The 57,026-nt window shown below is 52.6% G+C and carries 55 protein-coding genes and 1 pseudogene (2 of these 56 running past the window's edge); 35 read left to right on the forward strand and 21 right to left on the reverse strand.

The window, feature by feature from the left end; translation table 11 throughout:
- Positions 1-969 carry the 3' portion of a glycoside hydrolase family protein gene (locus tag LZ463_RS15030; RefSeq protein WP_241456639.1) on the forward strand. Its footprint begins 516 nt before the window's first position, so the window shows 969 of its 1,485 coding nt (coding positions 517-1,485); the start codon falls outside the window, past its left edge; it ends in the stop codon at positions 967-969.
- A gap of 278 nt (positions 970-1,247) precedes the next feature.
- Here LZ463_RS15030 and LZ463_RS15035 read toward each other — a convergent pair whose 3' ends face one another.
- From LZ463_RS15035 to LZ463_RS15050, 4 genes are all read right to left on the reverse strand, one after another.
- Positions 1,248-1,763: a DUF2867 domain-containing protein gene (locus LZ463_RS15035; RefSeq protein ID WP_241456640.1), complete on the reverse strand. Its 516-nt coding sequence runs from the start codon at positions 1,761-1,763 to the stop codon at positions 1,248-1,250.
- A 56-nt stretch (positions 1,764-1,819) separates the two neighbouring features.
- Positions 1,820-2,731: an alpha/beta fold hydrolase gene (locus tag LZ463_RS15040; protein ID WP_241456641.1), complete on the reverse strand. Its 912-nt coding sequence runs from the start codon at positions 2,729-2,731 to the stop codon at positions 1,820-1,822.
- Entirely contained in the window at positions 2,728-3,369 is a 642-nt protein-coding gene (locus LZ463_RS15045; protein WP_241456642.1) for a TetR/AcrR family transcriptional regulator, read from the reverse strand. Before LZ463_RS15045 ends, LZ463_RS15040 begins: the two co-directional genes overlap by 4 nt.
- Before the next feature lie 578 nt (positions 3,370-3,947).
- Positions 3,948-4,475, reverse strand: coding sequence for a hypothetical protein (locus LZ463_RS15050; RefSeq protein ID WP_241456643.1), 528 nt, complete (start codon positions 4,473-4,475; stop codon positions 3,948-3,950).
- A 187-nt stretch (positions 4,476-4,662) separates the two neighbouring features.
- Between LZ463_RS15050 and LZ463_RS15055 the strand changes: the two genes are divergently transcribed.
- The 3 genes from LZ463_RS15055 (at position 4,663) to LZ463_RS15065 (ending at position 6,748) form a co-directional block, all read left to right on the forward strand.
- Positions 4,663-4,899 (forward strand): hypothetical protein, encoded by a 237-nt coding sequence (locus LZ463_RS15055; protein WP_241456644.1) that lies wholly within the window; start codon positions 4,663-4,665, stop codon positions 4,897-4,899.
- 172 nt (positions 4,900-5,071) lie between these two features.
- Positions 5,072-6,004 carry a DUF4747 family protein gene (locus LZ463_RS15060; protein ID WP_241456645.1) on the forward strand — a complete coding sequence of 311 codons (933 nt, stop codon included), beginning with the start codon at positions 5,072-5,074 and terminating at the stop codon, positions 6,002-6,004.
- Positions 6,005-6,025: 21 nt separating this feature from the next.
- Positions 6,026-6,748, forward strand: a complete 723-nt coding sequence (locus tag LZ463_RS15065; protein WP_241456646.1) for a hypothetical protein — start codon at positions 6,026-6,028, stop codon at positions 6,746-6,748.
- A 47-nt stretch (positions 6,749-6,795) separates the two neighbouring features.
- On the opposite strand, the gene LZ463_RS15070 is transcribed toward LZ463_RS15065, so the two are convergent.
- Together LZ463_RS15070 and LZ463_RS15075 are read right to left on the reverse strand one after the other, a co-directional pair.
- Positions 6,796-7,623 (reverse strand): hypothetical protein, encoded by an 828-nt coding sequence (locus LZ463_RS15070; protein ID WP_241456647.1) that lies wholly within the window; start codon positions 7,621-7,623, stop codon positions 6,796-6,798.
- 126 nt (positions 7,624-7,749) lie between these two features.
- Complete coding sequence (locus LZ463_RS15075) at positions 7,750-8,499, reverse strand: hypothetical protein (protein ID WP_241456648.1); 750 nt, start codon at positions 8,497-8,499, stop codon at positions 7,750-7,752.
- 309 nt (positions 8,500-8,808) lie between these two features.
- On the opposite strand from LZ463_RS15075, the gene LZ463_RS15080 reads away from it, so the two are divergent.
- Complete coding sequence (locus tag LZ463_RS15080; protein WP_241456649.1) at positions 8,809-10,797, forward strand: sulfatase-like hydrolase/transferase; 1,989 nt, start codon at positions 8,809-8,811, stop codon at positions 10,795-10,797.
- A 10-nt stretch (positions 10,798-10,807) separates the two neighbouring features.
- On the opposite strand, the gene LZ463_RS15085 is transcribed toward LZ463_RS15080, so the two are convergent.
- Positions 10,808-11,773 carry a LysR family transcriptional regulator gene (locus LZ463_RS15085; RefSeq protein ID WP_489686122.1) on the reverse strand — a complete coding sequence of 322 codons (966 nt, stop codon included), beginning with the start codon at positions 11,771-11,773 and terminating at the stop codon, positions 10,808-10,810.
- Positions 11,774-11,824: 51 nt separating this feature from the next.
- Here LZ463_RS15085 and LZ463_RS15090 point away from each other — a divergent pair, with 51 nt between their 5' ends.
- The gene (locus LZ463_RS15090) at positions 11,825-12,340 is read left to right on the forward strand and encodes a GNAT family N-acetyltransferase (RefSeq protein WP_241456650.1); all 516 of its coding nucleotides are present in this window, start codon (positions 11,825-11,827) and stop codon (positions 12,338-12,340) included.
- Positions 12,341-12,683: 343 nt separating this feature from the next.
- On the opposite strand, the gene fumC is transcribed toward LZ463_RS15090, so the two are convergent.
- Together fumC and LZ463_RS15100 are read right to left on the reverse strand one after the other, a co-directional pair.
- A complete protein-coding gene (fumC, locus tag LZ463_RS15095; protein ID WP_241456651.1) occupies positions 12,684-14,090 on the reverse strand; it encodes a class II fumarate hydratase in 1,407 nt (468 codons plus the stop codon).
- Positions 14,091-14,341: 251 nt separating this feature from the next.
- Positions 14,342-16,282 (reverse strand): COG3904 family protein, encoded by a 1,941-nt coding sequence (locus LZ463_RS15100; protein ID WP_241456652.1) that lies wholly within the window; start codon positions 16,280-16,282, stop codon positions 14,342-14,344.
- A gap of 245 nt (positions 16,283-16,527) precedes the next feature.
- On the opposite strand from LZ463_RS15100, the gene LZ463_RS15105 reads away from it, so the two are divergent.
- The 4 genes from LZ463_RS15105 (at position 16,528) to LZ463_RS15120 (ending at position 20,095) form a co-directional block, all read left to right on the forward strand.
- A complete protein-coding gene (locus LZ463_RS15105) occupies positions 16,528-17,133 on the forward strand; it encodes a histidine phosphatase family protein (RefSeq protein WP_241456653.1) in 606 nt (201 codons plus the stop codon).
- A 31-nt stretch (positions 17,134-17,164) separates the two neighbouring features.
- Positions 17,165-18,247, forward strand: a complete 1,083-nt coding sequence (locus LZ463_RS15110; protein ID WP_241456654.1) for a calcium:cation antiporter — start codon at positions 17,165-17,167, stop codon at positions 18,245-18,247.
- Between the two features lie 305 nt (positions 18,248-18,552).
- Complete coding sequence (locus tag LZ463_RS15115; protein WP_241456655.1) at positions 18,553-19,326, forward strand: spondin domain-containing protein; 774 nt, start codon at positions 18,553-18,555, stop codon at positions 19,324-19,326.
- A 10-nt stretch (positions 19,327-19,336) separates the two neighbouring features.
- Positions 19,337-20,095 carry a spondin domain-containing protein gene (locus LZ463_RS15120; protein ID WP_241456656.1) on the forward strand — a complete coding sequence of 253 codons (759 nt, stop codon included), beginning with the start codon at positions 19,337-19,339 and terminating at the stop codon, positions 20,093-20,095.
- Positions 20,096-20,297: 202 nt separating this feature from the next.
- Here the strand turns inward: LZ463_RS15120 and LZ463_RS15125 are convergent, their stop codons facing one another.
- Genes LZ463_RS15125 through LZ463_RS15135 form a run of 3 tightly spaced genes read right to left on the reverse strand, consistent with a single transcriptional unit; the run spans position 20,298 to position 21,418 of the window.
- The gene (locus LZ463_RS15125; protein WP_241456657.1) at positions 20,298-20,717 is read right to left on the reverse strand and encodes a hypothetical protein; all 420 of its coding nucleotides are present in this window, start codon (positions 20,715-20,717) and stop codon (positions 20,298-20,300) included.
- A gap of 60 nt (positions 20,718-20,777) precedes the next feature.
- Positions 20,778-21,077 carry a hypothetical protein gene (locus LZ463_RS15130; RefSeq protein WP_241456658.1) on the reverse strand — a complete coding sequence of 100 codons (300 nt, stop codon included), beginning with the start codon at positions 21,075-21,077 and terminating at the stop codon, positions 20,778-20,780.
- 5 nt (positions 21,078-21,082) lie between these two features.
- Positions 21,083-21,418 (reverse strand): winged helix-turn-helix transcriptional regulator, encoded by a 336-nt coding sequence (locus LZ463_RS15135; RefSeq protein WP_241456659.1) that lies wholly within the window; start codon positions 21,416-21,418, stop codon positions 21,083-21,085.
- 81 nt (positions 21,419-21,499) lie between these two features.
- On the opposite strand from LZ463_RS15135, the gene LZ463_RS15140 reads away from it, so the two are divergent.
- Both LZ463_RS15140 and LZ463_RS15145 read left to right on the forward strand, forming a co-directional pair.
- The gene (locus LZ463_RS15140) at positions 21,500-22,369 is read left to right on the forward strand and encodes a M50 family metallopeptidase (RefSeq protein WP_241456660.1); all 870 of its coding nucleotides are present in this window, start codon (positions 21,500-21,502) and stop codon (positions 22,367-22,369) included.
- A 132-nt stretch (positions 22,370-22,501) separates the two neighbouring features.
- The gene (locus LZ463_RS15145) at positions 22,502-23,242 is read left to right on the forward strand and encodes an MBL fold metallo-hydrolase (protein WP_241456661.1); all 741 of its coding nucleotides are present in this window, start codon (positions 22,502-22,504) and stop codon (positions 23,240-23,242) included.
- A 10-nt stretch (positions 23,243-23,252) separates the two neighbouring features.
- Here LZ463_RS15145 and LZ463_RS15150 read toward each other — a convergent pair whose 3' ends face one another.
- The gene (locus LZ463_RS15150) at positions 23,253-26,747 is read right to left on the reverse strand and encodes an EAL domain-containing protein (protein ID WP_241456662.1); all 3,495 of its coding nucleotides are present in this window, start codon (positions 26,745-26,747) and stop codon (positions 23,253-23,255) included.
- A 269-nt stretch (positions 26,748-27,016) separates the two neighbouring features.
- Between LZ463_RS15150 and LZ463_RS15155 the strand changes: the two genes are divergently transcribed.
- The 4 genes from LZ463_RS15155 (at position 27,017) to LZ463_RS15170 (ending at position 29,607) form a co-directional block, all read left to right on the forward strand.
- Positions 27,017-27,391: a hypothetical protein gene (locus tag LZ463_RS15155; RefSeq protein WP_241456663.1), complete on the forward strand. Its 375-nt coding sequence runs from the start codon at positions 27,017-27,019 to the stop codon at positions 27,389-27,391.
- Between the two features lie 47 nt (positions 27,392-27,438).
- A complete protein-coding gene (locus LZ463_RS15160) occupies positions 27,439-27,690 on the forward strand; it encodes a hypothetical protein (RefSeq protein ID WP_241456664.1) in 252 nt (83 codons plus the stop codon).
- Positions 27,691-27,692: 2 nt separating this feature from the next.
- Positions 27,693-28,235 carry a hypothetical protein gene (locus tag LZ463_RS15165; RefSeq protein ID WP_241456665.1) on the forward strand — a complete coding sequence of 181 codons (543 nt, stop codon included), beginning with the start codon at positions 27,693-27,695 and terminating at the stop codon, positions 28,233-28,235.
- A gap of 121 nt (positions 28,236-28,356) precedes the next feature.
- Positions 28,357-29,607: an alkaline phosphatase family protein gene (locus LZ463_RS15170; protein ID WP_241456666.1), complete on the forward strand. Its 1,251-nt coding sequence runs from the start codon at positions 28,357-28,359 to the stop codon at positions 29,605-29,607.
- 61 nt (positions 29,608-29,668) lie between these two features.
- Here LZ463_RS15170 and LZ463_RS15175 read toward each other — a convergent pair whose 3' ends face one another.
- Positions 29,669-30,928 (reverse strand): alpha/beta hydrolase family protein, encoded by a 1,260-nt coding sequence (locus tag LZ463_RS15175; protein ID WP_241456667.1) that lies wholly within the window; start codon positions 30,926-30,928, stop codon positions 29,669-29,671.
- A gap of 523 nt (positions 30,929-31,451) precedes the next feature.
- Here LZ463_RS15175 and LZ463_RS15180 point away from each other — a divergent pair.
- Positions 31,452-31,907: a MarR family winged helix-turn-helix transcriptional regulator gene (locus LZ463_RS15180; protein ID WP_241456668.1), complete on the forward strand. Its 456-nt coding sequence runs from the start codon at positions 31,452-31,454 to the stop codon at positions 31,905-31,907.
- 331 nt (positions 31,908-32,238) lie between these two features.
- Complete coding sequence (locus tag LZ463_RS15185; RefSeq protein WP_241456669.1) at positions 32,239-33,258, forward strand: alpha/beta hydrolase; 1,020 nt, start codon at positions 32,239-32,241, stop codon at positions 33,256-33,258.
- Positions 33,259-33,329: 71 nt separating this feature from the next.
- Here the strand turns inward: LZ463_RS15185 and LZ463_RS15190 are convergent, their stop codons facing one another.
- A complete protein-coding gene (locus LZ463_RS15190) occupies positions 33,330-33,887 on the reverse strand; it encodes a hypothetical protein (RefSeq protein ID WP_241456670.1) in 558 nt (185 codons plus the stop codon).
- A gap of 146 nt (positions 33,888-34,033) precedes the next feature.
- Positions 34,034-34,507 carry an Lrp/AsnC family transcriptional regulator gene (locus LZ463_RS15195; protein ID WP_241456779.1) on the reverse strand — a complete coding sequence of 158 codons (474 nt, stop codon included), beginning with the start codon at positions 34,505-34,507 and terminating at the stop codon, positions 34,034-34,036.
- Between the two features lie 131 nt (positions 34,508-34,638).
- Here LZ463_RS15195 and LZ463_RS15200 point away from each other — a divergent pair, with 131 nt between their 5' ends.
- The 3 genes from LZ463_RS15200 to LZ463_RS15210 all read left to right on the forward strand — a co-directional run bounded on the left by LZ463_RS15200 (position 34,639) and on the right by LZ463_RS15210 (position 38,218).
- Positions 34,639-35,874 (forward strand): diaminopropionate ammonia-lyase, encoded by a 1,236-nt coding sequence (locus tag LZ463_RS15200; RefSeq protein ID WP_241456780.1) that lies wholly within the window; start codon positions 34,639-34,641, stop codon positions 35,872-35,874.
- On the forward strand, positions 35,861-37,048 hold the full coding sequence (locus LZ463_RS15205) for a M20 aminoacylase family protein (RefSeq protein WP_241456671.1): 1,188 nt from the start codon (positions 35,861-35,863) through the stop codon (positions 37,046-37,048). Before LZ463_RS15200 ends, LZ463_RS15205 begins: the two co-directional genes overlap by 14 nt.
- Positions 37,049-37,360: 312 nt before the next feature.
- Positions 37,361-38,218, forward strand: coding sequence for a hypothetical protein (locus tag LZ463_RS15210; RefSeq protein ID WP_241456672.1), 858 nt, complete (start codon positions 37,361-37,363; stop codon positions 38,216-38,218).
- Between the two features lie 101 nt (positions 38,219-38,319).
- Here LZ463_RS15210 and LZ463_RS15215 read toward each other — a convergent pair whose 3' ends face one another.
- Entirely contained in the window at positions 38,320-39,261 is a 942-nt protein-coding gene (locus LZ463_RS15215; RefSeq protein WP_241456673.1) for an AraC family transcriptional regulator, read from the reverse strand.
- A 168-nt stretch (positions 39,262-39,429) separates the two neighbouring features.
- Here LZ463_RS15215 and LZ463_RS15220 point away from each other — a divergent pair, with 168 nt between their 5' ends.
- The 3 genes from LZ463_RS15220 to LZ463_RS15230 all read left to right on the forward strand — a co-directional run bounded on the left by LZ463_RS15220 (position 39,430) and on the right by LZ463_RS15230 (position 41,860).
- The gene (locus LZ463_RS15220) at positions 39,430-40,272 is read left to right on the forward strand and encodes an oxidoreductase (protein WP_241456674.1); all 843 of its coding nucleotides are present in this window, start codon (positions 39,430-39,432) and stop codon (positions 40,270-40,272) included.
- Positions 40,273-40,412: 140 nt separating this feature from the next.
- Entirely contained in the window at positions 40,413-41,327 is a 915-nt protein-coding gene (locus tag LZ463_RS15225; RefSeq protein ID WP_241456675.1) for a TIGR02285 family protein, read from the forward strand.
- Positions 41,328-41,383: 56 nt separating this feature from the next.
- The gene (locus LZ463_RS15230) at positions 41,384-41,860 is read left to right on the forward strand and encodes an Lrp/AsnC family transcriptional regulator (RefSeq protein WP_241456676.1); all 477 of its coding nucleotides are present in this window, start codon (positions 41,384-41,386) and stop codon (positions 41,858-41,860) included.
- Between the two features lie 158 nt (positions 41,861-42,018).
- On the opposite strand, the pseudogene LZ463_RS15235 reads toward LZ463_RS15230, so the two are convergent.
- Positions 42,019-42,420, reverse strand: a pseudogene (locus LZ463_RS15235) (IS701 family transposase); the annotation flags it as partial.
- A gap of 196 nt (positions 42,421-42,616) precedes the next feature.
- Between LZ463_RS15235 and LZ463_RS15240 the strand changes: the two are divergent.
- Genes LZ463_RS15240 through LZ463_RS15250 form a run of 3 tightly spaced genes read left to right on the forward strand, consistent with a single transcriptional unit; the run spans position 42,617 to position 45,401 of the window.
- Entirely contained in the window at positions 42,617-43,348 is a 732-nt protein-coding gene (locus LZ463_RS15240; protein ID WP_241456677.1) for a cytochrome b/b6 domain-containing protein, read from the forward strand.
- 35 nt (positions 43,349-43,383) lie between these two features.
- Complete coding sequence (locus LZ463_RS15245) at positions 43,384-44,055, forward strand: response regulator transcription factor (RefSeq protein ID WP_241456678.1); 672 nt, start codon at positions 43,384-43,386, stop codon at positions 44,053-44,055.
- Complete coding sequence (locus LZ463_RS15250) at positions 44,052-45,401, forward strand: ATP-binding protein (protein WP_241456679.1); 1,350 nt, start codon at positions 44,052-44,054, stop codon at positions 45,399-45,401. The genes LZ463_RS15245 and LZ463_RS15250 overlap by 4 nt, the downstream gene beginning before the upstream one ends.
- 464 nt (positions 45,402-45,865) lie before the next feature.
- On the opposite strand, the gene LZ463_RS15255 is transcribed toward LZ463_RS15250, so the two are convergent.
- On the reverse strand, positions 45,866-46,531 hold the full coding sequence (locus LZ463_RS15255) for a glutathione S-transferase (RefSeq protein ID WP_241456680.1): 666 nt from the start codon (positions 46,529-46,531) through the stop codon (positions 45,866-45,868).
- 216 nt (positions 46,532-46,747) lie between these two features.
- On the opposite strand from LZ463_RS15255, the gene LZ463_RS15260 reads away from it, so the two are divergent.
- Positions 46,748-47,200: a cache domain-containing protein gene (locus tag LZ463_RS15260; protein WP_241456681.1), complete on the forward strand. Its 453-nt coding sequence runs from the start codon at positions 46,748-46,750 to the stop codon at positions 47,198-47,200.
- Between the two features lie 88 nt (positions 47,201-47,288).
- On the opposite strand, the gene LZ463_RS15265 is transcribed toward LZ463_RS15260, so the two are convergent.
- Both LZ463_RS15265 and LZ463_RS15270 read right to left on the reverse strand, forming a co-directional pair.
- Complete coding sequence (locus LZ463_RS15265) at positions 47,289-47,969, reverse strand: DUF3106 domain-containing protein (protein WP_241456682.1); 681 nt, start codon at positions 47,967-47,969, stop codon at positions 47,289-47,291.
- Positions 47,970-48,112: 143 nt separating this feature from the next.
- Positions 48,113-49,045, reverse strand: a complete 933-nt coding sequence (locus tag LZ463_RS15270; RefSeq protein ID WP_241456683.1) for a LysR substrate-binding domain-containing protein — start codon at positions 49,043-49,045, stop codon at positions 48,113-48,115.
- A gap of 98 nt (positions 49,046-49,143) precedes the next feature.
- Here LZ463_RS15270 and LZ463_RS15275 point away from each other — a divergent pair, with 98 nt between their 5' ends.
- The 7 genes from LZ463_RS15275 to LZ463_RS15305 form a co-directional block, all read left to right on the forward strand.
- Complete coding sequence (locus LZ463_RS15275) at positions 49,144-50,139, forward strand: quinone oxidoreductase family protein (RefSeq protein ID WP_241456684.1); 996 nt, start codon at positions 49,144-49,146, stop codon at positions 50,137-50,139.
- 2 nt (positions 50,140-50,141) lie between these two features.
- On the forward strand, positions 50,142-50,606 hold the full coding sequence (locus LZ463_RS15280; RefSeq protein WP_241456685.1) for a RidA family protein: 465 nt from the start codon (positions 50,142-50,144) through the stop codon (positions 50,604-50,606).
- Positions 50,603-51,787 (forward strand): aminotransferase class V-fold PLP-dependent enzyme, encoded by a 1,185-nt coding sequence (locus LZ463_RS15285; RefSeq protein WP_241456686.1) that lies wholly within the window; start codon positions 50,603-50,605, stop codon positions 51,785-51,787. Before LZ463_RS15280 ends, LZ463_RS15285 begins: the two co-directional genes overlap by 4 nt.
- 859 nt (positions 51,788-52,646) lie before the next feature.
- Positions 52,647-53,930 (forward strand): HlyD family secretion protein, encoded by a 1,284-nt coding sequence (locus tag LZ463_RS15290; protein WP_241456687.1) that lies wholly within the window; start codon positions 52,647-52,649, stop codon positions 53,928-53,930.
- Complete coding sequence (locus tag LZ463_RS15295) at positions 53,927-56,107, forward strand: peptidase domain-containing ABC transporter (RefSeq protein ID WP_347176272.1); 2,181 nt, start codon at positions 53,927-53,929, stop codon at positions 56,105-56,107. Before LZ463_RS15290 ends, LZ463_RS15295 begins: the two co-directional genes overlap by 4 nt.
- 80 nt (positions 56,108-56,187) lie before the next feature.
- The gene (locus LZ463_RS15300; protein WP_241456689.1) at positions 56,188-56,358 is read left to right on the forward strand and encodes a hypothetical protein; all 171 of its coding nucleotides are present in this window, start codon (positions 56,188-56,190) and stop codon (positions 56,356-56,358) included.
- Between the two features lie 81 nt (positions 56,359-56,439).
- On the forward strand, positions 56,440-57,026 hold the 5' portion of the coding sequence (locus LZ463_RS15305) for an MvdC/MvdD family ATP grasp protein (RefSeq protein WP_241456690.1). The gene runs 520 nt beyond the window's last position; only the first 587 of its 1,107 coding nucleotides appear in the window; its start codon is at positions 56,440-56,442; its stop codon lies beyond the right edge, outside the window.

Consider the following 57,026-nt stretch of genomic DNA (forward strand, 5'->3'; position numbering starts at 1 on the left):
TCCTCGTCATTTTATGGCGCTGGCGAACAAACGGTTGTTGTTGTGAACAATCAGCTCCAGATGTGGTATTCGGACGATACCGGAATCAGCACCAGGCCAGGTGATGCCTGTGCAGGACCATGCATGCATCTTTTCATGACAAGCGCTATCGGCGGTAATCCAACTCAATGGTCTGCGCCGACGCTCACCACAGGTACGGGTTCGATTGAATCAGTGGATGTGAAGTATAACGATGCCCAAAAAACTTACGTGATGTACTCCACGCCAAACAAGCATCAGGCGAATGCCTATCTCGTCGAGCAGGTGTCAGTGAATGGGATCGACTGGTCATCGCAAACCGTCCTGTGCAACACAAATTGTTATGGTGGTGCAAACTTTCCAGCATACTCTGGTAACGTTGGCGTCAGCGGCGATAGCCAGGGCCATACGATAGGTAACCGCACGCTGGTTGGATATGCAGCGCCGTATGAATCCGGGTGTACAGGAAATTGCTGGGGCCAATGGGACCTTTTTGGCGGCATCGTTTATTCGCCAGCGGCAGATACGGCGCCGCTGACCAGCGCCCAATCGAACAGCATATTGTGGCCCGTTTCTGCGCTGATTGATGCGGATTACCTCTCCTCATACAGCTCCGCCGTATTCCCTGGCGCGACGAATGCAAATACATTTGTCGCGGCATGGACTGCAGGTCAAAGTGTCGTGCGCGCAATTCGTCTGTATGCACGGGACATTAATGGGAAAATGCAAGGCTTCCCACCAAGCTACAATGTCTATTTGACCGCCGCAGACAACTCCAGCTGGGTGCCAATTGGCACGTTTTCCCAGCAACCGGACGTAACCGGAGTCGCCACGATTACACTTCCAACCAGCATGGCCACCTACGGAATCCTGATTTATCCGGTCACATTTGGTGCTGATAATTATGGAAATCGCGTGTTCCAGCTAAACGGCATTGAACTGGTCAAGTAAGCCAATCTGGACTGTAACAGTGAAAGCGGAAGTGAAGGACATGTGCCCGGCGAGACAGGGCAAGGCCGGGTTTGCATAAACACGCAGCGATACCGGGGCTATCGCGAGTATTTGCAACACCGCCCTGGTCGTCGCGCACATGGCAGGCACTTCGTTTTTTACTGTGCGCAGTGTGATTGGTGCAACGTCATCGCACGTATGCCAAGACTGAAAAAAGTACCAATAAGCACTTTAAAATCATGCGTGCGGATACGCGGGGCACCTCACACCTGTGCGGGCTAGCTGCTCCCTGCGACATGTTGTTTGCCTGGTGTGAGCGCCCGTTGTAGCAGCAAACAAGACAGAATCTTATGAAACGGCATGATGGCAAACAGGTAGCACCTTCCAAAAAGATTGTTGATCTTCACCAGGGTTGAGATCGTTACTGCCGATCCCTTCAGGCTCGGTTGAATGCTTATCCATATCCGAAAATCCAGATGCTTGTCGTCGCCGCCAAGGACGATTTCAGTACCGGTTTTTGAAATAATGGGAAACACGTCAATCTTCCCCAGCCCGCGATCGCTAAAGTCAACACTGGCCCTGAGTCCGAATGGTGCAACGATGATGTTGCGCAAGGCCATCAGGCAATTGGCCATGAATGGCTGATCGGCAAACACCGCACGCGCTGCTTCTTCGGCGTCGACGTAGGTCCGTGCTGCCTGGCCGGAATAGCCGTCGGCGAAATCAATGTGCGACAATCCTGACGCCCGAATTGCCGCCGTCGGCGTGGGAATGGGCAAGACTTTGTTTGTCATGAACAAGCTCCGAAAATGTATGGTGCCGATTTCTGTCATTATCTGACAGTATGAATTCAAGCCGTGCGGTCGTCGGCGCAACGCTCACCGCTCATAAATGTCAAGCACAGTGTTGCGGTCAGCTGAGGTGCTTCAATCATCGGAACATGCCCGATATCATCAAGAACGATCTTTTGACTATTTGGCAGAAGTTCATGCAGTAATTCCGCATCATCCACATGCAGGACGCGATCCAGCCTGCCCCAGATAATCAACACAGGCAGGGTCAGTGTTGGCAAAATGGGGGTTTGATCCATGTCCCGAATGATGTCATTAAAGACCTTACGTTCGATATCACGACGGCTGATCTTGTCAGTTGCCAGAAGTTCCAAAAAGAAATCGGGAATATAAGGCGGCTTGTTCATGCCATACTGAATCAGTTTGTTATAATCCGCCGAACTTTCAATCGCCATCATCGGATGAATGCCGGTTTGTTCTAATTCTTGTCGCATTTCGCTTGGCGTCTTTTCTACGCCCGCAGCATCAAGCAAAATAAGTGACTGAACATCTTTACGGTGCAAGTATGCGTAGCGTAGAGCCACTGCCGCCCCCATTGAATGGCCCACAATGTGTATTGAACCAGCATTGAGTCGGGTAAGTAACTCATGTAGATAAAGAACCTGCTGTGCAATCGTGTAGCTTAACGATAAATTCAGTACGCTGTCACCATGGCCTGGTAAATCGGGGATAATGACACGATCATTCTTGGATAAATGTTTTGTAAAACGGCACCAGCTATTTTTGTCTGCTCCTGCACCATGCAGCAAAATCAAGGTACGTCCTTGCCCTGCTTTTTCAAAGTAAGAGACTTCACCGCAAGTTAGCGTGATGTGATTGCGATTTAAGCCTGCCGCCTTTGCCTCTGCGTTAAGTGCTTTTTGTAAGAGCCCTTTTTTAAAAGCCTTCCACTTTTGCTTGATAAAATTCATGGTAGCGCTCCTTGGGAGTTGGCTCGTGAAGCAGCTCCTTGAAAAAATGCCTGTAACATTTCTGCATTTAAGTGACCAAGTTTTTTCTCCGGTTCACGTACCCAGCGCAGCATCGTGCCTAGTCTTAAAAAGATCAGGCTCTCAGCCAGTGTGCGGGCATCTATCTGTTGGGTGATCTCACCATCGCTTTGCCCTCGCTGCAATAACTCAAGCGCCAGAATGGCAAAGCTGTCGTTTTCAAATGGATTGGCATTTTCTTTCGCAAAACTGAGCCGATAGAAAACATAGGGTGCAATAAAGTCGCGCATGCGTTCCGCATAGGCCGCCTCCATTTGCAAGACGATGTGAAATGCAGCGGCAATTGAGGTCGCAGCCAGTGCGGTTTCTCTGACCATATTTTCGTGTGTCAGCTGATCTTTCCGGAACCGATAGGCAATGAATGCTTCTTTGACTGCGAAGTGTTTATACAAGGTCCCACGTGCCACATCGGCTGTTGAGGCAATGGCATCCATTGTTACCGCATCGAAACCATATTCGACAAATAAGGCCCAGGCACAATCCGCCAGATGTTGCATCGTTCGCTCAAGTTTTCTCTCACGCCGCCCAGGTAAGCCAGTCTTGCCAGTAGAATCACTCATTAAAGACAGTGTATATTATTGAACATTGTTCATATTTTAGTAAAGAAGATAATAAAATGCAAGCAGGTCGATTTGCACTGAAATTTGATAATCGAACTGATCAATGCCAGCCCGGCCAGTCTTCAGCAACGAGACCGAATGGACTGGTCAGTTCGTAATCTACGCCGTAGTTGATGACGATGAAGTCCCAGGTGTAGGCATATTCAAACAAGCGTGCTGCATGCGCTTGTGTTGCATGTCATGTTTTCAAGCAAAGCATTGATGGCTGGATGCTACCGAATCGGCAGGAATGTCAATATGGCTGTGCCGGAGCTGTGGGGCCGTGGGGCGGGCGGACAGGCGCAAAACGCCCAATGCAGTGCATCAGGCGTTTTGGCCATACTGCGTCTGTCAATAAATTACAGGGGCGGGTGCAGTGTGGCGACTGCTTCAATTTCTATCAGGGTATCTGGTGACGCCAGTGATGCAATGCCAGTGCCGGCCAGGGCAGGTTTTGTGATGAAGTCGTTGGTCCCGGTCTGCTGTTTTGCGACCGGGATTGTCGGGATGATTGTGAGAGGGGAAGGGCGGGGAGTTAATCAAGCGGTGGTGTGCCAGTAGAAGTGAATGTATTCATCTTCATATTCTGCAAAAAGATCGACGATAAAGTCGGTTTCCATGGAATACATGAGCAATGCGCCTACAAATTGGCCTGACTTGTTTAGGGGTAACTGGGGCTTAACGATCAGGTCGAGGCATTGTTCCGCAACCAGTGCGTTAAATTTTTCTTCGGAAATCGGCCTGAATTCCGCCTCTTGTAAATAAGGCCCATAGAGTTTTTCACTTTTCGACATTTCCGCAGCTAACCAAAAGCGAATGCCATTGTCACCAATTTCTTTTGGGGCACGTGAGATATAGATGTTTTCTTCTGATGACGGAGAATTAAAAGCGTCTTGACGATACGTAACAAAATAGAGGCCCCTGTAGCGATGAAGCCCGAAGTCGTTGATGTCAATTTGGTCTAAATCGGATTTTGTGAACATTTTTAAATGGGGATTGAGGGGCGGTGTATATGCTAAATACTGATTGGAAAAAAATTCGCCATCTGTGCAAAGTGGTGATAGCACGCGTAGGCACGATTAGCGCAGCGTAATCGCACGTATGTTTAATAGGGCAGATGGTATTGAACCGTGTGTCGGTAATTCGATATTCTATTTGGGGAAGACAGTCCTTACTCTGAGCTGTAGCTATATCATGTGTGCGATTACGCAAGCTAATCGCACCTACGCGGGCTGAAACCTTTGAGCTTTCTTCATGCATCAAAACCACGTCAATTTTTCGACGGGTCTGGCGATGGGCTATCCACCACTAGGCCGCTTGATATTCTTGATTGAACTGTTTCCAGAAACGCTCAACATCCTCGCTGGTACCGGATACGCCGCCTCAGTCAATACCGGCTACGTTGCTGCCAACGATGGCTTGACAACGCAAATTGCAAACGGCAGCACTGAGCAGTGCAGGTGGTGGTGTGTATTGAGCCGTGGGCGTTAAACCTGAGCAGAGCTGGCAAAATTCCAATTTCTAATCACAGAGAGTGTGGCTTTCATGCAATAGAATAATTTGATATTAAAAATATTGCCAAATTTATTATTTTTTTGAGATATGTAAGATATCATCTTAATGAGGCTACTTGGGAAAATTCAAAATACTGAATGAGGCAGTCATGGCGAAGTTTAAAATCTATAACATACAACTATTGCCAACGGGTGATGCTGAAGAAGTTGGTATTCGAGGTTATAAAAAACTTTTCTCGGAGCTTCGAGATCTCAATGCAAAACACTTGTCCAGTCAGACTCATTTAAATTTCCATTATCAAGTTAGTCGCGATATTTACATTGGCCCATTTGAATTCAATTTTCCTGCTGGGTATGTAACAGGGCATTTTGTTCGTTATCGAAATACTGAAAAAGTTACTGATCTTGCAACTGGAAAAACGCTTTTCAAAGCGAAAAATGGTAAAGGTGGAGTCGTCACAAGAAAAGATATTCCATTTGTATTCGATGCAAGACGCCACTTTCTAGCTATTGATAGCGCGTTACAGATTTCGACAGAGAACTTTATATCTGCACTTCAGCAATTACTTAAACCAATAGCCAGTGAGCACTTTCATCAGTATGACTTAACAGTAAATCTTATTTCTAAACCCAACGAACTTGAAAATGTTTTTAACACAGCTGTATCCTATAAGACAGTATCAATTCATCTAAATGGACCTAACGGTGGTGATGCACTTGACGTACTTGGAGAAATGAGGGACACGAAAATGCAAACGCTTGTGCTTGATGTTTCTGCTGGTAGTGGTCGAATGCCACGCTTACCTGAATTCGTAAAACGAATGCTCCGCTCGGTTGTGGGTCACGGATGGTCTACGGTATCATATTTTGTACAAGATGGTGGTCCTGATGAGCAAAGGGAGCGTCTGCAAAATTATGATTCGAGAGAGCAACCACGGACATTCATAGTACATCACAGCACAAACGATACTTCTGATACTGAATTTTTTGCGCGCGTTGCTCATCGCTTGGAAGGAATTGATATATCAAAGAGCGATTTAGGGGAAGATCAAGGCGATGAAAACCCGGACAGCATAGGTTAGCACAGGCTTAAAGGTTTAATTATGAAACCATTGTATTGGCTAAAGAAAATTCCAGTTTTAGGTACGTTGATTTGGTTGGCAAATTGTTATTCTTACGGTGGTGATGCCCGTTCGGGAAAAGAATTTGCTCCAGTAAAACTTTGGGTTAAGGCGTTTTTTCCGAATTTGTTTTCTGCCATTGTGCTTACTTTGATTACTGTGCCAGATTTTGCCTTTTCGTTGTGGGAGTATTTTGCAAAGAGTAAGGCATTAATAGAAAAATTGAATGGAATTGGTGCAACGCCAGGTGCAATGATTGTCAGTATTTTTCCTAATTTGCTAGGGCTTGGAATTGGCATTTATGCGCTATTATTTGCACTCGATGCTTCTTTTGTTAGACAGTTTCATCATAAGCTTGAGCAGGCTCGCCGCGAAGGAAAAAGACAACATGGGTCAGTGTTGATTCTGAATTCAGATATTGCGTTTCCTCTTTGTAATATGGTTGTTATTGTTGCAGTTGGAGTTGTATCACAAGCATTTCCAAATAATTTATGGACTCAATTATTGTCCTGGATTGCCCTATGGTATGGACTTGTTCTCGTGTTGGAAATAATAGCTTTACTTTTTTTGTTGATCGACAATACCCTTCTTGAAAAGGCAGATATTGAAAATCCCAAAAAACACAGAATAATTCTGTCTCATCGGATTCATCGATGCCGCCGACATAATAACCAAGCTCAAAATACTAAGAATAGATATAAATAGGTAATAAAAGAACTCGCTGAGGCAAGTTGTGAAAAAACTGCCAAAAATTAGGCAGCTTTTCCAAATTGTGCTTCGTCGACTAATTTCACCTTTGTGCCTGGTGGAAAATCAAATAGGGTTTGGAAACTTTCAGGCCCCAATAATTCAGCTACTGCGCACAAAAATTCGTTGTACTTCGCATTTAATTCACTTGCACTTGGTTGCGCGATTCTTTTGGCATCAAGGTTATCAGAGAGGCTAGAAAAATAGTTTTGTTGAGCGCGCCGTAATTCCAGCAATTTACGCAATTTATGCTGATTGCTTTTGCCACTGAGAACTGATCTGGCACGTACCTCAAATGTATCAATATGTCGGTCCATATGAACCTCCTTAAAGCTCATTACGTCAGAGCGATAGCTGCCCGGTTGTGAATTACACACCGCATACTTGAGTTTCCAAAAATCACCTTGATTTTTGCCATAATCACCAAACAAGAAAGACGATAAGGCGTAACCCCGAACTTTATCTACCAGTAATTTACTATTGGTAGCAGCAAGAATTTGATTTGAAAGTTGATGACATACGCCTTCTACACCATAATTATAGATAGTTCCCCTTGCCTTTAATTTATCTTTCGAAGGGACATTTGATAAGCAAAGGCAATTTGCTAGTGAAATGGAACCCTGTTCGGCACAAACGAAACCATCAGGTAATGACGGTGTTTCTCCCAGTTTATGATAGTCGCCCCAGCTATACCAATAGTTTTTACCATTTACAACAACGTCGTTGATATTCTCGAATTGCTGTAACCGATTGTCATAGTCTGTGACCCAAGTATGATCTAGGATAAAACCATCAAAAAAAGCAGGTCTAGTCCAAGCAAAAAGTGTGGCCATTGTTGTTTTTCCCCTAAGATTATTAGTATTTTAACCATTTCTGGTTTGCTGGCAGGCATTTAGAAGTTACTTCAACCAAAACTATGTGCCGCAAGCTAGAGACTCGATCGATGCTATTGATAGACTTCAATTCACCAACTCCACCTCCGCCCACAGATTTTTAAAACCCGCTTGCGCCGAATCAATATTTTCCAGTCGCCGGATGACAACACGCTGCCCCGTTTTCAACACCCCTGTCTGGTCACCCAGAATCCAGTCCTGATTGTTTTTGAAGGGGGCGGAGGAGCGCTTGTAGACCTCGGTGGCTGCTTCAATTGTCTGGCCGATTTCCGGGACTTTGTTTGTCTTGAAATTTTTTGCCGGGAGTGACTGGCCATTGGTCGGTCCCAGGAATACCCAGAAGCGTGTGGTCGCCGGAATGACTGGTGGTTTGACTGTGGGGTTATCAGGTTTGGCGGCCTGTGCTGCAGATTTGGTTGTGCTGGCTTGTGCGATGAGGGAGTCGATGGACTGGATGGCGTCAAAGACCATCTTTCTGTCTGGGGTGACTGCGCTGTCTGCGGTTGATTTTTCTGGCGGGGCATTTTTGATGACGGCGGCCAGTTCATCCCGGGTTTCTGTCAGCTTGGCGCTGATGCCCATGACGTTGACTTCTGTGACGGACATGTCTGCAAGATTTTTTGCCCATTTGGGAACGATTGGGGCGAGGGTAAAAATGAGGTAAGCAGCCAGCGCCAGTATGCCCACCTCTTTGATGATTTTTACTGATCGCTCAATGGCCGATAAAAAGTCAAAGTTTGCGATGGTATCTTCATTATCGGCATCCTTTGCAAGATTCGATTTCTGGTTAGGGCGCAGATGTTCACGGTGGTTCATTTTTCCCGATCTTTCGCTGGTTGGACGAAAAAGCAAAATCCATTTGTGAATATTTAATCATTGTTCTTATGGCAATTTGGTTGTTGGTGTCATACATGTTGAAAATTTAATCATTCTCTTCGGTCATCCTCCTTCCACGACCTGCACACTATCTCTTGCTTTTTTATCCATTCGCACTAGAATTGACTATTAGTTAATTGTAAATTGATTAACTGTGCTCTTGCCTGCGCACGCCGTTGCCGCCAGGTGTTGGGGACTTTTCTGCTGTTTTTCCGTTGTTCAACACATTAGCCCGCAAGAAAGATGATTATGAGTGCCAATACATCTGTACAAAGACCGAATATCCTTTTCATCATGGTGGATCAGATGCGTTATCCGCCGCATTCGCCGAATGATGCGCTGGACCCGCTGTATCAGATTTTGCGGTTTCAGGAAGGGGATCTGGCGAGCAATCCCTATGCGGACCTGTTCCCAGGCTTTGTGAAGCTGCGTGAGCACGGGGTGACGCTGCAAAAGCATACCTGTTCCAGCATTGCCTGCGTGCCGGGGCGGGCGACGATCATGACGGGGCAGTATAGTGTGCGCAGTGGCGTCACGCAGACTGAGGGTATGTTCAAGGTCGATAGCGATCCGGCTTTTCCCTGGTTGCCGGAAGATGGCGTGCCTACATTGGGGGACTGGTTCCGCACGGCAGGGTATGAGACGCATTATTTTGGCCGCTGGGATTTGTCCAACCCGGCAACCGGCAGCCTGGAACAATGGGGCTTTGCCGACTGGGAATATTCAACGCCGTCTGACCAGCGTTTTGGCACGCCCAATCTGGGGGTGTACCGCGACACCAGTTATACCGATCTGGTCAACACCTTCCTGCGTCGCAAGGCACTGGGGGTGGAAGCGAACATGATCAACAGCAACAACCCGACCAATGCCACTTTCAATGTGCGGCCCTGGGTGGCGGTGGCCTCGTTTGTTAATCCGCATGATATTGGCGGTTATCCTTTCCCGTGGCGGCCTGCGGTGGATCAGTCCGGCATGGTCGGGCAGGCGGGTTCGGGCACGGCGTCGGCATCGGGCTCAGGTAAGCCGCAACCCATTACACCGTATGGCGCACCACATAAAGGTGTGTTGAGCCAGCCGCCCACTTATGGCAAGGCACCGAATCAGTTTGTCGGTACTTACCGGGTGCCGCTCAACCCTGGTGGTTTCAAGCTGGGGGAGGTGAAGCTGCCGGCCAACTGGCGCAGTGATTTGTCGACCAAGCCTGATTGCCAGTACGATTATTCGTACAAGTTCCAGCTGGCGCTGACGACGCTGCGGGGTGAATATGCAGTTGTCCCTTCGCCTTATCCTTTCAAGATGCAGAGCAATGCTGAAGAATGGTATCGTAACTACACAGAGTTTTATCTCTACCTGCAATACCTGGTGAATATCCAGATCAGCAGTGTGCTTGAACGCCTGTACGAAAGCGGTCTCGATAAAAACACCATCGTCGTGTTTACGTCTGACCATGGCGAGCTGGCAGGTGCGCATGGCGGGCAGATAGAAAAATGGTATGGCGCCTATCAGGAGGCGACACACATCCCGGCCATCATTTCGTCGCCGCTGGTGAACCCTGACAAGGCCATGCGCAGTGTGCATTGCCATACTACGCATGTGGACTGGGTGCCGACCCTGCTGGGCCTGGCAGGTTATGACGAGGCCGAGCGGGCCAGCCTGGCCAGGTTTATGCAGGGCCACAGTGTCAAGCCGCTGGCCGGTGAAGACCTGTCACCGGTCATTCTGGGCAAGACATCGCAGCCAGAACGCAAGGGTGTGCTGTTTGTGTCTGATGACAATATCACCGCGCCGCTCGACACCAGTTACAGCCCCGAAGCCTATGACTGGTATGTCAGCATTACCGAAAAAATGACCAGCCCGACCGGCCAGCCGACCGAGAAGCAGCCGCTGACCACGCCTGGCCCGGTGGTGCAGCCCAACCATGTGCAATCCTATTTTGAAACACCGTGGAAGCTGGTGCGCTACTGGGAACCGCAAAATCCGACCAATACCCAGTGGGAACTGTATAACCACAAGGTAGACCCGAATGAAAACATCAACCTTCTGCACTGGGACAAACAGACCGGTGAGCCGGTGCTGCGCGTCGCTACTATTCTTGAACATGGCCTGGGCCTGGCAGAGACGGAACTTGCCCTGCACCATATGCGCAAGGAATTGAACCGGTCCCTGCTCAAGGCTGGCTATACGCCGCAGAACATGCAGGACATGGGTATCGTGGCAGACGGGCAGCCACCAAGCTGAGATCGGGGCCTTATGGTGGCGTAGCAGTCGCCAGTTCCATCATCTGCTGCCGCAGCCACAAGTGCGCCGCGCTGCGGGCGTATTTGCTGTGGCTGTAGATTTTAAGGGTGTAGGGCGGTATGGCAAATGGCGCAGGGTAGATGGCGATGTCGGCCGCCTGGGCCAGCGTGACAGCCGCCAGGCGGGGCAGGGTCATCACCAGGTCGCCGCCGGCAATGATGAAGGGGGCGACCAGTACATTTGGCAACTGCACCGCCACCTGTCTTTGCAGGGCCATGCCGTCGAGTACATAGTCGATCACGCCACGGCTTTCATTCCACGGCGTGACGACGACATGGCGGGCCTTGAGGTAGGCCGCCAGTGTCAGCTTGCGTCGTATGCGGCTGTGTTGCTTGCTGGCGATGGCGACGTAGTCATCCTGTAGCCAGTCCAGTTCTTCCATGCCGGCGGGCAGGGGCGTGCGTTCTTCATCATAGCCCAGGGCAAAGTCGATGTGGCCCGCCGCCAGTTCGGCGATGGCCAGTTTCTGGCCGGTGTTGACCATGCGCAGCGTGATATGCGGTGCGACATGTTGCAAGTGGTTGATCAGTCGCGGCAGGATGGCAAAGGCTGTGTAATCACTGGCCGAGATGACAAAGTGGCGCATACTGCTGGCTGGATCAAAACGCTGGTTCAGGCTCAGCCCGGCTGATAATTGCGCCAGTGCCTGGCTGACGGTTTCTGCTATCTGTTCGGCCCGCAGGGTAGGCTGCATCTGGTTGTCGAGCCGCACAAACAATTCATCCCCAATCGCGTCGCGCAAGCGCGCCAGTGCATGACTGAGGGCCGACGGGCTCAGTGACAGAGCCTGGGCGGCTGCCGTTACCGAGCGGTGGATAAACAGGGCGTGGAAGACCAGCAGCAGGTTCAAATCGAGCTTGCGCAAATCAAGATGCATATCATGCATGATAGTGTGAAGTAATTGCACTTGCCGCATTGTAGGCTGGCTTGTTAGGATGTGGCAAATACGTTTTCTTTCAGGACAAGCATGAACATCACCATACGCCCCGCCCAGCCTGATGATGCTGGCCTCATCCACGCCTATATCGTCGAGCTGGCCATTTATGAAAGGGCAGAGCATGAAGTCATCGCCAGTGTCGACGACATCCGGCAAAGCCTGTTCGCACCCGACAGCCCGGCCCGTGGCCTGATCTGCAGCATAGACGGGCAGGTGGTCGGCTATGCGGTTTACTTTCTCAGTTATTCCACCTGGCTGGGCCGCAAGGGCATGTATTTGGAGGATTTGTATATCTCGCCAGCCCATCGTGGCAGCGGCGCAGGCAAGGCCCTGTTGCGTCATCTGGCGCAGGTGGCGGTAGAAAGCGGCTGTGGCCGCCTGGAATGGAGCGTGCTGGACTGGAATGAACCGGCGATACAGTTTTACCTGTCCATCGGTGCGCAGCCGCAGGACGAGTGGGTGCGTTACCGCCTGGCGGGTGAGGGTTTGCTGAGTTTTGCAGCCGGGCAGGGCCGGCCGCGCGTGGAAGCGGTTGGGGTTGATTGAGTTGAATCTGTAGCACTGGGCAGGGCACATGCTTTGCGGCGTTTAATTACTGATGTCTTCGTTATGCGCACTACGCTCAAACCTGTCATGCCGGAATCGATCCGGCATCCGGTATCCAGTGGCTTTGTTTGTGTCCTGATGCAGTACATGCACAGGTGGTATGCGGAGTCACCGCTTTTCCGTTCTGGGTAAAACAGACGACACAGTTCAACGACGCTGGATGCCAGATCAAGTCTGGCATGACGATGGGGCGGCTAATTGCTGGCGGTGCGTATTACCCTGTATTTTGCGGCACATTAAATAGCAGGCGGTGCGCGCACCGAATCCTGGCGGTCAGCTTTTCTTACACCATATCCTCAGGCTTGACCCAGGTGTCAAATTCTTCTGCCGTGACATAACCAAGGCCCAGTGCAGCTTCGCGCAGGGTTGTGCCTTTGCTGTGGGCGTGCTTGGCGATGGCGGCGGCGCGGTCATAGCCTATGTAGGGGTTAAGTGCTGTCACCAGCATCAGCGAGTTGTCGAGCAATTCTTTGATGCGCGGGCGATTGGCCTGCATGCCCTGGGCGCAGTGCTCGTCCAGGCTGGCCATGCCGTCTGCCAGCAGGCGGGTGCTTTGCAGGAAGTTGTGGATGATCATGGGCTTGAAGACATTGAGCTCAAAATTGCCTGATGCGCCACCGATGGAGAGCGCCACATCATTGCCCATGACCTGGCAGCACAGCATGGTCATGGCTTCGCACTGGGTGGGGTTGACCTTGCCCGGCATGATGGATGAGCCGGGTTCATTTTCTGGTATCTGCAATTCACCGAGGCCCGAACGCGGGCCGGATGCCAGCCAGCGTATGTCATTGGCGATCTTCATCAGGGCAGCGGCCAGGGTCTTCAGCGCACCGTGGGCAGCCAGCATGGCTTCATGACCAGCCAGGGCGGCAAAGCGGTTGGGGGCGGCGCTGAAGGCGATGCCGATGTCGAGTGTCAGGCTGGCGGCGACCAGTGCGCCAAAGTCGGCATGGGTATTGAGACCGGTGCCGACGGCGGTGCCGCCTATGGCCAGTTCCTGCAGGGCGGGCAGGGTATGGCGTATGGCTTGTTCTGCGTAATCAAGCTGTGCCACCCAGCCTGATATTTCCTGGCCCAGGGTCAGCGGTGTGGCGTCTTGCAAATGGGTGCGGCCTATCTTGATGATGTCGGCAAATTCTTTCGCCTTGGCATCGAGCGTGCTGCGCAATTTGGCCAGTGATGGCAGCAGTTGCTGTATCACTGCGGTGGCGGCGGCTACGTGCATGGCCGTGGGGAAGACATCGTTCGATGACTGGCCCTTGTTGACCTGGTCATTCGGGTGCACCAGGCGTGACATGCCACGCGGGCCGCCCAATAATTCAGATGCACGGTTGGCCAGCACTTCATTCATGTTCATGTTGCTTTGCGTGCCGGACCCGGTTTGCCAGACCGACAGCGGGAAGGCATGCGGGTGTGTGCCAGCCAGCACTTCTTCGACCGCCTGGGCAATGGCCTGTGCGACTGGCTCATCGAGCAGGCCCAGGTTGCTGTTGACCTGGGCACAGCTGCGCTTGACACGCGCCAGCGCCAGTATCAGTTCCTGCGGCATGGTTTCTGTAGAAATGGCAAAGTGATGGAGCGAACGCTGGGTTTGCGCGCCCCACAAGGCATTGGCGGGGACGGCGATGTCGCCAAAGGTGTCGCGTTCGGTTCGTTGCGGGCCGGCGGATGAAGCTGCTGTAGATTTCATGATCAGGTACTCCTCACTAAATGACAAACATGCTGGTTCAGGATGGTCATCATGATACCTAAACTCTGGCAGGCTTGCCCTTAGAACCTGTTGACGATCTTACTGCGCGTGCGTGATCGAGGCTCATGTGGTGCTCAACATGCGCATGTACTCAAGTACATTCCGCTTTTTGCGCTGCTCTTTTGTTACCCTTACCCCACTGACGCACGCTCGCTACAGATCGTCAACAGGTTCTTACTGTCTGCCTGGGCTTATTTTGCCTGCACCAGTCCGCTGATGATGATATGTCTGTCCCGGTCTTCCAGTTTCAGTATGGCGCTGTACAGGGCGATGAAGGCTTCGCATTGCAGGTCAGGCTGGTCGGCGTAGGCATTCATATCGGCAGTCACCTGCTGGTGTATGCGTGACAGTGAGCTTGACAGTCTGCGTGCGCTGTCGGCAAATTCGCGCGACTGCATGGTATAGACGTCACTGCGCGGTGTAGACATCAATACTTTTTCCATCAACCTGCTGTCTCTGTCCAGCAGTTTGCGGGACAAGGTCAGGCCGGCATTCAATTCACCATTGAGCATCTTGTGGCAGGCTGTCGTACTGATCTGCCTGGCTTCACGCAACTCGTCGTACACCAGCAGGGCATATTCATCGAGATTGGTATTGTCCGTGACTTTCAATGCGGCGATATAGTCCCTGCCTGTCATTGCCTGTATCTGCGCATGAATATCTGCATCACTTTTGCCCTGGGTTTTCAGGTTCCAGATCATGTCGACCACTTCTTTAAAGCGGCCAGGCAGGTGCTGTTCATAAACACGCCACAGTGATTGCCTGAGCAGGGACTGAACGATGCCTTCTTTTGAATCAGCAATGGAAAAACTGCGGGAACCGGTTTCATCGCCCAGTGAGGTACGGGTAATGACACCGGCCGCCAGCATTTCTTCACGGCTGGGGTACCACATGTCTTCAGATTTTGTGCTGCCTATCTTTTGTATGAATGCTTCTGGCAGCTTGGCCTGGCGATACTTGTCAAGCATGTTTTTTGTTGACATTTCCAGTTCAAAGCCTTGCACGCCAGGGAAGCTGGGCTGATGAAACCCTATGCGGGCATTGGGTGTGGCTGCCCTGTCCTTGCCTGCCAGGAAAACGTAAGTGCAGGCACTGGCGCACAGTCCTTCGACATAGGTGTCGAGCTGCTTTTCCCGTATCATGCGCGCGATATTTTCGGCTTCGAGCAGGCGCCCACCGGATGAATTCAGGACGATGGTGCGTATCTGTGGCGACCGGCGCAAGGCTTCGGCAAAGCGGTCAGCGCTGCCTTCACCAAAATACGCGCTCAGGTAGATTGATCCGCTCTGGGGTGTCGACTTGATTTCTATGGGGGGCATCTTGTCCTTGCCCATGGCCAGGGCATAAAATTCACGCATCTGTGGCCATTGGGCACGGACAAAATTATGCGCCATGAAGATGACATTGCCACACAGCGTCAGCACGACCAGCGCAACGATCCAGCCAGCACCATTACCTGACCTGTACCTGCTCACGGAACGCCAGACACCGACAACGCCCCACAGCCAGGCCAGGCTGCCCACAATGATGGCAGCCAGCATGAATGTAGCCAGCTGGCGCAGTGAAAAATGTGCTTTTTCTATTATTCTGGCCAAATTCAACAGTGCGTAACTCAGTACCAGGTTACCCAGCAGGACAGCATTGATCCAATAGGATTGCGCCAGCGGCAGTTCGCCGCGCCAGTGTGCGAGAATATAGTTGGCTGTCTGACGCTCCTGCGCTTTTTTATCCTGGCCCTGTGCCTCATCTGGCATTTTATTGTGATTGCGCAACTCGATCAGTTTTTTATTGAAAGCAAAAAAATTCAGGATGCCGGTCAGCACAAAAAACGTCGGGGCGATGACCATGGGCAGTGCGGCACTTTCCCGGGCGCCATTCCTGCCTGCCACAAAATACAAACCTGCCAGTACAAGCAGCATGACCAGACCGGCATACACTCTGGCAGCAGCGATGCGTCGCACACTGCTGTTGTCACCGAGCGCGCGCCATGGCACGTAATAAAACGAGGCGATCAACAACACACCAAACATCGCACCCAGGTCTTCATAAATCGTCGTCAAACCGCTCTGGTGCGAGCTAAGCAGAGGGGATAAACTCAGTAGTATCATCAATGCCAGATTGATGCTTCGCATATTTTTAACCATGACGCCAGCAGTTCCCGATTCCAAGGATTTCAAGATGAGAACCTGATTGTACATGTGCACGCCTGTCGCCCTGCACTTGCAGGTTAAAAAATATATGCCGTATCAGTATGTTACATACTCAGATTGGCAGGCTGGCCGGATTGTACAGGTGCTTATATGATGCTGTATTGATCGATGAATATTATTCGGAGAGCTGTATCCGTCTATGAAAATTTTTAAATGAAAGTGACCAGATGAATGCCACAAGACTGTTACGTCACCGGGTCACACTGCTTCTTATTTCGCTGATTGCCACCCTATGGCACAGTGACACTTCTGCTGAACCTGAGCTGATCATTCTCGTGCGTCATGCAGAAAAAGCCCCGGACAGCGACAAACCTGGCGACCCTGGTTTGTCCGCAGCCGGGCAGGCCAGGGCGCAGGCCCTGGCAGCAGCGTTGCAACATAGTGGTGTGACACAGATATTCACCACGCAATACCGCCGTACCCGTGAAACTGCCCAAGCGGTCGCTACGGCAAACGGCCTGGCTGTGCAGGCAATCGAAGCACGCCGTGGCGAAAGTGCCGCCCACGTTGCCGAGGTCACAGCAGCAGTGCGTGCCGGCAGTGGTACAGTATTGGTAGTAGGGCACAGCAATACCGTGCCTGCCATCGCTACTGCACTGGGTGCGCCGACCGTGAAGGAATTCTGTGAAAACAGCTTTGGCCACATGCTGGTGTTGCTGCCCGCAACCAAACCCGCGCAACCAGCCCGGCTGATCCAGTCACGCTACGGTGCTGCCGATGCGCCTTTGGACATGACGGCAGACAGTGCTGCCACGCTGCGTAATTGCCAGTAACATACACTTATCATCTTAAAGGGACGCCTGCATGACCACTTCAGCCAAACTACCGCCCTGGTCCATCATCACACCCTTTGTCGCCTGGATCATACTGGCAGGCAGCCTGCTGACTTCAGCCAGCCTGTATGCGGTGCTGCTGACGCTGGCCCTGTTTGGCGGCGTACTGACTGCCGTCTACCATGCTGAAGTGGTGGCGCACAAGATCGGTGAACCATTTGGCACACTCTTGCTGGCCCTGGCCGTGACATTGATCGAGGTGGCGCTGATCGTGTCGCTGATGCTGGCCGGTGGTGAAGCCACGTCCGGCCTGGCGCGTGATACCGTGTTTGCCGCCATCATGATCATCCTTAATGGCATCATCGGTCTGTGCCTGCTGGCTGGCGCCAGTCTGCACAAAGAACAGAGCTTCAGCCTGCGTGGCGCAAGCACTTCACTGGCGACGCTGGCCGCGCTGGCGATACTGACCCTGGTTTTGCCCAATTATACGTCGACCGTCAGCGGGCCTTATTACAGCCCCAGCCAGCTCAGCTTCATCGCGATTATTTCGCTGGTGTTGTACGGTACGTTTGTACTGGTGCAGACTGTACGCCATCGCGATTACTTCCTGCCTGCTGTTGCCCCTGGCGATGAAGAAGTCCATGCAGAACCGCCGGGCAATGCCGTTGCCTGGAGCAGTGCCGGCCTGCTGCTGCTTTGCCTGGGAGCAGTGGTCCTGCTGGCCAAAGCGCTGGCGCCAACGCTGGAGCATGCTGTTGCTGCTGCCGGTGCACCCAAGGCCCTGGTCGGCATCATCATCGCCATCGTCGTCCTGCTGCCGGAAGGCGTCGCCGCCTTCCGCGCCGCTCGCGCCAACCGCCTGCAAACCAGCATCAACCTGGCCCTGGGTTCCGCCCTGGCCAGCATAGGGCTGACGATACCGGTGGTGGCCGTCATTTCCCTCGTCACTGGCTGGTCACTGACCCTGGGTATTGACGCCAAGGCTACCGTGTTGCTGTTGCTGTCGCTGTTCATTACCTCGCTGTCGCTGGGGACGGGGCGTACCACCATCATGCAGGGGACTATCCATTGCGTGATTTTTGCGGTGTATTTGTTTACGACGGTGGTGCCTTGAGTAAAACAGACTCACCCTCTTGAATAAAATTGTCAGCAAATATATTCCATCAAGTGATCTGTCTAATTCTGCGATAGGGAAGCTGTCGGATCTATCTCCTTTCAGCAGAGAATCTAACTTCTGTAAATGCAGAATCGGGTTAGAGCACTATTGTTCAAGTATTCAGTTTCCTTTGGTGACTGTCATTGAACAAAAAAATATTTAAAAAAAGTTGTAAGACGAAAGACATTTCATCGACTTAAGGAAGCTCTCCCTGTTTTTGAGCTATTTGAAATTATCCAAATCAAACCGAGACCGTCGATAAAATGTATACTACTGATACACACACCGCGCCAGTCAATCCTGGCCATACTTTCCTGTTTAAAAAACTCTTGCTGGCGTGCGCCGTATGCGTAGCGGCACCAGCAGCCTTTGCGTCGGATTTGACTGTCACTGTCACCAATCTGACACGCGGCACCTGGTTTACGCCAATGCTGGTTGCTGCCCACCCGGCTGGCTTCAAGTCATTTACTGAAGGTACTGCCGCCAGTGTTGAAATTCAGAGCATTGCTGAAGCCGGGGACACAAGCGGTATGCAGGCTATCTTGCCGGTGAGTTCGGTAAAGGTAGTTGATCCAGCCAAAGGCCCGTTGAAACCAGGTGGAAGTGCCACCACGGTCAGTTTTAGCGGAGGTGCAGGAACCAGTAATTCACAACTGACAATCTTGGCCATGATGGTACCAACCAATGATGGATTCATCGCACTTAATGCCATTGATATCCCGACCGCGCCTGGTACTTATACCTACAATGTTAACGCCTACGATGCCGGTACTGAAGCCAACGACGAAAAGAAGGCCGCCGCTGGTGGTATTAATCAACCAGGCATGATATTCCCGGCTTTCCTGAATGATGCAACAGGTAAGTTATCGAGTGATATCAACCCCAATGCGACAGGTTTCAGCAATGCGACCAAAGAAGGTTTTGTTCACATACACAGGGGAATTGTCGGGAGCGCCAATGGCGGCCCAAGCGCTCTGGACAATACCGTCTATCGCTGGTTGAATCCGGTTGCCCGCGTTGTTCTGACCGTCAAATAAGGAGTGTGAGATGCACAATTCCTTACGTGTAAGAACTATGGCAATCTCTCTGGCGACTGCGGCTGTTCTCAGTGCTTGTGGCGGACATGAGACGATGCCGCCACAGACTACAGTTTCTACCCCGGTGAATGCAATGTTTGAAGTTACGCTGGTCAACCTGACTGCCGGACAGCCTCTTAGTCCCATGGTTGCAGTCGCTCATGACGATGGTTTTAAACTGTTCTCCTTGGGTGAGACTGCCTCTGTGGAGCTGGAGAAATTGGCTGAGGGCGGTGAATCGGCACCGCTTGCGGCCCTGGCGAACGCATCAAAGTCTGTTTATGCAACAGCAGTAGGTTCTGGCGGGCCGTTGTTGCCCGGGGCAGGCAATAAATCCGTAGTCAGCTTGACGGTACCAGCGTCCAGTCTGGGAACTTTGCGTTTTTCCTTGGCCAGCATGTTGGGTAATACCAATGATGGTTTCACTGGCATCAGTGGACAATCGCTGGCGCAAATACCTGTTGGTGCAGAGTCAAATTTCAGACTGCTTTCTTATGATGCCGGCACGGAGCGCAATACCGAAAGCGCCGACACGGTGCCTGGACCGGCAACACAAAACTCTGGAGGAAAGCGTGAAGGATTTAACCCGGCACGTGATGATGTCGTTAATGTAGTCACTTTGCATCCAGGTGTGGTCAGCAAAGATGATGGTTTGCCGACCTCAGCACTGACACAGGCACATCGCTGGGATAATCCGGTTGCCGTTCTGACTGTTAAACGCATTCAATGATACGAGCTCTGAGAACTGACAACTCAAACCAGTTCCACTTGAAGAATGCCCAGCGCCATTGGGGCTGGACATTCTTCTTCAAGCGCTTTAAGCATGCAGTACGACATTGAATACCCTGACTTCCATGACGGACATCGTACTGAAACTCTCAAACCTTATCCGTAAAACATGGGAAAAGTAACTCTAGTCACGATTGTTTTGTTTACGACCGGTCGACCTTATTTATCGGGATATCAACCTCGTTGTTGACAAAGTACGAATTCGCCGTCCCCAGATCCAGCAGGCCGATTTCATTGGCATGGGGGTTGTGGTAGTCCAGCTTCAGTGCATAGGTTTTGTCTGCGTGGACGGTCAGTACAGCCACCAGCGGGCGTTTGTGGACTTCTGCCTGCATTTCGTCGAACAGTGACAACATCAGCGGTTCGAGCAGGGAGGTGTATTCAGGCACGGCGCTCAATACAGACAGTTCACGGTTCTTGCGGATCATGAACTGGAAAGCGGTGGGCGCTACATCGGATGAGTAAAATCGAAAATACGTCTGGTCCCACACGTTGGTGGAATCAGACGTAAATTTCAACAGAACTTTTGCCATCAGCAAGGTAAGTTCATTCTTCTTGGGCATGCAATTTTCCGGGAATGACGGGTTTTTGATGATTTTACTATGCCGGAAAGCCCAGGGTTTTTATTCCATATTGTTTGACGGCAATAAAAAGGGGTTTTTTACGGTTTTATTGTCTTTATGGTATTTAATCTGAAGCTGATATGGTCTGATCACTCCATCTGTGCCGGGCAAGGCACAGGCGGATAAGATTTTCGCCAGCCACGTCAAAATGCGCCAGGCAATAGGCAATGAATTCCCTGACATGAGGGCGCGGGTAGCAGTGATGGCCAAGAAGAAAAAATCAGGTTCGCTGCCTGAATGGGCCTGGGTGGCGTAGAGCAGGGTTTCGTCAAGGTCGAGTATCAGTAATTTTGCAGTCATATGTTTCAGGTTTCTTGGTCCGGAAGATTCTGGCCCCAGGCATATAGGTCCTGCAAGAGGGGCTTGAGCGTACAGCCAAGTGCCGTCAGGCTGTATTCCACCTTTGGGGGCACTTCAGCATAAACTTCACGGTGGATGATGCCATCAGCTTCAAGTTCGCGTAATTGCTGGGTCAGCATCTTCTGGCTGATTGGTGGGATATTCTTCTTGAGCTCACCAAAACGCATGGTCCCGTCGCACAGCATGTGCAGTATAACGGGTTTCCATTTACCGCCGATCAGGTTGATGGTCCTGACCATGGGGCAGCGGATGGGGTTTTCTGTATGCCATTGCTGTTTCATTGCGTCTGCTGTTGATGTTTGCCTGGCTTCATGATAGCTGGTTTACACTATGCATGATATTTTCATCTTGTCTGGAATAGTATGAGCCTCTTGAAAGCACTCAAGACAGTCAGGGTCGCGTCGGCATCATCCACGTCAGCATACAGCGCCGCGAGTAATCGCGGCCTTGGCCACAGGCGCAGTCTGCTGTTTCTGATGGCAGTATTTTTTCTGCTGTGGATTGTGGCACCGCTCTTGCTCCCTGAAGTGGCATATATGATGTATTGGCCTACAGCGCCCCTGCGTTACCTTGGAGTATTTGTGCATGAGATGGGGCATGGCCTTGCCAGCCTGGTGAGTGGTGGGTCATTTCACTGGTTTCAGATGGACCTGGGTGGTGGAGTAGCAATCACCAGCGGGGGCGCGCAGAGTCTGGTATTGCTTGGTGGTTTGCTGGGGCCAGCTGTGTTTGGCAGCCTGTTGTTGATTGCCTCGACCAGGATGGAGAAATTGCTGCTGCCTTACCTGGTCCTGATACTGTTCTTTGGCAGCGGTACTTATTACATGCTCAAACCGCTTATGCTTGGCGGCGCCAATGATGCGTTGCTGGCGCAATGGCATGTCAGTCATCTGTTGGCCCTGTTATTGCCAGTTTCGATGATCGCTGCACTGCTGTTTTTACTGCGTATGCCAGACTCTTTGCAAAGACTGGTCTTGCAGTTGCTGGGTATTGTGATGTGTTATGCAGCTTTTAGCGATACCAGCTACATCTTCCGTTACGAAGCCCTGCCTAATGGCATGTATTCCGATGCCCGTGTGTTCGCGTCCTTGTTCCTGCCCTTCAGTGCGCAGTCTATCCCCTGGCTGGTCTTTGTTTTCTTTGCCCTCCTGATAGCCTGCCTGAATTTTGCACTGCTTGCGCTTGGTGTTACCAGAGCCCTGAAGGCTCCCGGACTGACCTCGGGTAAATGAATCGATATTCCATACTTACCTCAGGGTGACTATCTCACGAAATAGTGCGTACTTGTTGAAAACAGGTTGATTGCTCACAATGGCGTGGCGCGCGCATTCATACGTTTTCATCCACTTGAGGGAGTAGCAAACATGTCTGCACCACAGATACAAAGAATAAGCATTCTGCCGTTTGGCATGGTCAACTGCCATCTGATCATACAGGGACAGAATTGCATCGTCGTTGATACTGGCTTGCCAGGGTCTGCGGGAAAGATAATCCGGGCATTGAAACGACATGGACTTGATCAGTCACATATCAGGCTGGTCGTCATAACCCATGCGCATGTTGACCATGCCGGCAGTGCGGCAGCATTACGTGAGTTGTCCGGTGCGCCGATAGCGGGTCATGACGGCGACCTGGCGTATTATCAGCAAAAGCAGCAGATGCATTTCTGTTCTACGGGCTGGTTCGGCCGCCTGTTCTTGCGCACTGGTTTGATATTGCAGCCTTACCAGCCGTTTACACCTGATATCCTGCTGAGCGGTGACGACACGCTGGACTTGAACTGCTATGGCATTACCGGACTGTTGAAGCCAACACCGGGGCACACGGCCGGTTCACTGTCTGTGGAGTTGCCCAGTCGCGACGCCATGGTGGGCGATTTGCTGGCGTCTGGCATCTTGCTGGGTGGCTTGCTCAGGACCGGACATGCCATCCGCCCTCCGTTTGAAGACAATGCGCTGGTCGTGGCGCAACAGTTGCAGAACTTGCTGGATGCAGGAGTTGAGCGTTTTTACATGGGCCATGGCGGTCCTTTGCCTGCGCAGGAGGTGGCGGCACATGTACGGCGCCTGCATGTTGTGGCGCAGCCTGCCTGCTGCCAACACTGACAGGGCTGTTTTATGACGGCAAATGCGCCGCTTCAAAATCGCTTATTGGCACAGGTTTGCCAAAATGGTAGCCCTGGTAGGCATAGCAGCCGTTGCTGGCCAGGTAGTCTCTCTGTTCGGCGTTTTCCACGCCTTCGGCAATGACGGACAGGCCCATGCTCTGGCCGAGGGCGACGATGGTCCTGGCGATGGCGGCATCGTTGGCGTCTGTCAATACATCGCGTACAAAGGACTGGTCTATCTTGAGCTGGTCCAGGGGCAGGCGTTTCAGGTAAGTCAGGGATGAATAACCGGTGCCAAAGTCATCGAGCGAAAAGCATAGTCCGGCCGCTTTGAGGATTTCCATTTTCTGTATGATGTCTTCCACATCTTCAACCAGCAGGCTCTCGGTCAGTTCCAGCTTCAGCAGACGCGGGTTGGCGCCGCTTTGCTGGATGATATCCATGATCTGGGCCACCACGTCGATCTGCCTGAACTGGCGTGCACTGACGTTGACGGCGATGCTGAGGTGGCGTGTGCGTTCATGCTGAGCCCATGCTACCAGTTGCTGGCAAGCCGTCTGAAGGACCCAGGTGCCCAGCGGTAGTATCAGGCCCGTCGACTCGGCCAGGGGGATGAATTCTGCCGGCGATACCATGCCGCGCTGCGGGTGCTGCCAGCGCACCAGGGCTTCGGCGCCGATGAGTTCGCCGTGTTTGCCGACCTGTGCCTGGTAATACAGTTTCAGATCACCATTGCGCAGGCCTTCGCGCAATTCTTTTTCCATCACCGCCCTGGCGGTGACAACAGCCTGCATGCCAGGGTCAAAAAAGCGCAGGGTATTGCGGCCAGCAGTTTTTGCGGCATACATGGCCAGGTCGGATTGCCGCATCAGTTCATCGAAGTTGCTGTGATGATCGGCGATCAGTGTTGCCCCTATGCTGGGGGTGCTGTGACATTCATAGCCTGCCAGGTCATAGGGGCGGTTCAATGCCTGCAGGATTTTTTTGCCGACCATTTCTATCTGGTTGGCGGCTTCGTTGGTGGCGACGCTCAGGTTTTCCAGCAGGAGCACGAATTCATCGCCACCGAGGCGCGCCACCGTATCACCTTCGCGCACACAACTGCACAGGCGCTCTGACACTTGCTGCAATAACAGGTCACCCTTGAAGTGGCCCTGGGTATCGTTGAGTGTCTTGAAATTGTCGAGGTCAATATACAGCAGGGCGCCCTTGCGACCGCTGCGGGCGCTGGCTGCCAGGGCTTGCTGCAGGCGGTCAGTCAGCAGGCGGCGGTTGGGCAGCTTGGTCAGGGGGTCAAAGAAGGCCAGGTTCTTGATTTCATCTTCCGCTGCTTTTCGGGTGGTGATGTCGATCAGGGTGAAAACATAGTGCAACAGTTCATTATTGCGGCCCTTGACGGCAGTGATGGTCAGCCATTGCGGGCTGACATGGCCATCCTTGTGACGGTTCCAGATTTCACCCTGCCAGGAACCTTCTTGCTCCAGCTGCTGCTCCATCCCGGCATAAAAGGCAGCGTCATGGCGGCCGGAGTTGAACAGGTCGGGCGTCTTGCCTGCCACATCTTCGCGGTGATAGCCGGTGATTTCTGTAAATGCGCGGTTGACCTGTTGTATCAGCTTGTTGGCGTCGGTGACGAACATGCCTTCGTGCGATTCAAACACGGTGGCAGCCAGGTGCAGGCTTTGCTCGGCCTGCTTGCGTGCTGTGATATCGCGTACAAAAGCCGGGAACAGTTCCTGCCCCGGCAGGTAGCGTACCGATACTTCAACATCGATGATGCTGCCGTCCTTGCGCCTGTGCCTGGCCTCAAATTGCTGGCTGCCAGCCTTGCGTACACTGTTGAGCCTGTCATGGACCGACTGGCCGTACTCTTCGTCAATGACGTCGACATCGGTAATGCTGAGTTTAAGCATTTCTTCGCGGCTGTAACCCATCATGGTGCAGGCAGTCTCATTGACCGCCTGCAGTTTGCCGTGCTCATTGACCAGCCAGAACGCATCCATGGCGGTCTGTAAAATCATCTCGTCAAGATCTGTCATGCGCTTGCGTTCAGTGATGTCAATCGCCAGTCCCCCGAGCAGGGGGGCGCCGTCAGACCCCGAAAACACGAATTTATTGACCAGCCACCAGCTGGTCGTGCCATCGGCATTCTCCGAAGGCCAGATGGCCTCATCCTGCAAACCGGACTTGAGCAGTTCCTGGTCACTGTTGAAATAGGAATCGGCAATTTCAGCGGGCCACAGTTCATGATCAGTTTTGCCAATCACGTCTTCCATATTGCCGGCAAAGCGGCGGACAAAATTGTCGCTGACAAACTGATAGCGGCCCGCCATGTCCTTGACCCAGGCAACGATGGCGCTGTTGTCGAGGAAGGCCCTGAACTGTTCGTCGCTATGTTGCTGGGCTGTTAGCATGCGGTTGAATTCGCGCGCCACCGCCCGCAGTTCTGCCGGCCCCTGTATGCTGGCACGCGCACCCAGATTGCCATCGTGCACCGTACGGGCAACCAGTTCCAGCGCCACCATGGGCCTGGTAATACGCCTCGTAAATGCCGTCGCCACCATCAGCAGCATGATGATCATCAGCAGTACCAGGGCGATGGATTCAATGGCGCGGGCCCAGGCATCGGCAAAAACCGTATTGGACGGTACACCGACAAAGGCGACCAGGCCAAACTCCTGCATAGGGGCGACGGAAAAAAAACGCACGACGCCATCTATCGCCTGGCTTTCAAATTCACCATCTTTGGTCTGCACGATACGGCGGGCGGCATCGGCATTGGGGCGTGTGCCGATGACATGATCAGGGTCAAGATTGCGCCAGACCATGATGCCGTCATCGCGGAAATATCCGTAACGGCTGGAGTCGGGTAAAAATTGCGCAGGGATGCTGGGGTCGTAAAAATTCACATTGAGGTTCAGCAAAACCAGGGCAACGATCTGTTGCCTGTCATTCCATACCGGCATGCTCAGGGTCGTGCTCCAGGGATCACTGACGCTATTGCGGCGTGGCGCGGCAATGCTGAATCCTTTCTTGCTGATGGCAGCATCGATCTCATCCTTCCTGATCAGGTCACGCATGGGTGGTGTCGTGCCACCCTTGACCGTACACAGTATCCTGCCCTCCAGGTCGATGATGGCGATGCGCGCATAGGCAGGGTCCAGAGTGGCGAGATTGCTCAACTTGACCGGACAATCATCCAGGGAAAGCTGTCTGACCTGGGGCAGGTTGGCGATCCCCGTCATGATCTGGCGTGCCTGTACCAGGTCGCCACTGGTATTCTTGATCATGACATTGGTCATGGTACGCAAGGACTTCTTGGTGTATTCAGTAGATTGCTTGAAATCGTGATAGATACCAAAACCGACAGCCGCAACCAGGGGAAACGACACCACCATGACCAGCATCAGCAAATAGCTGCGTATGGACCGTGCCTGCTCGGTCGCAGCAGCAGGGCGTATGTCGTCACGTGCCTCGGTCATCGTGCTTCCCGCAGTTGTCATGGTTGGAATGCAAACCCTGTATTCATTTCATCTTTAGTGCCTTTGCTGATGACCTGGCATGGCAGGCGCAGGCATATACTGATGTCGACCAGTCAAGTTCCCAGCACACCCTAATTTACCACATGCCATACTGTTGCTTGTCATCAAAAAACCTTGCAGTCATGAGTGTTGTTAAATGGCAATATAATTGTTCATTGCATAATAACTCGCTGGCTTTTTGAAATATAGACCAACTTTGCCACGCTCGCCCATTTTTTGAATGCACTCCCATGAACTATGCCCTGTACCTTGCTGCGCTGCTTATTTTCATCGTGGGCCTTGCCCATTCTTACCTGGGTGAGCGTTACATCCTGATACGTCTGTTCAGACGCGGGGATTTGCCCAAGATATGGGGTAGTGCCGATCTGACCAGGCAGACCTTGCGCCTGGCCTGGCATATCACCACCGTCGCCTGGCTGGGCCTGGCTGCCGTATTGCTCAATCTTGCCTATCCGCCGGTGACGGCAGGCAGTCTGTGCCGCATCATAGGCGTCTGTTTCTTGCTACAGTTCCTGGTATCTGCCGTTGGTGGCCGTGGACGGCATTTTTCGTGGCTATTCTTTCTGGCAATAGGTCTCTTGTGCCTGTATGCGGCGCAAGGGTAAGGCTGGTCCCGTTTTTCTATTTAACTTACTCTTGATCAGTACAATTGATGAGCACACCTCCACCCAGTCCACGATTATTCGCCATCTTTGCCAGAGAAGCACCTGTGGCTGCTATCTTCGCGCGCGGACCGACCAGCTGGTTCCACGTGATACGCTGGGATACACGCCATGACAGCTTTGAATCCGGCGCATGGATACGCGGCCGTATTTACCCCGAGCGCTGCGATCTGTCGCCAGATGGTGAACTGCTACTTTACTTTGTGCACCAGGGAAGAAAATACAGGACTAGTGGACTGTAACAGTGAAAGCGGAAGTGAAGGACATGTGCCCGGTGAGGCAGGGCAAGGCGCAAAACACAGCGATAGCGGGGCTATCGCGAGTATTTGCAACGCCGCCATGGCCGCCGCGCACATGGCAGGCACTTCGCTTTTTACTGTTACAGTCCACTATCTATACATCGGCCTGGACAGGCGTCAGCCGCCTGCCCTGGCTGCACGCATTGGGACTCTGGCCACAGGGCCATACCTGGGGTGGTGGCGGGCATTTTGAAGCGAATCGTCAGATATGTCTTGCTGTCGGACATTTGGCGCAGCCCCATCCCGAGCATATTCCCCATGGGCTGGATGTGTTTAGCGGAGGCGGGCAGCGTCAGTTGATCAGTCATGAAGTTGCCGGTGCAGAATGGTCGGGTCGCGATCAGAACAGGCGCCTGATCTTTGCTGCCGATGGCAAACTGCACTGGCAGCGTGATGATGGGACTGTACAGGTATTGGCTGACTTCAATGGCGATAAACCAGACCCACGTGAAGCGCCAGCCTGGGCCAGGCGGCCGTTGACCGGCTAGTCTGGAGGCAGAAGCAGGAGCAGTTTGAAAATAAACTGGCAATCAAGAGCTGAGGGCAAATACAGGCTGCACCGTAAAATGCTAGACTTGCCCCAGCCTTCTCGAATCCACCTTCCCATCCATGAAAAAATACATTACAAAGACCCTGGTAATTGCATTGCTGGGTTTGGCAATGACCGGTTGTTCATCTGCCCGGCAGCAAGCCTTGCCAAGCACAAACGACGATAGCAACTACCGTCCTGTCATCCTCGTTTCTATTGACGGTTTCAAGCCTGATTACCTGGGCCGTGGCGTCACTCCTGCCCTGATTGCACTGGCTGCCGGTGGTGTGCGTGCCGAGGCGATGCGGCCTTCGTTTCCATCCATTACCTTTCCCAATCATTACACCCTGGTGACAGGCTTGCGGCCTGACCATCACGGCATCGTCGACAATACCATGGATGATGCCGCCATACCCGGTGTACGCTTCAAGCTCAGTAACACAGAGGCGGTATTGGACAGGCGCTGGTGGGACCAGGCCGAGCCGGTCTGGGTGACGGCAGAAAAGAACAGGGTCAGGACAGGGATCATGTTCTGGCCGGGTTCAGAAGCCGCCATACAAGGTGTGCGCCCGACCGAATACCGTGCTTTTGATGACAAGCTTGCCCCTGCCGCGCGTGTCGATACCCTGTTGGGCTGGCTCGATAAGCCCATTGCCCAACGGCCAGGCTTCATGACGGTGTATTTTGACCAGGTTGACCATGCCGGCCATGAGTTTGGCCCCGACACGGCAGAGGTGACCGCTGCCGCAGCGCTGGTGGACAAGGCCATTGCCCGCCTCATGGATGGCTTGCGCAGCCGTCATGTCGACGCCAATATTGTCATCGTGTCTGATCATGGCATGACTGCGATCAGCACTGAGCGTGTCATACAGCTGGACCAGATCGCTGATCCGGCCAGCTACGAGGTGGTTGTCTTTGGCAGCAATGCCGGTATCAATCCCAGGCCAGGAAAGGAGGACCTGGTGACACAGGCCCTGCTGAAGTCGCATGAACATATGCAGTGCTGGAAGAAGGAAAACATACCGCAACGCTTTCACTACGGCAGCAATCCGCGCGTGCCGCGCCTGTTCTGTTCAGCCGAACTGGGCTGGTCCATCGTGCCGGAAGCCAGGGCGATAAGCAAGGCAAAAAAAGGTGCGCATGGCTACGATAACCTGACTGCGGACATGCAAGCCCTGTTCATCGCCAATGGCCCGGCTTTCAGGAAAGGCATTGTACTTGCACCATTTGATAATGTGGATGTCTACCCGTTGCTGATGAAGTTGCTCAATGTGCCCGCGCTGGCGTCTGACGGCACCTTAGAAGCGACAAGGGCGGCGCTGGCTGAATAAGCAGAACCCGCCTCTCGCCACCAGTATGCGGTGGCGAGAGGAAAGTGTCAGTGCATGCTGTTCAGTTCGGTGGTGGCGTATGCGTTACCTGCGGACACTGGAATGGTGCTGCCGCGCTGACGACCGGCACAGTCCGGTACTGATCAAAAAAGTTCGTATAGCCACGATAGCCGTTCCATGGGCCGGACGGGTCATCATAGGTAATGGTCACGCCGTAGCAGGCCTGGATTTTTTTATCTGCTCCCGCGTGGCCATAGGCCTTGTTCATTGCGACACCAAAATTGGCGTCATGCTCGTCAAACCAGGCGTTCCAGATATTGTCCGGATCGTGCCATTTCTTTTTCTTCCAGCAGAATTGCTCTGACCAGTCGGTACGGCAATATTCTTGCTGGGTGACATTACTGATATCGACGGGTGCTTCGTCGTACATCAAGACCATGGGTGGAATGGACAGGGAATTGCCTACTGCATTCAGGGCACAGCCCGCCTGGTAGTCGAGTGGTTCGGGAAATTTAGGGTCCGATTCAAACGCGGCATAGGACGACGGCAGGATAAACTTGTTCTCCACCGTGTTGCGGTCATAGCAGGTCTGCGCCTGGTAATCCCATATCGCGTTTGCCTTGGATGACGCCGAACGCCATGGGCGCTGTGCGTCCGTACCGGCAGCATTGTCCTTGATACCCCAGAGCATATTGAGTGAGCCACGCGACTGCCCTACCAGAAACAGATTGTCAGGGTCAATGTGCAGTTGCGCTGCGTTGTAGCGCATGAACTGTATGCCGTCACGTATATCAGTATTACCGGGTGTCTGGTTGAGCTTGGTGTCGTATGATGCAACCGGATGCCTGAACTCCAGTGTGATTACTGTGTAGCCAGCATTCAAGGCCTGCACCAGCACGCTCTGGAACAGGGTAGAGGTCGCATACGGGTTGTCACTCGGTGTCGTGCTGTCCTTGTACATGAACTTTTCTGTCTGTCCATTCGGATGCGTGAAGATCACCACCGGGCGCTTTGTGCCAACCGGGTCAGTCGCCGGATTGGTGGCCGTGTAGACGGATGCACGTTGCGTCAGATAGGCCGCCGAACCCGGTTCCCACCAAACGGCACTGTCGCCATAGCAGTAATTGTCGCGTTGCCAGAACGTGACCTGGCCCGCCTGTTTTTTGTAATCGATATAGGCGACGGTGTGACTGGTAGCGCCGGGCAATGCAGACGAGCAGGCTGGCGGCGGCAAGCTGGCGTTTTGTGCAAAGCCTGACCCTGCGTACAGCAGCGATAAAGAACAGGCCAGTTGCATGGCTGTCTTGAATGAGAATTTCATGAAATACCCTCCCTGTGGGTTGTCAATGTATAGAGCGAGAAACGATGAGACGTCAGGTGACGCAGTGAAGCAGCGTCCCTGACTGATGTGAAGCAATTTATGTGAAGCAATGAGTACAACGCAGTGCAAGGCAAGGTTTTTCAAGATCAAGCTTGCGTTTTCTTATGCATGCAACGCACCTGTGCACCCATCCTGAATTGCTTGCCGGACCGATTCTAGCTTTGTTCTTATTGTCACAAAATTACTGTTACTGCAGATTACATGTAACTACAAGGGTGAAACTTGGTCGTGCTCGTCCAGCCCCGTAATCGTCGTAAAAGCTTGTTTGATGACAGATTTTTCTTACAAGTTCGGCATGAAAGTTACAGGGCATGTACACAATGATTCTTCCGGTATTCATGTTGCAAAATCCCGTGCAGTTATGGTTGATGTCTCGAAGGAGAAAGGGGAAGGAGGTCGTGGTTTGTAAGGATATTTAAAAAATAGCTTGCAAATAGATAGTGCACTATATAAAATGCGAAACATGAAAACCTCAAACAGCAAATCAGCCCCGGCCCCACAGCTTGGCGACCAGTTGTGTTTTGCCTTGTACTCGACTTCACTGGCGATGAACAAGCTCTATCGCAAGCTGCTCAAGAACATGGGAATTACTTACTCCCAGTACCTGGTATTGATGGTTTTGTGGGAGCAGGATGAGCAGACCGTGAACGATATAGGCGATCGCCTGATACTTGATTCGGCTACGCTGACACCCTTGCTCAAACGTATGGAAGCGCAAGAGCTGATTACCCGGGTACGTTCGGCAGAGGATGAACGACAAGTGATTATCTCGCTGACAAAAGCTGGCAATGACCTGCGCAAGCAGGCAGCGGCTTTGCCGACTTCGGTATTGTGTGCAGCAGAATGCTCGGCTGATGAGGCGCGTGACCTCAAGCAGGAGATACTGGCTCTGCGAGCGGCCCTGATGAAAAATGCCTGAAGCGGGAGAGTAAAAGTGTTTGCTTATTCATGCAGTTCAATTAAATATATAGTGCACTATTTAATAGTGTATTTTATCGATGTATTTAATAGAGCAGAATGGAAGAAGACATGATCTGCATATGCCATTGCTTGTCGATGATTTATCCATGAAGCTATCTGTCATGGCACAGGTATATTAAATACATAGTGCACTATTTAATAGCTGATTATATAAATAATTTTGACAGGCCAGGCGGCTGGCAGCCTGGTCTTTGTTAGCAACAAGCCAGTTTCGATTTATCCCACTAACGGCGGTCAGATTGACCGCCACCTTATAAAAGGAAATCAACATGACACACCTGAAATCGCTCATCGCTGCAACCGCCATCAGCCTCTCTGTGACCCATGCCTTTGCTGCCGGCAGCCCCGGCGTAGAGCCGACGACGCAGGCTTTTTTGCAGGCGCTGGAAGCCGGTGGCGGCAAGCCGCTGGAACAATTGCCGGTTGCCGATGCGCGCGCCGTTCTGGTGGGCGCGCAGGCTGGCGTCAAGCTCAGGCTGCCTGCTGCTGATGTATCAGAAAAAATCATCAAGGCAGATGGCGCCGACATCAGGCTGACCATCGTGCGCCCGGCTGGCATCAAAAAAACCTTGCCCGGATTTATGTTCTTCCACGGTGGCGGCTGGGTGCTTGGTGATTACCCTACGCATGAAAGACTGGTGCGTGACCTGGTGGCAGAATCGGGTGCGGTAGCCATCTTCGTCAATTACACACCGTCGCCTGAAGCGGGCTATGGCGTTGCCATCAACCAGGCTTATGCCGCAACCAGATGGGTGGCCGAGCATGGCAAGGAAATCCGTGTTGATGGCAGTCGTCTTGCCGTCGCCGGCAACAGCGTTGGCGGCAACATGGCAGCAGTTGTCAGTCTGATGGCAAAAGACCAGGGCGGCCCCGCACTGCGTTCACAGGTATTGCTCTGGCCCGTGACTGACGCCGATTTTGACAATGGCTCTTACCAGCAGTTTGCTGACGGTCACTTCCTGACGCGCAACATGATGAAATGGTTCTGGGACAATTACACGACGGACCAGGGCAAACGCAAAGAGCTTTACGCCTCACCACTGCGCGCCACGACGGCGCAATTGAAAGGCTTGCCGCAAACCCTCATACAGACAGCAGAATTTGACGTCTTGCGCGATGAGGGCGAAGCCTATGGCCGCAAGCTCGATGAAGCCGGCGTCAAGGTCACGACGGTACGCTACAAGGGCATGATCCATGACTTTGGCCTGCTCAATGTGCTGGCCAACGTACCGGCAGTGCGCTCTGCCATGCAGCAGGCGGGTGGTGAGTTGAAGCAGAGTTTGAAGTAAGATCGATCGGATGCCTGGGTAGCTGTGCAGTCAGACAAGGTCAATCATGCTACCCAGGCGCAGTGCTGGGCTCAGGTTTTTGATTCAACAATGTCCAGCCTGTAAAACCCGGCCACAGAGTCATCCTGTACTGTTGTCGCAGTAATCGTCGTATGATCATCACCAAAGGCAACCGGGGCCAGGGTGATGCCATTGATGACGGCCTGCACGGTATAGCCGGGGCCCGTCCGTAAATTCAATGCGGTAAAATCGCGCGCCTGGGTAATTTCCTGCTCGAACAGGCCATGCATTTGTATGATGAAGCTGACTGGTGGCGTACAGGTCTTGTACAACTGCATGAAAGGCGGGCTGCTGCTGCCTGTTTCTACCAGGCGCAAAGCATAGGATTTGTTTTCAAGGTCCTGGTCTATCTGCGCGACATAGGCGGCATTCTCATTTAACTGCACGCGGTCAGAAGTGTATTCTGTATTGAGAAAATTGGCCTTGGCAGTGATGGTGCCTGTCATGTCCGTGCGTAGTTCCAGCTCGCCACCGCCACCGAGCCGTACCCAACGAGCGATGACGAGATCGCCTTTGCTGATGGTGAAAAATGCTTCATGGCTGGTGCTGTTGACGACGGTGATGGTCATGGGAAACTCCTTGCTGAAGGTGGGCTGGTCTATGGATATGTCATATTCTACATTGCAATTTTTTAATAAAAACAATTGCTTCCTCATCAGGCGAGAAAGACTTCCCTTATTATTTTTATCTGAAAATCGCTGCGGACTGCCGTTGTTTATGCATCATCGACGGGAACGTCGAGTCCGGCTTTCACCCGGCTCATCGCCACAAAGGTCTTAAAGCGTTTGACATTATTGCTCTCAAAGAAGAGCTGACGGACCAGTTCGTTGTATTGCGCCATGTCGCGTACGGCGAAGATCAGCACAAAATCACATTCACCGGCAACGTAATAGCATTGCTGAACTTGTGGGCAGGCAAGGAAGGTGGTCTTCATGGCATCAAGCAGATCCATGCGTTCATTTTCAACCTCCACTTCGACGACGATGGTCAGCGGATAGCCGAGTGCATCCGGGCGCAATTGGGCTGTGAAGCGTTCTATGACCCCCTCATCGCCCAGACGCTTGAGACGGCGATTCACCGCAGCAGTAGAGAGGTTGACCCTTTCCCCCAGCGTGCTTTGCGGCAGGCTGCTGTCCTGCTGGATTTCAGCCAGCAGGCGACGGTCAAAATTGTCCAGGGTAGTCATCAGTGGCTAGCTATCAGTCAATATGATCGGTGAATTTGCAAAGATTTTGCGCTTGCGCATGCAATATCCGTAAATATTACCACTAGGTGCGGAATATGATTGCAGGCAATATTCATCCCATGACAGGTGTCGCCATGTTGCTAAGCAATCCACATGCTCTACGTACCCATTATCCGGCTGATCTCGCCGCCATCATGAATATACAGCATGCGCAGGCAAGCAGACGCTGGCTGGCTCCCTGGAAAGAACTCGCCAGCGCTGCAACACCATTGTATGTCTTGCCAGACCTGGCAGGCCAACTGCAATTGGCCTGCGTCCATGTGAAGGATGAGTCAGTCCGTTCATCGCTGGGTAGCTTCAAGGCACTGGGCGCGCCGGTGGCGCTGATCAGGCAGGTTTTGCGTCTCTACCCTGAGTCTGCCATCACACCTGAAGATGTACTGGCAGGCCGCCACGCACAGCTGCTGCAGAATTACACTGTCATCAGCGCCACGGACGGCAATCATGGACGCAGCCTGGCTGCGGCTGCCAGATGCGCGGGCTGCCGGTGTGTGATTGTGCTGCATGCCCAGGTCAGTGCTGAGCGTGAAGCGGCAATCGCGGCTTTTGGTGCAAAAATAGTGCGCATTGAAGGCAACTATGATGAGTCTGTGGAAGTGGCTGCGCAGATGGCGCAGGACCATGGCTGGCAGGTGATTTCTGACACGTCTTATGAAGGCTATGAAGATATCCCTCGTGATGTCATGCAAGGCTATGGCACAATCGCCGCCGAACTGGTGGAGCAGGCTGCAGGAGATGAAGGAAGAAGCACATTTACCCATATTTTCCTGCAAGGTGGTGTTGGTGGACTGGCCGCCGGAATCGTCAGCTACTTCTGGGAATTGTATGGCGCAAACCGCCCCCGTTTCATCGTGGTGGAACCTGCACAGGCAGACTGTCTTTACCAAAGCGCCCTGTATGGCCGGGCGGGCAGGGCGACCGGTACGGTTGAGTCCATCATGGCGGGGCTGGCATGCGGCGAGACTTCGCCGCTGGCATGGCGCTTTTTGCAGCCTGCTGTCGATTATTTCCTGACGATAGACGATGAACTCGCCATCGAGGCCATGCGCAAGCTGGCGACGGGCAGCGAGGACGATATCCCCATTGTCGCCGGGGAATCTGGCGCAGCGGGTCTGGCCGGTCTGCTCAGTATATGCGACAGCAGTATCTGCATGAAGCAATTGGGGCTCGATACCAGTTCAAGAGTGCTGGTGATCAATACCGAAGGGGCAACCGCCCCATCGGTGTACCGTGAATTGACTGGTGTGGCAGCAGAGATGGTGCTTTCTCAACAAAAAAACTGGAAGGACGCACACCATGGAAACAGCTGACATCAATGCATCCCTGCAGGCAGAATTGCTGGCCTGGCGCAAGCATTTGCATCAGCATCCCGAGACAGGTTTTGAAGAAGTGGCGACATCTGACTACGTTGCCAAAGCCTTGCAGAACATGGGACTGGCAGTATATCGCGGCATCGGCGGCACTGGCGTGGTGGCCAGCCTGAGTGCAGGCAAGGGTACAAGGGCGATAGGCTTGCGTGCGGATATGGATGCCCTGCATATTACCGAGAACGCACCCGGCAGGCCACATGCCTCATGCACGCACGGCAAAATGCATGCATGCGGGCACGATGGCCACATGGCCATGGTGCTGGGCGCAGCCAGGTTATTGACTACCAGGCCAGATTTTAACGGCACGGTACGCTTTATCTTCCAGCCGGCAGAAGAACACGGGCGCGGCGCCAAGGCCATGATGAGTGATGGCCTGTTTGAACGCTTTCCCACCGATGCGATTTTTGGTGTGCATAACATGCCAGGCATATCAGCAGGTTCTTTTGCCACCCGCGCCGGCGGCATCATGGCATCGGAAGATAATTTTGTCATCCACATCAAGGCACGCGGCACGCACGCAGCCAGGCCACACATGGGCATAGACCCCATCGTCATCGCTTCGCAGATCGTGCTGGCCTTGCAGACCATTGTTTCGCGTAATCTTGATCCGGGTTTACAGGCGGTGATCTCCTGTACGGAATTCATTACTGACGGCATCAGGAACGTGATTCCGTCCAACGTCATCATCAAGGGAGATACCCGCAGTTATTCCCGCGAGGTGCAAGCCATGCTGGAACAGCGCATGCGCGACATCAGCGAGGGAATCTGCCGCATGCATGGTGCAGAATGCACGTTTGAATATACCCATGAGTTTGCACCGACTATTAATTCAGCCGAGTTTGTCGACGTTGCCGCCAGGGCAGCTGCGAATATTGTGGGCAAAGAAAATGTCGACGCCAATGTACAGCCCATGATGATCTCTGAAGATTTTGGTGCTTTCTTGCAAACCATACCTGGTAACTTCAGCTTCATTGGCAATGGTGTCGCAGACGGCCCGGGCGGCATACCCTTGCACAACGCAGGCTATGACTTCAACGATCAAATCCTGTCGACCGGTGCACGCTACTTTGCTGAAATTGTGCGACTGGAATTGCCTGCCGCCCAAGCCGTCTGACAGGACCGTTTGCGCTTTCACATTGTCCTCTTTGCCTTTTGCAGAGGGAGGCCTCCCCCTGTTTCTACAGGATCAATGCAGACATCTATGAGCCTGAGTCCATTCAGCGAATTACAGCCTGACAGCTGTGCTTCGCTGGATGTGCCGATTTCACATTGATCGCCCCTGAATTGCATCTAGACCACTTCCTTTCATCATTGCTAGGGTAGTCCCCTGCCGTTTTATCAGTTGCGGCAACCGGGATGCTGCAAGGCTACGGTCAGGTTTTACATAATTGATATTAAAAATATAACCACAATCTTGGAGGAGAATATGAAAAAACAATCAGTCCTGAAAAAGAACAGCATAGCTGGCGTCGTGCAGTCGGCGACACCATTGGCAAAGTCTTCATACCGGTATTTCGCAAGTTCCATGCTCATGCTGGCGTTAAGCGCCTGTGGTGGTGGAAGCGGCGCCGGTGCTGAGTCTGACACCAATATGCCCATCCCGCCCGCCGCTGCTCCGCTAGCGCCAGCACCCGAGGCGGTGCAGGGTACCGGCTTTGTTGAGCTTGACGTCAGCCAGGGTAACCGGGTCGTGTACCTGTATACGTCGATGGTCGTGCCGCCGCACCCACCTGCTACCGGTACACTGTTTCTCTGGCCTGGTCTGCAGCCAGGCGGGGCCAATTATCTGCCCATCGACAATGGCGTATTGCAGCCCGTGCTGACCTGGGGTAATTCATGCGCACCGGGAAACCAGCCTGCGGCCTATTCGACCTGGTGGATATCGGCGCAATACGTCAATACGATAGGGCATGAAAAAAATTTCACCGGTTGTCAGGGCGGTTCAATGATGGCGGTCAATGTTGGCGACAAACTGGCGATATCCATGTATCTGCGTGGCACTGTCTGGACACAATACATCCTCGATGTGCAGACAGGTCAGCATGTCAGTTATGACATTGACCTGCGTGGTCAGGCGCAGAATCGCAGTATCTTCATGATTGAGTCTTACGGCCTGCGTCCGGCGGTCGATGTGACATTCACAGACACCTATATCCAGTTCGCCAATCCCGAAGCCAGCGCCTGCCGTGTCATCCGGCGCGGCATCAATGATACGGTGTCTGCACCTGTCTATTATGGTGACAATTACTGCTATGTGAAGAACATGACTTTGCGCTCATGGTAAGGGTTGAGCGTTCGATACGGGAACGGCCACCCTGTGCGGCCGTTGCGATCAACCCCTGGTCAGGTGCTCCCGGCTAGGCGCCCCCGGCTAGGCACCCCCGGCTAGGCGCCCCCGCCGTTATGCATACGCAAGACGCTGCGCATTTGTTTGACTTCGTCCAGCGGGCTGCGGCCGAACAGGCGTTTGAATTCGCGGCTGAATTGTGAGCTGCTTTCATAGCCTACGGTATTCGATGCGGTATAGGCGTTCATGCCTGAACGTATCATCAGCAACCTGGCCTTGTGCAGGCGCATGGCCTTGATGTACTGGATGGGCGTGGTGCTGGTCACCTGCTTGAAGTGCAGGTGAAAAGCCGGCACGCTCATGCCGGATTCGTGCGCCAGGCTGTCGACGTCAAGCTTGTTGCTCAGACCTTCATGGATCATGCGCAGGGCGCGGGTGATTTTCTGGAAATGACTGCCTTGGCTCAAAGCTGCCCGCATGGCTGCACCCTGCTCACCCATCAGTATGCGGAAATAGATTTCACGCACGATGGCGGGCGCCAGCACCCTTGCTTCCAGCGGGGATGCCAAGGCTTGCAGCAGGCGCAGTACAGCGTCAGCCAGGGTGTCGTCCACCTGGGTCGCATACATGAAGGCAGGCGCACCGACTGGCGTAGCAGGTGCATTGGCTTTTACCCCTGCCTGTGCTTCCTGCACTGCCAGCGCCAGTTCTGCCGCCAGCGATTGCTGTATGCCCAGGTGGATGCCCAGCATGGGGTGATCCGGTGTGGCTTCGGTATCGGCTTCAAAAGGCAAGGGTGCAGAGACCACCAGGTATTGCCGTGCATCATAAACAAACATGGCGTCGCCCAGATAGGCACGCTTGCGTCCCTGCACAATGATGCAGATGCAGGGTTCATACATGACTGGCGTGCGTTGCATGGGCCGTTCGCTGCGCATGAAATGTACATACTCCAGCGCCGAGGCGGTAAAGCCTTCCTGCAGGGCCATGCCGGCCACGATGCTTGCCAGTCTGTGATTGATGTCGTCCTTGTTTGGCATAAACGTGATGAAGAGGAACAGGCACGCATCATAGCAATAATATCGCTGAATTTGCGACGTGCAATAGGATTAGGCAAGAATCAGAAAGTTTCCGGCATTCAGTTCGGGGCCATATCTGCCTATCATGGCCACATTCCGCAATCAGCGGACACACTTGAAAGGCAGATCATGAAGCAAAAAACCTGGTTAATTACCGGCGCCACCCGTGGCATAGGCGCAGCCATCGCCAGAGCCGCGCTCGATAGTGGTGACAAGGTCGTCGTCACCGGTCGCGATATCAACAAACTGGAAAGCCAGTTCGCCAGCTATGGTGACAAGGCACTGTCACTGGCGCTTGACGTCGATGATGAAGCGCAGGCACAAGCCGCCGTCAAGGCAGCCTGCGCACAATTTGGCAGCCTTGATGTACTGGTCAATAACGCAGGTTACGGACAGCTTGGCCTGTTTGAAGAAATCAGCACGGCAGAAATCCGCCAGCAGTTCGACACCAATGTCTATGGCAGCATGAACATGGCACGCGCCGTCTTGCCCGTCATGCGCGAGCAAAGAAGAGGGCATATCTTCAACCTGTCTTCAATAGGCGGCATCGCCGGTTTTGAGAGCGCGTCGATTTATTGCGCCAGCAAATTTGCCATCGAAGGTTTCTCGGAATCGCTGGCGCTGGAAGTGGCGCGCTTTGGTATCCACATTACCATTGTCGAACCTGGCTTCTTCCGCACTGATTTTCTTGACCAGACATCGGTGCGTTATGGCAACAAGACCATCGCTGACTACACCAACAGTGGCATCGGCAGTCGCGAGAGTTATGCCAGCTATAATCATCAGCAGGCCGGTGACCCCGTCAAGCTGGGTGCCGCCATACTGTCCATCAGCAATATGGCTGAGCCGCCATTACGCTATGCAGCCGGTTCTGATGCGATAGAGGTTGTTGGCGCCGCTTTGGAGAAACACCAGCAGGTATTGCAGCAATGGCGGGTTCTGTCTGTCTCGACAGACGGGGATTTTGCATAATGCCGGCATGAGCGCAGGGGGGCATGTTGACAAGGATGAGCATGCCTTACCCTGCAAATGCACCGCGTCGGTAATTTTGTCAAATTGACAAAGTGTGACATACTCCTACTGTTCTTATGACAACGAACAGGGGAGGATGAATGCAGGATGTTTTGCAGCGATGGCTATGTGTGGGCAAGTGGGCCAGGCGTCTGGCCCTGATCGCCGGCTTGCTCGCCAGCGGCATCACGCAAGCTGCTAACGAGATCAACTGGTATGTTTTCCCGCTGCCGCCTTTGTACATTCCGGACGGACCAGGCAAGGGTGAGGGTATCGTCGACCTGGCCTTGCAGCGCCACCTCATCCCCAACTTGCCGGATTACCAGCACAAGCTCATCCATGTCCCGCTCAAGCGCCTGGAATTGATGCTCAAGGAAGAAAGCAATGCCTGTGCACTGGGTCTGTTCAAGAATGCAGAGCGCGAGAAAACCATGGTTTTTTCCACGCCATTCTTTGCCCAGGTATCACCGGGTGCCATGATCCCGCGTGCACAGGTTGCACAACTGCGCCCCTATCTTCTTGTGGGTGACAAACTCAGTCTGGGCAAATTGCTTGAAGATGGAGCACTGACTGTGGGCGTGCAAAGTGGTCGCAGTTATGGCGCCGTAATAGACGAGTTATTACAGGCCAACAAGGACAGGAAAAACATCTTCTTCAACAGCGCACCGAACGCGGCGAAAAGCCTGTTCCAGATGAATGCCCTGGGCCGTGTCAACCTGATACTGGGCTACCCTTACGAAGCCACTTTCCTCAACAGCCGTGACAGCGCTGATTTTGTCGACCTTAAATTTTATCCCCTGCAAGAGCAGCCTGCCTTTTTGCTGGGTTATGCCGCATGCTCCAAAAGCCCCTTCGGCGAACAGGCCATAGAACAGATCAATGCTGTGCTGGCCCGTCGGGAAATCCTGGAGGCCATCGCCTCTTATTATGAAAGCTGGATGCCCGAAGATGCCCGCCCATTGGCGCGGCAGGTTTTCAGCCAGGCTTTTCCGGTCAGGGCAAGGGCGCGCAAGTAAGTTGGCGGTGCTACAATCCGGTACGACAACAGATTGCCATAGATTCTATATTCACCATGCAACTCGACAGATTCGACCGCCAGCTACTGAACCTGGTACAGCAGGATTCCAGCCTGGCGGCCGAGCGCCTGGCTGAACAGGTTGCGCTGTCACCGTCGGCAATACAGAGACGCCTGCGCCGTTTGCGCGAGCAGGGCGTCATCATGCGTGATGCGGCGGTTGTTGATCCAGTTAAAATAGGTCGTCCCAATTTTTTCATTGTCTCGCTCGAAGTCGAGCGTGAGCGGCCAGAACTGCTGGCGCAGTTACGCAACTGGCTGAGTGAACATGAACAGATACAGCAGGCTTTTTACGTGACTGGCGAAGTCGATTTTGTCCTCGTCGTCACGGCGCCACACATGGAAGCCTTTGAAGCGCTGATGTCGCGTCTCATGCAGGAAAACACCAATGTCAGGCGCTTTACCACCAATGTGACACTGGGCCTGGTCAAGCGTGGGTTGAATATACCTGTACCGCTGGATGAGGCGGAATAATCGATTCACTTGACTGTGCCTGACTTTGCCTGACGGTACTTGATATTGCCTGGTCTTACTGTGCCACCTATAGAATAGCGTCATACGGCGGCAGCAAGGACAACGTGCTAGTTGTACGGCGATTGCGCTAGCAATGTGCGCGTAGTGTTGTAATGGAGTCAGGTACATGACGCTGCGCTCGTCCTGCTTTCGCGAGTGACGAAATCATCGGGTAATCCAAGTGGTTTTGGTTCTGCAATGTTTTTTTGACGCTTGGCTGCTGGAGCTGCCGCATGGTCAGAAAGCCGTACGCCGCGATGCATAGCGTGGCGTGATGGTGAAACCCACGCCAACCACGCCCCTCATCATATCCAAGCCCAAATTCCTGCTATCAGTTCCTGATAGTCGCGCTCGATCCGCCAACGCATTTTTGTCACAAACACAATTTGCTCAAGTGTCGCATCCCAGGGCGCTGTTGAGAGGAAATACTTTAGTGGCTCGACATCCCCCTCCGGCCATTCGATCAGCAGCCATTCTTCAGCGCGCATCTCGGTGGCAAGGTAGTCCCGGTGGGCGGGACGCCCTACACACCGACGCCAATCTCAACGCATATTCACTGCTTAAGCTCATCTTAAGAATCAAAGTTCATTATTACTTCCTGGATGAGAGTCCTGCAATTGCATACCCCTCAGTCTCTTGCATGGGTTCTTCATCAGCGAGTGACAGGTACATGATTTTTAAGTTTGAGAATTCCCTGAATTCCTAGAGGAGATCGAAATGAGCAATATATCAACTTCACAAAGTGACACTAGCTGTACCGAAAGTTCCACCAAGAAAATCCAGGTATGGGATGTGCCTGTGCGACTTACCCACTGGTTGATTGCCTTATGTTTTACGGGTGCCTATCTGACAGCTGAAGTGGATTCCTTGCGTCTGCTCCATATAAGCATGGGATACACCATGTTATTCTTGATCTGTTTTCGTCTGCTCTGGGGATTTATCGGCAGTAAATATGCACGCTTCTCTGAATTTGTGCGTTCACCTGCTACTGTCATTCGTTATTTGCGTGGCATGATATCCGGGCATCCAGCTCATTTCACTGGGCACAATCCGGCAGGTGCCATCGCGATTATCGCAATGTTAGGTCTAGGCTTAATCGTCACAATATCGGGCTATGCCAACTATAATGAATTGGGCGGCGAATGGCTGGAAGAAGCGCATGAAATAGCGGCCAATATTATGCTGGCAGTAGTTGGCGTACACATTGCGGGTGTTTTACTTGCGAGTTATTTACATCGTCAAAATCTGGTACGCAGCATGATAAGCGGCCGTAAACTGGGGCAGCAACAGCAAGCTATACATAGCACCCGGCACTCGGTTGGCATCGCACTGATGTTAGTGGTACTCGGATTCTGGATTTATCAGGCGAGTACAGCAACGTCTGCAACAAGCACAGAAAAGACGCAGTCGAGCAAAGAAGGTTCAGATAAAGACCGTGACAGAGATTGAATCTGGCAAAAATTTTATAATCATAGAGAACTGATATGCGCATATTACTGGCAGAAGACGACCCATTACTTGGCGATGGTTTGCAGGCAGGCTTACGCCAATTCGGTTTTCAAGTCGATTGGGTCAGGGATGGTGATGCAGCAGAATATGAATTGCGCAGCCAAGTGTATACCGCTGCAGTACTGGACCTGGGATTGCCGCGCAAAGATGGACTGGACGTGCTTGCCAGCATACGCAGGGCTGAAGTCAGCTGCCCGGTATTAATATTGACTGCACGTGATGCCATCCCAGCTAAAATTCGCGGGCTGGATCAGGGAGCCGACGATTATGTCGTTAAACCAGTTGATCTGAATGAACTTGCCGCAAGGTTGCGTGCACTGATCAGGCGCGCCCATGGGCAGACAACTGAGAATCTGGAAGCACAAGATATTTTACTGGATCCGGGAGCAAGAACAGTAAGGCAGGCAGGTGCAGAGGTTGAAGTGTCGACGCGGGAATTCGATCTCTTGCAAGCCCTTATGCTCAATCCTGATCGCGTGCTTTCACGGGAACAAATCGAGCACCATTTGTATAGCTGGGGGCAAGAAGTGGACAGCAATGCCATTGAAGTCCATATTCACAACCTGCGAAAAAAGCTCGGCGCAGCATCAATACTGACAGTGCGTGGAGTTGGCTACATGCTACCAAAGACTAGTCGATCATCATGACCGCACTTCCATCGCTGAAAAGTCGATTACTCATCCTGACATTAACAGCTGTCGCATCCATCTGGTTGCTGGCAACTGCCATAACCTGGTTCGATGCCAAGCATGAGCTGGACGAAGTGCTGGATGGCCATTTGGCGCAAGCTGCAAGCTTGCTGGCAACACATCAAATACACGAGATTGTAGAGAATGGAGAATCGCAGGATACACATAGTTTGCACAAGTATGCACCTAAAGTCATGTACCAGGTTTTTCATGCAGGGCATATTGGCTTGCGCTCAGCAAATGCGCCGGAAGCGCCTATCCTGGACGTTTCCAAGGAATTAAAAGAGGGCTTTGCAACCATTCAAATTGGCGGCCAGCAGTGGCGTGTATTTTACACAATCGGTGCTGACACAGATGTGCAGGTTTATGTGGCAGAAGAGGTACAGGCGCGCACTGCCATCCTGTATGCAGTTTTACGTAGCCTGGTACTGCCGTTCATCATTGCACTTCCCTTGCTTGCCATAGCGCTATGGCTGGCCGTGAGGCAAGGTATGAGCCCGATCGTCAAATTAGGCCAAGTACTTGAGCAGCGAGAGCCATCGGCAGTTAACCCGATTGAAATGAATGGCACAAGTAAAGAAACTCAGCCTGTTATTCAAGCATTGAATGGCTTACTGGAACGCATTGCCGGCCTGATGGAGTCAGAAAGAAGATTCACGGCGGACGCAGCCCACGAACTGCGCACCCCACTTGCCGCCCTGCGCACCCAGGCCCAGGTAGCGATGGTGGAGCATGATGAAACTAAACGTCAGCATGCATTAAGGGGCACGCTGGAGGCCTGCGACAGAACATCCCGTTTGATTGAGCAATTACTCACTTTGTCCCGACTGGAAAGCAACGCGGAAGCTGAATTTGTGAAGTTCGACATATCAGTCATGATACGCAGCCAAATTGCAGATATCGCTCACAAAGCCATCAGCAAGCATCAAAATCTGGAACTGGATGCGGACTGTAGTTGCGTTATCAATGCTAATGAAGTTCTGCTGGGTGTACTTGTTCGTAACTTGATCGACAATGCCATTCGCTACTGTCCAGAAGCAGCACGAATTTTGATTCAATTGAGCTGCATCAATGGTCAATATATCTTAACGATTGAAGATAGTGGAAATGGTCTTTCGGATCAGGATATCTCTCGGTTGGGAGAGCGATTTTTTCGTATTCAAAGTAATGTAGAAAGTGGCAGTGGCCTTGGTTGGTCTATTGCAAAAAGAATAGCAGCGGTTCACAACATGGACTTGCAAGCCGGACGTTCAGAAAAATTGGGGGGATTAAAAGTGACACTGACAATGCCTGTGCATTACTGAATCTCTCTTTCATATCAACAACTAGTGGACTGTTGCAGCACACTAGGAGTGCGCAATGAATTACGTCCGACTATTTTTTTTCATGACATGTGTTTTCGTCACTCTCTCACATGCGCAAAACAACGCGGATATACCTGCTCCACAAGTGAAAAAAGCAGCAAACAATAATTCTGAAAAAGTGATAACTAGCGGACTGTCAAAGTGAAAAGCGAAGTGCCTGCCATGTGCTCGACGATCATGGCGGCGTTACAAATACGTGCGATAGCCCCGCTATCGCTGTGTTTATTTTTCAAAACCTTGCCTTGCCCTGATTCGCCGGGCACATGTCCTTCACTTCCGCTTTCACTGTGACAGTCCACTAGTCTAAAAAACCTCGAAACTGACAAGGGTTGTACGACATTAAACAAGTCTGCACTGCCTCCCAAATCGCCTTGTTCGCACTCACCCTATTGATGAAATCAGTTCTAGTCGTTAGTCTCACCGGAAAGCGGCGTCGCCAGCATGGACGGACGCGCGATGAATGCTTCATACCATGCCGTCAGCCTGGGGCGTTGTTCCCTGAAGCCGGGCAGTTCACGAAACTCCAGCCAGCTTAAGGCCGTCGCCACGGCGATGTGGCCGACATGGACAGGGCTGTCCGCGTCTCGTTCTTGTTCCCGCTCCTGTTTTTGCTCTTGTTCCAGCTGCTGCTCCAGCCAGTCATAGCTGGCCAGCAGTTTTTGCGTATGGCCGTCACGTAGTGGCGGGTAACGCAGGGCTTCCGGGCGGCGTGTGGTCTCCCAGCGTACGGCAATGCCGGAATCAGCCATACCCTTGGCGATGGCCTGCATACGCAAGACATGCCAGCGTGCTTCACCCAGGGCCGGGATCAGCGGCTTGCCATTGTGCAGAGTGTCCAGGTATTCACAAATCACGTCAGAATCAAACAACGGCGGCAAGCCCGGACGTAGCAGCACCGGCACTTTGCCCAAGGGGTTTTGCGCATACACGGCCTCATTGCGATTGGTCGGACTGGTTTCATGATGAATGACTTCTATCTGCCCGGCCAGGCCGGCCTCATGGGCGAACACCAGGGCCTTGCGGGCATAGGGCGAATGGGTCTGGTAAAGTAATTGCATAGGTAATGGCATGTTGATGGCGTCCTGAATCGGGATGGTGTTGAACTGACGAACTGAATGGATACAGAAGGCTTACTACCTGTCGCCACTCACATGCAGACATGCTAATCCTGGCAGCGTGAATATTCGCCGCATTTGCAATGCTGCTGTTGCAGTTTTTCTGCAATATGGCTTGTCTCGCCCATGCGCCTTGCTTATACTGGGGCAATCATCATATCGGGAGGCGTCATGAAGCGATTCGCAATGATTGTTCTGGCCTTGTTAAGCGCCATGGTTTTCTCCAGCGCCTATGCGGACAATCCGTCTGACGCCATCGACATGGTTGAAAAAGGCCTCGCCTATGTCAAGAAAAACAGTGTTGAAGCCCTGATCAAGGAAGTCAACAACAAAAATCCTGAATTCATCAAGGGCGACATTTATCTCGTCGTGCGCAGCCTCGATGGCACCACCCTGGCTCACCCTGTCAATCCCAAGCTGGTTGGAAAAAACATGCTGGTATTACCCGACGCTGACGGTAAATTCTTCCGCAAGGAAATCGTCGAAGGTGCAAAAACCAAGGGGAAAGGCTGGGTCGATTACCGCTACAATAATCCCGTCACCAAGCAGCTGGAAAACAAATCCACCTACTATGTGCGCAGTGGCGATGTCACACTGGAGGCGGGGATTTACAAGGGTAACTGACGAGGCCAGACTCGTTCTCGCATATGGATCAATCCCGCATGAAGAACGGATTGCGGACGAACGCAGGGGTTGACCGCATACCAGGGCTTTAATCCTGCTTGGCTGCCGGCAAATCAGAAGGGTTGGCAGGCGAAGCTGATACTTCAACATCCGATGTCAGGCTGGCAGATGCTGATGCCTGCTCTGTGGCGGAAGCAGCGGCATTTTCTGTATTTGTTGTGCTTATCGTATCAGCCAGCATCTTTGGTGACTGTACGCCGGCCAGCTGAAACGGCACCCCGCTGGCGAGCAATTGTTTTTTCTCGACCGGCAATTGCTGGTACAACTCCCATTGTTTTGTTTTTTGCGCCGTTTCTATTTTCTTGGTCCGGGAGTAGTTGAGGCGGGCGATCTGTTTTTGCTCAGGGCTGAGCGCAGCCCACAATTCCATGCGTTTTTGTATGCGTTTCTGTTCGTCAGGTTTCAGGCTGACAAATCGATTGGCAATCTGCAACCATTTTGCCTGGTTGAGGCCATCTATCCTGTCCCATTCAGCTTGCAGTGGTTGCAAGACTTTTTTCTGGGCGGTACTCAATTCTTTCCAGGTTTGTTTACCGGCGATGACTGGCTTGGTGGTGGCAGGCAACGGTCTGGCACTTGCCTGCATCTGCGGACTGGCAGCAGTTTGTGCAATGGTCTGGACTTTGAAATATGCCAGGCCGGTCAATACACTGACGCACACCATGCCACTTAGCGTGATCAATCCTGTGCTGTGATTTGCTGGTTTCATGATTGCTACTCTCTATGAAAAACTGCCTTGTCCCCTATTTTAATCCTCATTTGGCTTTTCGTCAGTGTCCTTTCATTTTTTAAATCGGAAGAATGAAATTGATTCGGCAAATGTTTGTCATGGCAAACCAGGCTGGATGCGTTTCATTTCCCCGTGGGGGCAGGCACAGGATGCGCCAGGTCAAATGCATTTACCTGTTCTTGCCACAACCCTGCCTGTTCACGCAACCAGGCGGTAAAGGCACGCACTTCCGGCAGGGCCGCGCTGTCTTCACGCAAGACCAGCAGGTTGTCACGCGGGGTAGGGCAGATGATGTCACTGGCCAGGACCAGGCTGCCGGCCTGCAGGCGTCGCCAGGCGATGCTCAGGCGTCCCAGTGCGATGCCCTGGCCCTGAACGGCGGCTTCCAGCAGGACGTCGGCATCATTGTAGGCCTGGCCTTGCAGGCTATGGTCTTCCGGCAGGCCGGCGGCAGTCAGCCAGTTGCCAGCATCCAGCGACAGATGCTGCAACATGGCCGTTGCCGGCCACAGGCGTGCATCCGTACCCAGTCTGGCCTTGAGCGCCGGGGAAGTCACTGCCACCAGACGGTCGGTGAACAGGGTTTCGCAAATCTGGTCGGTACTCTGGCGGCTGCCATGGCGTATCGCCAGCATGGCCACGCGCGGGGCGGCGCGCACCAGGGCGTAGTCGGTTTCTATGATCAGGCGTATCTCAGGGGATTGCCGGGTAAAACTGTCCAGGCGCGGCAGCAGCCATTCCTTGGCAATCGATGCCAGGGTGCTGACGTGCAGGGTTCTTTGCGTGGTATCGTCTGGCGGGTAAATCGCCTGATGCAGGGCCGACAGCGGGCCGGCCAGGCGCGTCAGCAGGGCCGCACCGTCATCAGTCAGGCTGACCTTTGGGCCGTTGCGCTTGAACAGGGTCAATCTGCTCCAGTCTTCCAGTTGCCGTATCTGGCGGCTGATGGCCCCTGGCGTCAGGCTCAGTTCATCTGCCGCCTTGCTGAAACTGCCCAGGCGCGAAGCCGCTTCAAAGGCCTGTAATGTGAATAAGGGCGGCAATTTGCCTGTCATCTTGAATTTTCCTCACTTTCATCTTGCAAAAGTATCGTTTTTCACCTGTGCGGGGTGCAGCAATAATCTTGCTATCTTAACTGAGTCAGTGGTGGAACATGAAAGCGATCATTGTTGAACAATTTGGCGGGCCAGGGCAATTGCGGCTGCAGGATGTGGCAGCACCCGCTGGCGAGGTCATCGTCAATGCCGCCTGGGCCGGGGTCAATTTTGTCGATATCTACCAGCGCGAAGGCCGTTACCCCGGCGTCAGGCAACCGCTGGCCATGGGTATAGAAGGTACGGGTGTCATTGCATCTGCCCCAGCAGGCAGCGGCTGGCGCAGCGGTGAGCGTGTTGCCTACACCACTGGTGTGCAGGGCAGTTACGCAGAACAGGTGGCAGTGCCAGTGGCGAACCTGATACGCGTTCCTGACCAGGTCAGCCTGCGCGATGCCTGTGCCGCCATCGAACATGGCCTGACCGCCATCATGCTGGTCGACGAAGTGGCACGCCTGCCGCAATCCGGCAGTGTGCTCGTACATGCCGCCGCCGGTGGTGTCGGCGGCTGGCTGGTACAGTTACTGGCAGCGCGCGGCCTGACAGTATTTGGCACAGCCTCGTCTGCCAGCAAGGCAGACTGGCTGCTCAGCGTGGGTGCGCAGGCGATTCGTTATGACGATGGCACTGACTGGGCAGCCCAGGTGCTCGACAAAACTCGGGGGCGCGGTGTTGACGTGGTATTTGATTCCGTCGGCAAGGCCACCTTTGCACACAGTCTGGATGTGGTGGCCACGCGCGGCCATGTCATCCTGTTCGGTGCTGCCAGCGGCCAGCCAGAACCCGTCGATGTGCTGCAACTGATGCGCAAGAGTATCACCCTGACGCGCCCGATATTGCCGCACTACATGAACACGCCTGCCGCCCTGCAATCCAATGCCGACAAGGTGTTTCAATACCTGACTGACGGTACGGTCAAGCTGCGTATTCATGCGCAATACCCACTGGCAGATGTGGCGCAGGCCCATGCGGCGCTGGCAGAGCGTGGCACGCAAGGCAAACTGCTGCTGGCAATTCACCCTCAATACAATCAAGACACATATCAAGGACAATAATCATGACCATCATTTCAGAAAAACTGCAACAACTGGGCCACAGCCTGCCACCCGTCAAGGCGCCGGCAGCCAATTACCTCAGCTACACCCTGCAAGGCAATCTGCTCATCATCGCCGGACAGATAGGCAACCCTGGTACAGCCAAAGCGGGTGTCGTCGGAGCGGGTTGCTCGCCCGAGACCGCACAGAAAGAGGCAGAAATGGCAGCCCTGCGCCTGCTCGCTGTCATCGATGCCGTCACCGGAGGCGACATGACGCGCATACAGCAAGTCTTGCGCCTGGGTGTCTTCATCGCCGCCAGCCCGGATTTCGACGGTCACAGCGCCATCGCCAATGGCGCGTCCGACCTGTTTGTCGCCACCCTGGGCGAGCGTGGCCGTCATGCCCGTACCGCCATCGGCGTTGCCAGCCTGCCCACAGGCGCTGCGGTTGAAGTCGACGCCATCGTGCAACTGGCTGCATCATGATCAGCCATGAACAGCTTGCGTTGCTGCGTGCCCAGACTCCTGGTCTTGACCAGGGCCTGCATTTCAATCACGCCGGTGCGTCGCTGCTGCCGCAGGCGGCGTTGCAAGCCATACAAGCGCACCTGCAACTCGAATCCCGGGTCGGCCCCATGGAAGCTGCACTCATGGTCGCAGACCGTCTGCAAGCCATGCGTGAAGATGCGGCCAGGTTGATCAATGCCGGCAGTGAAGAAATCGCCTTCATGACATCGGGCTCCAGCGCCTTTGGCAGTGTGTTCGCCGCATTGCCGCCATTCAGGCAGGGTGAGCGTATTCTGGTCAGCCGGCAGGAGTGGGGCGGCAACCTGGCCAATTACCAGCGTGCGGCACAAGCCACGGGTGCTGTCGTCGAGGTCATGCCCTGCCGTACCGACGGCAGTGTCGACGCTGGCGCACTGGCCAATTGCATCGATCAACGTGTGCGCCTGATCTCACTGACCTGGCTGCCCGCCAATGGTGGCCTGATCAATGATGCCGTTGCGGTGGGCAAGGTAGCTGCTGCCACAGGTGTGCCCTATATCATCGATGCCGGGCAGGCATTGGGCCAGGTGCCGGTTGATGTCAAAGCCCTGCAATGCGATGTACTCAAGAGCGCAGGCCGCAAACACCTGCGCGGCCCGCGCGGCACCGCCTTGCTATATGTGCGCAAGGCTTTCCTGGAACATCTGCAACCGGCCTGGGTTGATGTCTCATCGGCGCCGGTCAGTGCAGATGGGCCAGACCTGCGCAGCGACGCCCGTCGTTTTGAAACCAGTGAAAACGCTGTCGCCCTGCAACTGGGTCTGGCTGAAGCTATCAGACTGGCGCTTGATATCGGCGCAGGAAACATCACCGCTGCCATCACCAGCCTGGCAACGACAGCACGGCAACGCCTGGCACGCATCCCCGCCATCAGCCTGCACGACCTTGGCGACGGTCCGCAATCGGGCATCATCTCTTTCAACCTGCGCGGTCACGACGCCATGGCACTCAAAAACCGGCTGGCGCAACAGCGCATTTACATTGGCGCCAACGGCGTACCCTATACTCCGCTGGACATGCAGGCGCGTGGCCTGCACAGCATCGCGCGGGTATCGCTGTCCTACCTCAATACGCTTGAGGATGTGGAAAAACTGGCGCAGGCCCTTGAAGGTTTGGCATAGGATACCTGTCGTCATGTGGCTTGCCACGCCCGTCATGCAGGGTATGGCACAGAATGGCATCATACTTCCATACTGGCCGTCAGGCCTGTATGGAAACGGCGCTTAAAAAGACGCTGGATGCCAGATCAGGTCCGGCCTGATGGTTTGGGCGTTGCAGGCTTCAACCAGTGAATTTGCACACGCTGGCTTTCAAGACAGATCACCAACCGTACTGATGGATTGCTGCTCCGGTCCATCAGACCACATCTGCATCAATCGACTACCTGCATCCACCGTTTTTCTTGAATGCTACGTTCAAGATAATACCTGCGTGGATTGCCGCACACATGGCAACTGCATATGGTCGCCGTGTGCAAGGCCCGCCCCAGATATTTTGAATCCAGCCTGCCGTAAGCGCCATAGAAATGATACTGCCGCTTCTTTTTCAAACGGACATCATGATGCCTGCGCAAGGCGCGTAAGAGATCTTTCATCATTGTTCCTCGATAACCAGGGCGGTCCGATTGCCGCCTTGTTGGTCATGAAGAACTGGGCTGAATGTTTTTTCATGGCGTTTGTTCCAGAGGGTTGTCGTGACTATTAAATTTTTTGGGGAGGTTTGCCTGATCTTTGCGGGATTTTGCGTAAGACTTGCCGCGGCGAGCACGATGTTTCCATGCTTCATGCTATTTCATTCTCCGACTGTGGTGCTTGGAATAATATTAATGGAATCAATTAATTTTTTAAATATTATTTGTTTTAATAATGAAAATATAAATTAAATTCTTATTTAATAGATATGAAAAAAATACATTGATTTAAGCCATAAATGGGCTTTATGATAATTTAAGAAAAGAAATTTAACAATTTCGGAGATGCAATGCCGCTTGCGGGTTCAGATAATGTACAACCGGTTCGCCCCTTATTTCGCCCTGAAGCAGGTGGAGGTAAAGGCCAATCCTGGCTTGGTGAAGTTGTTTTTCTGCGCCCCCTGTCTTTCATTGTCTACGCTGTCTTTTCACTATGTGTCATCACGGCATTGGTCAGCTTTGCATTTTTAGGCAGCTATACAAGGCGCTCCGTGGTTACTGGCGCTGTCTTGCCATCTGGGGGCTTGCTGAAAATATATTCTCCGCGCCCCGCACGTGTGCTGGAGCGTAAAGTTACCGAAGGGCAGTATGTGCAAGCCGGACAGATTTTGTTCACGCTGAGCGATGATTTTACCCTGGCAAAAGAAGGCGAGCCTGGTCGTGAAGCCGTTATGCTGCAAAACCTGGCGGGCAAACGCGCTAACCTCCAGGCTGAGCGCAACTCTCAGATCACGCAGAACCTGCAATTACGTGAAAAATTGCAGCGGCAAATCGAGGGAATACAAGCCGAACTACTGCAAATCGATCGCGAGATAGCGACGCAATCGGAACGCCTTGAGTCTGCCAGGGAAAATTTTCAAAGACAGCAAAACCTGGCAGCGCAAGGGTTTTTAGCTGCCACGGCATTGCAGCAAAAAAAGGACGAGAGTCTTGAGCAGCAAGCACGTTTGCAGGCAGTGCAAAGAACCCGCCTGAACCTGCAACGTGAAAAATCAGAACGAGAGGCAGAACTGGTCGGTGCTGTGACCGTTGCCACCCGTGAACAGCAGCAGCTTGACCGCCAGTCACTTGAGCTTGAACAAACTGAGTTACAGAACCAGGCAAAGTTTTCTATTACTGCCTCACAAGCCGGTACGGTGGGCGCCATTCTGGCTGAGCCCGGACAAAGTGTCAGTCAGTCGGCGCTCGCCACGCTCATTCCGTCGAATGCACCACTGGAAGCCCAGGCTTTCGTTCCTGCAAATTCTGCTGGCTTCTTAAAACCTGGTTTGCCTGTGCGCCTCCGTTACAACGCTTATCCTTACCAGAAATTTGGGCAATATCTGGGCCATGTCGCCGAGGTTGCCAAAACGCCGCTTGCACCATCTGAATTGCCGGCGGTGCTGGCTAGTGACAGAGGTAATCAAGTACTTTACCGCGTACGTATTGCACTTGACCAGCAAAGCGTACAAGTCTACGGAAAAAATGAGTTATTAAGTCCGGGCACCTTGTTTGAAGCAGACATCCTGCAAGAGACACGTACTATCTGGGAATGGGTGCTGGAACCTTTGTTCAGCTTGAAAGGGCAACTGTGATATTTGATGCTCTGAATATGGGCTGGCGTAACCGCGTACCTTTGATTTTGCAAAGTGAAGCAGCAGAATGTGGGCTGGCATGCCTGGCGATGCTGGCCGGGTATCACGGTTACGAGACAAATCTCTTGGCACTGCGCCAACGCTTTTCACTGAGCCTGCGAGGTGCAAATTTAAAGCACCTGATCGACATTGCTCAAAAACTCAATTTTTCCACTCGTGCAATTCGCATCGAATTGGAAGATCTGGCTTATCTGCCGACGCCTGCTATTTTGCACTGGAACATGAACCACTTCGTTGTGCTGGTGAGTGTCAATACCAGCGCAGACGGCAGTTTGAAGCACATCGTAATTCATGATCCCGGGAGCGGGGAATGCACCTGCAATGCGGCAGAAGTTGCGCAACGCTTCACAGGGATTGCACTGGAAATAGCGCCTGCCGCCGGTTTTGAAGCCAGGCAGGAAAAGCAAGCATTGTCTATTACGCACCTGCTTGGTCATATCAGGGGGTTGAGCGGTGCTGTTGTGCAGATCGTAGCTCTTGCACTTGGTCTGGAGCTACTGGCGCTGGCCGCGCCTTTTTATATGCAACTCGTGGTTGACTCTGCCTTACTGTCAGCAGACCGGCAGTTACTCACCTTGCTGGCCCTTGGTTTTGGTTTGCTCTTAGTGATACAAACTACGCTCTCCCTGATGCGTAGCTGGATGTTGCTGGTATTGTCCACGCATATGAATTTACAGTGGCTGGCAAACATTTTTCATCACTTGATACGCTTGCCTCTGGCTTTTTTTGAGAAGCGCCATCTGGGTGATGTCATGTCACGTTTCAATAGCGTACAAGCGATTCAGCGTACGTTGACGACCAGTTTCATCGAAGCCATGCTTGATGGCATCTTGGCGTTGTCTACCCTGACGATGATGTTTATCTATAGTCCAGGCCTGAGTGCACTTGTGCTGGCATTTGCTGTTTTATATGCGGTATTGAGATTTGCTTTTTATAGCCCGCTGCGACGCGCGAACGAAGAGAGCCTGAACATGGCTGCACGTGAGCAAACCATGATGATGGAATCACTGCGCGCCATCCAGTCAATAAAACTTTTTGCGCATGAAAACCAGCGCCAGCAGCGGTGGTATAACGCCCTGGCTTCGACCACCAATCGCCAGGTGCGTTTTCAAAAAATAGGCCTGGGTTTCAGTTTTGGACGCCAGCTGTTGAATGGACTGGAGAATGTCTTAGTGATCTGGCTAGGTGCAAAATTGGCTATGAATAATGTTTTTTCTGTAGGCATGTTATTCGCCTTTATCAGCTACAAAACCACCTTTTCAACCAGGATATTTGCTTTGGTTGATAAATGGATGGAGCTCAAGATGGTGGGGCTGCAAGCCGAGCGTTTGGCTGACATCGTCTTGACTGCGCCAGATACCTGTCATAGTGAAAATGAGCGTCTGTCTTTACACCAGGCCTCGCCAGAAAGCCTTGCGCTGAGCGTTAGAAATCTTGGTTTTCGTTATGCTGATGGCGAGCCCTGGATCATCAAAAATTGCAGCTTCGATATCCAGTCAGGAGAGTCGCTTGCGTTGATTGGCGCTTCTGGTTGCGGCAAGACTACATTAGTCAAACTCATGCTTGGCCTGCTTACCCCTACCGAAGGCGAAATATACATCAACGGCCAGCCTTTAAGCCAGTTTGGCATGCAGGCATATCGCTCTCACATTGCGGCAGTCATGCAAGACGATCAATTATTGTCCGGGTCAATACTTGATAACCTGAGCTTCTTTGACCAAAAACCAGATATGGAGCGTGTCAGTCGTTGCGCCCAGATGGCTGCTATCTCCAGTGATATTGAAAACATGCCCATGGCTTGGCAAACCTTGATTGGTGACATGGGATCTTCTCTTTCTGGCGGTCAAAAGCAAAGACTTTTGCTGGCCCGCGCTTTATATCGACAACCAAAATTGCTTTTCCTGGACGAAGCCACGAGTCACCTTGATGTTACACGTGAAGCTGAAGTTAATCAGGCAGTTTCCCAGTTGGCGATCACTCGCGTCATTGTTGCGCACAGACCTGAAACGATCAAAAGTGCTGACAGGGTAATAGAAATGGCCAAGGGTGAAATTGTCAGGGACTTGCGCAGGACTCCCGCAGGAGAAGACCTGGATAAAGAAAAAAACGTGCAGTAAAGATCGCTTTTTTTGCATGGCGTGCCGACCAGCCATGTAGAAATTTTTCTTGGTCGGAGCATCATTTAGGAGATACAAACGTGAGTAACGAAACTAAAGTACGTGTTTTGGGAAGACTGTTGGGACAAGAAATTTCTCCAAAAGAAACAGAAGACGTTTCTGGTGGCTGGATACCTACGAGCTATTTTCAAACAGGTTACTCTACTGGCGAAAGCAGTACGGATGTTGATGAAAGTGATTCAAGAGGTTAAGTTTTCCTAAGTGATATGGGGACTGCATTCGTAGTTCCCATATCCCCGTTAGTGCGCTATCTACAAAATCCCTGACTTGAAATGACAATTTTAATTCTTTCAAAAGAAGATGATCTTCATGTTTCTGCTGTTGAATGGGGCTTGAAGCAATTTGGTTGTGATACTTACATTTGGAATTGGCATAACTTTCCTCATGGCGATACTTGTAAATGGAATCTCAATGTGAATTCATTTTCTTTACAGGATATATGGGTCAATGATCGCAATCTGGGGAGCAATATCACTGCTGTCTGGAATCGTCGCTTTGGCGTACCAACACCTACGGCGAATAGTCATGAAGATGACTATGAATTGATTAAAAAAGAATCGGTCTCATTTTTGAGAAACATGCTTAGATTGATTGGCGATAGTGAGACAAGATGGGTTAATCCCCTGGTCCCTTCGATGGAGGCGGATCATAAGATCAGGCAATTAGTATTTGCCAAGCAGGCGGGCTTTGATGTACCAGATACCTATATAGGTAATGACCCTGCTGAATTATTGAATTTCTACAATAAACATCACAAAAAAATCATATTCAAAGCGTTTAACCCAGGCGGCTGGTATAAAAATGATGGCCCTACGACTGTACTGAAAACTGCCCGCGTTTTAGAAGAGCACATTCATCA

The organism is Undibacterium paludis (genome assembly GCF_022568815.1).
Taxonomy (GTDB): Bacteria; Pseudomonadota; Gammaproteobacteria; order Burkholderiales; family Burkholderiaceae_D; genus Undibacterium.

Bases quoted from the DNA above. Each gene is read 5' to 3' on its own strand.
- LZ463_RS15070 (WP_241456647.1), bottom strand. From the start codon at position 7,623: ATGGCCACACTTTTTGCTTGGACTAGACCTGCTTTTTTTGATGGTTTT.
- LZ463_RS15230 (WP_241456676.1), top strand. From the start codon at position 41,384: ATGCAACTCGACAGATTCGACCGCCAGCTACTGAACCTGGTACAGCAG.
- LZ463_RS15210 (WP_241456672.1), top strand. From the start codon at position 37,361: ATGAAAAAACAATCAGTCCTGAAAAAGAACAGCATAGCTGGCGTCGTG.
- LZ463_RS15120 (WP_241456656.1), top strand. From the start codon at position 19,337: ATGCACAATTCCTTACGTGTAAGAACTATGGCAATCTCTCTGGCGACT.
- LZ463_RS15175 (WP_241456667.1), bottom strand. From the start codon at position 30,928: ATGAAATTCTCATTCAAGACAGCCATGCAACTGGCCTGTTCTTTATCG.
- LZ463_RS15075 (WP_241456648.1), bottom strand. From the start codon at position 8,499: ATGAACCACCGTGAACATCTGCGCCCTAACCAGAAATCGAATCTTGCA.
- LZ463_RS15090 (WP_241456650.1), top strand. From the start codon at position 11,825: ATGAACATCACCATACGCCCCGCCCAGCCTGATGATGCTGGCCTCATC.
- LZ463_RS15185 (WP_241456669.1), top strand. From the start codon at position 32,239: ATGACACACCTGAAATCGCTCATCGCTGCAACCGCCATCAGCCTCTCT.
- LZ463_RS15160 (WP_241456664.1), top strand. From the start codon at position 27,439: ATGAGCACACCTCCACCCAGTCCACGATTATTCGCCATCTTTGCCAGA.
- LZ463_RS15220 (WP_241456674.1), top strand. From the start codon at position 39,430: ATGAAGCAAAAAACCTGGTTAATTACCGGCGCCACCCGTGGCATAGGC.
- LZ463_RS15115 (WP_241456655.1), top strand. From the start codon at position 18,553: ATGTATACTACTGATACACACACCGCGCCAGTCAATCCTGGCCATACT.
- LZ463_RS15040 (WP_241456641.1), bottom strand. From the start codon at position 2,731: ATGAATTTTATCAAGCAAAAGTGGAAGGCTTTTAAAAAAGGGCTCTTA.
- LZ463_RS15085 (WP_489686122.1), bottom strand. From the start codon at position 11,773: ATGCGGCAAGTGCAATTACTTCACACTATCATGCATGATATGCATCTT.
- LZ463_RS15100 (WP_241456652.1), bottom strand. From the start codon at position 16,282: ATGCGAAGCATCAATCTGGCATTGATGATACTACTGAGTTTATCCCCT.
- LZ463_RS15180 (WP_241456668.1), top strand. From the start codon at position 31,452: ATGAAAACCTCAAACAGCAAATCAGCCCCGGCCCCACAGCTTGGCGAC.
- LZ463_RS15065 (WP_241456646.1), top strand. From the start codon at position 6,026: ATGAAACCATTGTATTGGCTAAAGAAAATTCCAGTTTTAGGTACGTTG.
- LZ463_RS15255 (WP_241456680.1), bottom strand. From the start codon at position 46,531: ATGCCATTACCTATGCAATTACTTTACCAGACCCATTCGCCCTATGCC.
- LZ463_RS15155 (WP_241456663.1), top strand. From the start codon at position 27,017: ATGAACTATGCCCTGTACCTTGCTGCGCTGCTTATTTTCATCGTGGGC.
- LZ463_RS15245 (WP_241456678.1), top strand. From the start codon at position 43,384: ATGCGCATATTACTGGCAGAAGACGACCCATTACTTGGCGATGGTTTG.
- fumC (WP_241456651.1), bottom strand. From the start codon at position 14,090: ATGAAATCTACAGCAGCTTCATCCGCCGGCCCGCAACGAACCGAACGC.
- LZ463_RS15190 (WP_241456670.1), bottom strand. From the start codon at position 33,887: ATGACCATCACCGTCGTCAACAGCACCAGCCATGAAGCATTTTTCACC.
- LZ463_RS15035 (WP_241456640.1), bottom strand. From the start codon at position 1,763: ATGACAAACAAAGTCTTGCCCATTCCCACGCCGACGGCGGCAATTCGG.
- LZ463_RS15170 (WP_241456666.1), top strand. From the start codon at position 28,357: ATGAAAAAATACATTACAAAGACCCTGGTAATTGCATTGCTGGGTTTG.
- LZ463_RS15060 (WP_241456645.1), top strand. From the start codon at position 5,072: ATGGCGAAGTTTAAAATCTATAACATACAACTATTGCCAACGGGTGAT.
- LZ463_RS15275 (WP_241456684.1), top strand. From the start codon at position 49,144: ATGAAAGCGATCATTGTTGAACAATTTGGCGGGCCAGGGCAATTGCGG.
- LZ463_RS15280 (WP_241456685.1), top strand. From the start codon at position 50,142: ATGACCATCATTTCAGAAAAACTGCAACAACTGGGCCACAGCCTGCCA.
- LZ463_RS15250 (WP_241456679.1), top strand. From the start codon at position 44,052: ATGACCGCACTTCCATCGCTGAAAAGTCGATTACTCATCCTGACATTA.
- LZ463_RS15080 (WP_241456649.1), top strand. From the start codon at position 8,809: ATGAGTGCCAATACATCTGTACAAAGACCGAATATCCTTTTCATCATG.
- LZ463_RS15125 (WP_241456657.1), bottom strand. From the start codon at position 20,717: ATGCCCAAGAAGAATGAACTTACCTTGCTGATGGCAAAAGTTCTGTTG.
- LZ463_RS15270 (WP_241456683.1), bottom strand. From the start codon at position 49,045: ATGACAGGCAAATTGCCGCCCTTATTCACATTACAGGCCTTTGAAGCG.
- LZ463_RS15225 (WP_241456675.1), top strand. From the start codon at position 40,413: ATGCAGGATGTTTTGCAGCGATGGCTATGTGTGGGCAAGTGGGCCAGG.
- LZ463_RS15130 (WP_241456658.1), bottom strand. From the start codon at position 21,077: ATGACTGCAAAATTACTGATACTCGACCTTGACGAAACCCTGCTCTAC.
- LZ463_RS15145 (WP_241456661.1), top strand. From the start codon at position 22,502: ATGTCTGCACCACAGATACAAAGAATAAGCATTCTGCCGTTTGGCATG.
- LZ463_RS15205 (WP_241456671.1), top strand. From the start codon at position 35,861: ATGGAAACAGCTGACATCAATGCATCCCTGCAGGCAGAATTGCTGGCC.
- LZ463_RS15290 (WP_241456687.1), top strand. From the start codon at position 52,647: ATGCCGCTTGCGGGTTCAGATAATGTACAACCGGTTCGCCCCTTATTT.
- LZ463_RS15140 (WP_241456660.1), top strand. From the start codon at position 21,500: ATGAGCCTCTTGAAAGCACTCAAGACAGTCAGGGTCGCGTCGGCATCA.
- LZ463_RS15215 (WP_241456673.1), bottom strand. From the start codon at position 39,261: ATGCCAAACAAGGACGACATCAATCACAGACTGGCAAGCATCGTGGCC.
- LZ463_RS15105 (WP_241456653.1), top strand. From the start codon at position 16,528: ATGAATGCCACAAGACTGTTACGTCACCGGGTCACACTGCTTCTTATT.
- LZ463_RS15045 (WP_241456642.1), bottom strand. From the start codon at position 3,369: ATGAGTGATTCTACTGGCAAGACTGGCTTACCTGGGCGGCGTGAGAGA.
- LZ463_RS15240 (WP_241456677.1), top strand. From the start codon at position 42,617: ATGAGCAATATATCAACTTCACAAAGTGACACTAGCTGTACCGAAAGT.
- LZ463_RS15150 (WP_241456662.1), bottom strand. From the start codon at position 26,747: ATGACAACTGCGGGAAGCACGATGACCGAGGCACGTGACGACATACGC.
- LZ463_RS15200 (WP_241456780.1), top strand. From the start codon at position 34,639: ATGTTGCTAAGCAATCCACATGCTCTACGTACCCATTATCCGGCTGAT.
- LZ463_RS15260 (WP_241456681.1), top strand. From the start codon at position 46,748: ATGAAGCGATTCGCAATGATTGTTCTGGCCTTGTTAAGCGCCATGGTT.
- LZ463_RS15110 (WP_241456654.1), top strand. From the start codon at position 17,165: ATGACCACTTCAGCCAAACTACCGCCCTGGTCCATCATCACACCCTTT.
- LZ463_RS15135 (WP_241456659.1), bottom strand. From the start codon at position 21,418: ATGAAACAGCAATGGCATACAGAAAACCCCATCCGCTGCCCCATGGTC.
- LZ463_RS15055 (WP_241456644.1), top strand. From the start codon at position 4,663: ATGCATCAAAACCACGTCAATTTTTCGACGGGTCTGGCGATGGGCTAT.
- LZ463_RS15285 (WP_241456686.1), top strand. From the start codon at position 50,603: ATGATCAGCCATGAACAGCTTGCGTTGCTGCGTGCCCAGACTCCTGGT.
- LZ463_RS15265 (WP_241456682.1), bottom strand. From the start codon at position 47,969: ATGAAACCAGCAAATCACAGCACAGGATTGATCACGCTAAGTGGCATG.